General features: G+C 35.2%; 52 protein-coding genes and 1 pseudogene (1 of these 53 running past the window's edge). 9 read left to right on the top strand and 44 right to left on the bottom strand.

Features of this window, described 5'->3' with window-relative positions:
- From polA to I7822_RS21725, 10 genes and pseudogenes are all read right to left on the bottom strand, one after another.
- Positions 1-264, bottom strand: the 5' portion of a protein-coding gene (gene polA / locus I7822_RS21770; protein WP_207981178.1) for a DNA polymerase I. It extends 2,367 nt beyond the left edge of the window; only the first 264 of its 2,631 coding nucleotides appear in the window; its start codon is at positions 262-264; its stop codon lies beyond the left edge, outside the window.
- 304 nt (positions 265-568) lie between these two features.
- Positions 569-1,497, bottom strand: a pseudogene (hflC, locus tag I7822_RS21765) (protease modulator HflC).
- Positions 1,487-2,476: an FtsH protease activity modulator HflK gene (hflK, locus tag I7822_RS21760; protein WP_207981177.1), complete on the bottom strand. Its 990-nt coding sequence runs from the start codon at positions 2,474-2,476 to the stop codon at positions 1,487-1,489. Before hflK ends, hflC begins: the two are co-directional and overlap by 11 nt.
- A gap of 397 nt (positions 2,477-2,873) precedes the next feature.
- A complete protein-coding gene (gene pnpS, locus I7822_RS21755) occupies positions 2,874-4,649 on the bottom strand; it encodes a two-component system histidine kinase PnpS (RefSeq protein ID WP_207981176.1) in 1,776 nt (591 codons plus the stop codon).
- Positions 4,642-5,361 carry a response regulator transcription factor gene (locus tag I7822_RS21750; RefSeq protein ID WP_207981175.1) on the bottom strand — a complete coding sequence of 240 codons (720 nt, stop codon included), beginning with the start codon at positions 5,359-5,361 and terminating at the stop codon, positions 4,642-4,644. Before I7822_RS21750 ends, pnpS begins: the two co-directional genes overlap by 8 nt.
- Before the next feature lie 285 nt (positions 5,362-5,646).
- Entirely contained in the window at positions 5,647-6,123 is a 477-nt protein-coding gene (locus I7822_RS21745) for a MaoC/PaaZ C-terminal domain-containing protein (protein WP_207981174.1), read from the bottom strand.
- Positions 6,124-6,258: 135 nt separating this feature from the next.
- The gene (mdh, locus tag I7822_RS21740; RefSeq protein WP_207981173.1) at positions 6,259-7,197 is read right to left on the bottom strand and encodes a malate dehydrogenase; all 939 of its coding nucleotides are present in this window, start codon (positions 7,195-7,197) and stop codon (positions 6,259-6,261) included.
- A gap of 110 nt (positions 7,198-7,307) precedes the next feature.
- Positions 7,308-8,579 carry an NADP-dependent isocitrate dehydrogenase gene (icd, locus tag I7822_RS21735; RefSeq protein WP_207981172.1) on the bottom strand — a complete coding sequence of 424 codons (1,272 nt, stop codon included), beginning with the start codon at positions 8,577-8,579 and terminating at the stop codon, positions 7,308-7,310.
- Positions 8,580-8,800: 221 nt separating this feature from the next.
- Positions 8,801-9,919 carry a citrate synthase gene (gene citZ / locus I7822_RS21730; RefSeq protein ID WP_207981171.1) on the bottom strand — a complete coding sequence of 373 codons (1,119 nt, stop codon included), beginning with the start codon at positions 9,917-9,919 and terminating at the stop codon, positions 8,801-8,803.
- A 748-nt stretch (positions 9,920-10,667) separates the two neighbouring features.
- Positions 10,668-11,132 (bottom strand): DUF441 domain-containing protein, encoded by a 465-nt coding sequence (locus I7822_RS21725; RefSeq protein ID WP_207981170.1) that lies wholly within the window; start codon positions 11,130-11,132, stop codon positions 10,668-10,670.
- Positions 11,133-11,356: 224 nt separating this feature from the next.
- Between I7822_RS21725 and ytvI the strand changes: the two genes are divergently transcribed.
- Complete coding sequence (ytvI, locus tag I7822_RS21720; protein WP_207981169.1) at positions 11,357-12,472, top strand: sporulation integral membrane protein YtvI; 1,116 nt, start codon at positions 11,357-11,359, stop codon at positions 12,470-12,472.
- 137 nt (positions 12,473-12,609) lie between these two features.
- Here ytvI and I7822_RS21715 read toward each other — a convergent pair whose 3' ends face one another.
- The 8 genes from I7822_RS21715 to dnaE form a co-directional block, all read right to left on the bottom strand.
- Entirely contained in the window at positions 12,610-12,996 is a 387-nt protein-coding gene (locus I7822_RS21715; RefSeq protein ID WP_207981168.1) for an FxsA family protein, read from the bottom strand.
- Between the two features lie 253 nt (positions 12,997-13,249).
- On the bottom strand, positions 13,250-15,010 hold the full coding sequence (gene pyk, locus I7822_RS21710; protein WP_207981167.1) for a pyruvate kinase: 1,761 nt from the start codon (positions 15,008-15,010) through the stop codon (positions 13,250-13,252).
- A gap of 212 nt (positions 15,011-15,222) precedes the next feature.
- Positions 15,223-16,182 carry a 6-phosphofructokinase gene (pfkA, locus tag I7822_RS21705; RefSeq protein ID WP_066326806.1) on the bottom strand — a complete coding sequence of 320 codons (960 nt, stop codon included), beginning with the start codon at positions 16,180-16,182 and terminating at the stop codon, positions 15,223-15,225.
- A 383-nt stretch (positions 16,183-16,565) separates the two neighbouring features.
- Entirely contained in the window at positions 16,566-17,543 is a 978-nt protein-coding gene (accA, locus tag I7822_RS21700) for an acetyl-CoA carboxylase carboxyl transferase subunit alpha (protein ID WP_207981166.1), read from the bottom strand.
- Complete coding sequence (accD, locus tag I7822_RS21695) at positions 17,537-18,412, bottom strand: acetyl-CoA carboxylase, carboxyltransferase subunit beta (RefSeq protein ID WP_207981165.1); 876 nt, start codon at positions 18,410-18,412, stop codon at positions 17,537-17,539. The genes accA and accD overlap by 7 nt, the downstream gene beginning before the upstream one ends.
- 177 nt (positions 18,413-18,589) lie before the next feature.
- Positions 18,590-19,222, bottom strand: coding sequence for a FadR/GntR family transcriptional regulator (locus tag I7822_RS21690; RefSeq protein ID WP_207981164.1), 633 nt, complete (start codon positions 19,220-19,222; stop codon positions 18,590-18,592).
- An 11-nt stretch (positions 19,223-19,233) separates the two neighbouring features.
- A complete protein-coding gene (gene ystJ / locus I7822_RS21685; protein WP_207981232.1) occupies positions 19,234-20,463 on the bottom strand; it encodes an NADP-dependent malic enzyme in 1,230 nt (409 codons plus the stop codon).
- Positions 20,464-20,884: 421 nt separating this feature from the next.
- Positions 20,885-24,253, bottom strand: a complete 3,369-nt coding sequence (gene dnaE / locus I7822_RS21680; RefSeq protein WP_207981163.1) for a DNA polymerase III subunit alpha — start codon at positions 24,251-24,253, stop codon at positions 20,885-20,887.
- 411 nt (positions 24,254-24,664) lie between these two features.
- Here dnaE and ytrH point away from each other — a divergent pair, with 411 nt between their 5' ends.
- The 3 genes from ytrH to I7822_RS21665 all read left to right on the top strand — a co-directional run bounded on the left by ytrH (position 24,665) and on the right by I7822_RS21665 (position 26,081).
- Positions 24,665-25,000: a sporulation membrane protein YtrH gene (gene ytrH / locus I7822_RS21675; protein WP_207981162.1), complete on the top strand. Its 336-nt coding sequence runs from the start codon at positions 24,665-24,667 to the stop codon at positions 24,998-25,000.
- A complete protein-coding gene (ytrI, locus tag I7822_RS21670; protein WP_207981161.1) occupies positions 24,997-25,500 on the top strand; it encodes a sporulation membrane protein YtrI in 504 nt (167 codons plus the stop codon). Before ytrH ends, ytrI begins: the two co-directional genes overlap by 4 nt.
- Positions 25,501-25,895: 395 nt before the next feature.
- Positions 25,896-26,081, top strand: a complete 186-nt coding sequence (locus tag I7822_RS21665) for a YtzJ family protein (RefSeq protein ID WP_207981160.1) — start codon at positions 25,896-25,898, stop codon at positions 26,079-26,081.
- Positions 26,082-26,241: 160 nt separating this feature from the next.
- Here the strand turns inward: I7822_RS21665 and I7822_RS21660 are convergent, their stop codons facing one another.
- Positions 26,242-27,180: a DHH family phosphoesterase gene (locus I7822_RS21660; RefSeq protein ID WP_207981159.1), complete on the bottom strand. Its 939-nt coding sequence runs from the start codon at positions 27,178-27,180 to the stop codon at positions 26,242-26,244.
- A 317-nt stretch (positions 27,181-27,497) separates the two neighbouring features.
- Between I7822_RS21660 and I7822_RS21655 the strand changes: the two genes are divergently transcribed.
- A complete protein-coding gene (locus I7822_RS21655) occupies positions 27,498-27,797 on the top strand; it encodes a YtpI family protein (RefSeq protein WP_207981158.1) in 300 nt (99 codons plus the stop codon).
- 142 nt (positions 27,798-27,939) lie between these two features.
- Here I7822_RS21655 and I7822_RS21650 read toward each other — a convergent pair whose 3' ends face one another.
- The 8 genes from I7822_RS21650 to I7822_RS21615 form a co-directional block, all read right to left on the bottom strand.
- Positions 27,940-29,256, bottom strand: coding sequence for a CBS domain-containing protein (locus I7822_RS21650; RefSeq protein ID WP_207981157.1), 1,317 nt, complete (start codon positions 29,254-29,256; stop codon positions 27,940-27,942).
- Between the two features lie 123 nt (positions 29,257-29,379).
- The gene (locus I7822_RS21645) at positions 29,380-29,619 is read right to left on the bottom strand and encodes a hypothetical protein (protein ID WP_207981156.1); all 240 of its coding nucleotides are present in this window, start codon (positions 29,617-29,619) and stop codon (positions 29,380-29,382) included.
- A 175-nt stretch (positions 29,620-29,794) separates the two neighbouring features.
- The gene (locus tag I7822_RS21640; protein ID WP_207981155.1) at positions 29,795-30,475 is read right to left on the bottom strand and encodes a metal-dependent hydrolase; all 681 of its coding nucleotides are present in this window, start codon (positions 30,473-30,475) and stop codon (positions 29,795-29,797) included.
- 381 nt (positions 30,476-30,856) lie between these two features.
- Positions 30,857-31,978, bottom strand: a complete 1,122-nt coding sequence (gene ald, locus I7822_RS21635) for an alanine dehydrogenase (protein WP_207981154.1) — start codon at positions 31,976-31,978, stop codon at positions 30,857-30,859.
- Between the two features lie 220 nt (positions 31,979-32,198).
- Positions 32,199-32,960: an SDR family oxidoreductase gene (locus I7822_RS21630; protein ID WP_207981153.1), complete on the bottom strand. Its 762-nt coding sequence runs from the start codon at positions 32,958-32,960 to the stop codon at positions 32,199-32,201.
- A 464-nt stretch (positions 32,961-33,424) separates the two neighbouring features.
- A complete protein-coding gene (locus I7822_RS21625; protein ID WP_185654132.1) occupies positions 33,425-33,583 on the bottom strand; it encodes a hypothetical protein in 159 nt (52 codons plus the stop codon).
- A 71-nt stretch (positions 33,584-33,654) separates the two neighbouring features.
- Complete coding sequence (gene argH, locus I7822_RS21620) at positions 33,655-35,034, bottom strand: argininosuccinate lyase (RefSeq protein ID WP_207981152.1); 1,380 nt, start codon at positions 35,032-35,034, stop codon at positions 33,655-33,657.
- Positions 35,031-36,230, bottom strand: a complete 1,200-nt coding sequence (locus I7822_RS21615; RefSeq protein WP_207981151.1) for an argininosuccinate synthase — start codon at positions 36,228-36,230, stop codon at positions 35,031-35,033. The genes argH and I7822_RS21615 overlap by 4 nt, the downstream gene beginning before the upstream one ends.
- A 277-nt stretch (positions 36,231-36,507) precedes the next feature.
- Between I7822_RS21615 and I7822_RS21610 the strand changes: the two genes are divergently transcribed.
- On the top strand, positions 36,508-36,825 hold the full coding sequence (locus I7822_RS21610; protein WP_207981150.1) for a radical SAM protein: 318 nt from the start codon (positions 36,508-36,510) through the stop codon (positions 36,823-36,825).
- 398 nt (positions 36,826-37,223) lie between these two features.
- Here the strand turns inward: I7822_RS21610 and I7822_RS21605 are convergent, their stop codons facing one another.
- The 9 genes from I7822_RS21605 to sppA form a co-directional block, all read right to left on the bottom strand.
- Complete coding sequence (locus I7822_RS21605; protein WP_207981149.1) at positions 37,224-37,745, bottom strand: MogA/MoaB family molybdenum cofactor biosynthesis protein; 522 nt, start codon at positions 37,743-37,745, stop codon at positions 37,224-37,226.
- Positions 37,746-37,757: 12 nt separating this feature from the next.
- Positions 37,758-38,600, bottom strand: coding sequence for an EcsC family protein (locus I7822_RS21600; RefSeq protein ID WP_207981148.1), 843 nt, complete (start codon positions 38,598-38,600; stop codon positions 37,758-37,760).
- 117 nt (positions 38,601-38,717) lie between these two features.
- On the bottom strand, positions 38,718-39,905 hold the full coding sequence (locus I7822_RS21595) for an acetate kinase (protein ID WP_207981147.1): 1,188 nt from the start codon (positions 39,903-39,905) through the stop codon (positions 38,718-38,720).
- Positions 39,906-40,280: 375 nt separating this feature from the next.
- Entirely contained in the window at positions 40,281-41,270 is a 990-nt protein-coding gene (locus I7822_RS21590; protein ID WP_207981146.1) for a class I SAM-dependent methyltransferase, read from the bottom strand.
- A gap of 352 nt (positions 41,271-41,622) precedes the next feature.
- On the bottom strand, positions 41,623-42,123 hold the full coding sequence (gene tpx, locus I7822_RS21585) for a thiol peroxidase (protein ID WP_207981145.1): 501 nt from the start codon (positions 42,121-42,123) through the stop codon (positions 41,623-41,625).
- Positions 42,124-42,476: 353 nt separating this feature from the next.
- Entirely contained in the window at positions 42,477-42,932 is a 456-nt protein-coding gene (gene ytfJ / locus I7822_RS21580) for a GerW family sporulation protein (protein WP_207981144.1), read from the bottom strand.
- Positions 42,933-43,020: 88 nt separating this feature from the next.
- Positions 43,021-43,698, bottom strand: coding sequence for a DUF2953 domain-containing protein (locus tag I7822_RS21575; RefSeq protein WP_207981143.1), 678 nt, complete (start codon positions 43,696-43,698; stop codon positions 43,021-43,023).
- Positions 43,699-43,802: 104 nt separating this feature from the next.
- On the bottom strand, positions 43,803-44,330 hold the full coding sequence (locus tag I7822_RS21570) for an RDD family protein (protein WP_207981142.1): 528 nt from the start codon (positions 44,328-44,330) through the stop codon (positions 43,803-43,805).
- Positions 44,331-44,342: 12 nt separating this feature from the next.
- A complete protein-coding gene (gene sppA / locus I7822_RS21565; RefSeq protein WP_207981141.1) occupies positions 44,343-45,347 on the bottom strand; it encodes a signal peptide peptidase SppA in 1,005 nt (334 codons plus the stop codon).
- 157 nt (positions 45,348-45,504) lie between these two features.
- On the opposite strand from sppA, the gene I7822_RS21560 reads away from it, so the two are divergent.
- Positions 45,505-46,305: an NAD kinase gene (locus I7822_RS21560; protein ID WP_207981140.1), complete on the top strand. Its 801-nt coding sequence runs from the start codon at positions 45,505-45,507 to the stop codon at positions 46,303-46,305.
- Between the two features lie 61 nt (positions 46,306-46,366).
- Here the strand turns inward: I7822_RS21560 and I7822_RS21555 are convergent, their stop codons facing one another.
- From I7822_RS21555 to ezrA, 6 genes are all read right to left on the bottom strand, one after another.
- Entirely contained in the window at positions 46,367-47,950 is a 1,584-nt protein-coding gene (locus I7822_RS21555; RefSeq protein ID WP_207981139.1) for an amidohydrolase, read from the bottom strand.
- Between the two features lie 94 nt (positions 47,951-48,044).
- Positions 48,045-49,628 (bottom strand): acyl-CoA synthetase MbcS, encoded by a 1,584-nt coding sequence (gene mbcS / locus I7822_RS21550; RefSeq protein WP_207981138.1) that lies wholly within the window; start codon positions 49,626-49,628, stop codon positions 48,045-48,047.
- A 415-nt stretch (positions 49,629-50,043) separates the two neighbouring features.
- On the bottom strand, positions 50,044-50,247 hold the full coding sequence (locus I7822_RS21545) for an alpha/beta-type small acid-soluble spore protein (RefSeq protein WP_207981137.1): 204 nt from the start codon (positions 50,245-50,247) through the stop codon (positions 50,044-50,046).
- A gap of 87 nt (positions 50,248-50,334) precedes the next feature.
- Positions 50,335-51,534 (bottom strand): tRNA uracil 4-sulfurtransferase ThiI, encoded by a 1,200-nt coding sequence (gene thiI, locus I7822_RS21540; RefSeq protein WP_207981136.1) that lies wholly within the window; start codon positions 51,532-51,534, stop codon positions 50,335-50,337.
- 4 nt (positions 51,535-51,538) lie between these two features.
- Positions 51,539-52,684: a cysteine desulfurase family protein gene (locus I7822_RS21535; protein ID WP_207981135.1), complete on the bottom strand. Its 1,146-nt coding sequence runs from the start codon at positions 52,682-52,684 to the stop codon at positions 51,539-51,541.
- Between the two features lie 637 nt (positions 52,685-53,321).
- Positions 53,322-55,019, bottom strand: a complete 1,698-nt coding sequence (gene ezrA, locus I7822_RS21530) for a septation ring formation regulator EzrA (RefSeq protein WP_207981134.1) — start codon at positions 55,017-55,019, stop codon at positions 53,322-53,324.
- A 435-nt stretch (positions 55,020-55,454) separates the two neighbouring features.
- On the opposite strand from ezrA, the gene hisJ reads away from it, so the two are divergent.
- Positions 55,455-56,264, top strand: a complete 810-nt coding sequence (gene hisJ / locus I7822_RS21525; RefSeq protein ID WP_207981231.1) for a histidinol-phosphatase HisJ — start codon at positions 55,455-55,457, stop codon at positions 56,262-56,264.
- Here hisJ and refZ read toward each other — a convergent pair.
- On the bottom strand, positions 56,247-56,897 hold the full coding sequence (refZ, locus tag I7822_RS21520; protein ID WP_207981133.1) for a forespore capture DNA-binding protein RefZ: 651 nt from the start codon (positions 56,895-56,897) through the stop codon (positions 56,247-56,249). The genes hisJ and refZ overlap by 18 nt on opposite strands.
- A gap of 121 nt (positions 56,898-57,018) precedes the next feature.
- On the opposite strand from refZ, the gene msrC reads away from it, so the two are divergent.
- The gene (gene msrC / locus I7822_RS21515; RefSeq protein ID WP_207981132.1) at positions 57,019-57,498 is read left to right on the top strand and encodes a free L-methionine (R)-S-oxide reductase MsrC; all 480 of its coding nucleotides are present in this window, start codon (positions 57,019-57,021) and stop codon (positions 57,496-57,498) included.
- 88 nt (positions 57,499-57,586) lie between these two features.
- Here the strand turns inward: msrC and I7822_RS21510 are convergent.
- Positions 57,587-57,671: IS3 family transposase (locus I7822_RS21510; protein ID WP_207981230.1), on the bottom strand; the 85-nt coding region annotated here is incomplete at its 5' end.

Below are 57,671 nucleotides of genomic sequence, written 5' to 3'. Positions count from 1 at the left end.
AAATTGCTCTGATAATTCAGGTGGAGTTTTTTGGCGTCCCCCTTTATATTCCTGAAACGTTTCATGTCTAAATGTTGTCTTCCCTGCATCAAATGCAACAATCATGTGTGATGGATTTTCATCTTCTAAAATTTTCATTAAAATCATTGTAAAACCATAAATCGCATTCGTATGTACACCTTTATCATTATTTAATAATGGAAGCGCAAAAAACGCTCGATAGGCAATACTATTTCCATCAATTAAAACGATCTTTTTAGTCACTATTTCTTCCTCCTACATCTATTAATAGCACCTAACTTCAGCTCATAACCAAACGCACAAGCTTATGTTTTAGCCCTCGGGCACTTTAGACCCTATAAGGTGCACAATTAACGTTTATCGCTGTAACGGTCCAGCAAAAACAGTGTTGGCTTAGACCAATGAATCTTGGAACTAGACACTAAACAATTCAAAAAAAAGAACCATAAGTTCCTTCTCTATTCTATCACGACTACAAATAGAAAGGAAAACTCTGGTTCTATGGTTTTATAGGTTTCGTTTTATAAAAAGCAACGATTGTGAACTCCTAGCGCTCCCCTTTAAGTAGGCTAGCATATGGAGAATCAAATGGTATAATAATAACTGTTTCTTCATCGATCGTTTGCTTATATGATTGTAATGTTCGATACAGCTCATAAAATTCAGGATCCTTTGAATAAGCTGTGTTATACATTTTAGCTGCTTCCTTCTCACCTTCACTTCGAATAACCTCTGCATCAGCCTTAGCCTTTGCTAGCATCTCTTTTACTTCTCTATCTGTCTCAGCAATAATCTATTTTTTTCGGCATCACCTTTAGATAAATAACCTTGTGCAGTTGATTCCCTTTCAGAAATCATTCGCGTAAAAACAGATTGTTCATTTTCTGCTGGTAAATCTGTCCTTTTCATGCGGACATCAGTTACGACAATACCGTAATCGTCTTTTGATAATAAATCATTTACGATATTTGTAACCTTGTCGTTTAAGCTTCCTCGAGAGGATTTCTCATCATTGATAATTTCATCATAATTTAATTGACCAAGTTCAGAGCGAACAGTTGAAAAAACAAACTCAGCCATTCTTGTCTCAGCACTAACCATGGTTCGTGCATTTGTGATCATTTTTTTTGGATCTTCAATTCTCCAAACTGTGTAGTTATCAATAATTAGCCGTTTTTTATCTTTTGTATTAATTTCTGCCTCTTGAACATTGTAAGTCATTTGATAATTTGGAAGAGTTGTTACAGATTGAATAAAAGGAATTTTATAATTTAGTCCAGGTTCTTCAATTATTCTAACGACTTCACCAAATTGGCGGACAACTTTGTATTCGTTTTCTTTTACAATAAACAAGTTTGTTAAGACAAGTACTAGTAATAGGATCGTAATAAGTAAAATGATTCCTCCACGCAGGTATCCTTTGAATGAAAATGCAGGCTTCTTCTCCCCCATGTTCACTACCTTATCATTGTCCATTTGTTTCACTCCCTTCACCTTCACTGCCTTCTTGTTCTACTGGTGCTACAGGCTTGGTTATGGAATCCTTGATCGGTAAATACTTCATTGTATTACCGTTATCCTCCATAATATAAATCTCTGCATTTGGTAGGACTTGATCGATCGTTTCTAATACTAAACGCTTTTGTGTAATATCTTTTGCATTTTTATACTCATTATAGATGGCATTGAACTGGGCTACATCGCCACGTGCTACTTCCATACGCGCAGCTTTATCCCCTTGGGCAGCAGACATAATCGCATCCTTCTCCCCTTGTGCTTCCTCCGTACGTTTGTTTCGGTATTTATTTGCTTCATTTTTTCTTGTGTTCATCGTTTCACGAGCATCTGTAACATTTGTGAATGCTTTTCTAACCTCTTCATTTGGAAGATCCACATCCTGTAATTTAACCGCTAAAATGGAGATTCCAATATCATATTCTCCAATCAGAGTTGATAATAATTCTTGTACTTGCTTTTCAATTTCAACCTTACCTGATGTTAATGCATCATCAATTGTCGAACTTCCTATAATACTTCTTAAACTTGCGGAAGTTGCATCTTCTAACATTTCCGTTGGATTTTCTGCATTAAATAAGTATTTACCAGGATCTGTAATCTTCCACTGGACTACCATATCTGCTAATACAATGTTTTCATCACCTGTAATCATTTTTGTTTCTTTAGGAAAATCCTTAACATCTCCATCTTCTGATTCCTCGTATCCAAACTGTAAGCTAAATGTTTCCTTGGAAAGAATCTCTACGGATTGAATGGGCCACGGGTATTTAAAATGTAGACCTGGTTCACTAACGCCTTCCTCAACCTCTCCAAGAGTAATCATGACAGCTTGTTCTGACTCATCAACGGTGTACCACGATGTAAAAGCAACAATCGCCAAAATTGCAATTAAAAAAGAAAAACCGATAATGGTAAAAACTCTTCTCATGCTTAACATCTAATCCCAAACCTCCTTTTGAACTCTACAAGATCATCTGTTAATGTACAATTTTTGATCTACCTATAATACGGATTTGTTATGAAAAGGTTTCATAGTTATTTCTTTTATTCACAACCTTATTCGAGTAAACAGAATGCTCTGTAAATATTGGTTGTTGATTTCCGCTGCTGGAGTTCACATTCCGCTCCAATCAACAAAGTGCCAAAATCAACAGTAAGCTTTAACAGAGCCAAACAAAAAAAGGGACGAGAGCATTATGCTCTCGTCCAAAAGATTGGCTCCTTGGATGAAGGGGTTTTCACTTAGTATCATATCAACTTTTTATTAAGATAGAATAAATTAGATGTAAATTAATTGTAAAGCATGTCGAAATTACTTAAATATCTTTATCTTTTTATGTAATTTTGCCATCTTGATACTTTTTATTTAACTTTACAGTAAAAGATGTCCCTTCTCCTAGTTTACTCGAAACACTTATTTGCCCCTTATGTGCTTCAACTAAATGTTTTACGATTGCCAAGCCTAGCCCAGTTCCCCCAGAATTTCTACTCCTTGCTCGATCAACTCGATAAAAGCGTTCAAAAATCCTTGGAATTTCTTCAGTCTTAATACCAATTCCTGTATCTGACACAACGATAAGTAGATATTGTTCATGTTTTTCTACTGTAACTTGAACAACTCCACCCTTAGGCGTATAAGTTAACGCATTGTTAATTAAATTAATAAAAATCTGCTTTAAGCGATATAAGTCACCTTCTATTAATAACAACCCGTCTGGAATAGATAGTGATAACCCTACTTCTTTTTCTTTTGATTTCCCTTCAAGGATGACACAAATATCCTCTAAAAGCTCTTTTACATCACATGGCTGTATAGACAATTGAAATCCTTGCTGTTCAATTTTAGATAGATCGAGCAGATCTTGAATTAATGACTGTAGACGATCACTTTCCTTAAGAATGATCGATAAAAAATACTCTGCTGTCTGCTTGTCATTTAGGGCTCCATCTAAAAGAGTTTCACTAAACCCTTTTATTGAAGTAATCGGTGTTTTTAATTCATGAGATACATTCGCTACAAAATCTTTTCTCATTTGCTCTAGCTTTTTTAGTTCAGTAATATCATGAAATACAAGGACAATTCCCTTCCATTCATCATTTGTACCGATAATTGGTGCACCATATACCTCAAAATGTCTTCGTTCTATTTTCAAAGGTAAGTGAAGCTGCTTCCTTACCTTTACTTCTGTCATAAAAATTTCTTCAACAAGTTCAATAATCTCTTTATGTGTAAAAGCATCATAATATAACTGGTATAGAAATTCAGCAGAGTCTACGTCAAAAAGCTCTTTATAGGCACGATTGACTAAATTAATATAGCCTCGTCCATCAATTAGGATTAAACCACTTCCCATATTTTCAATCAATGTTTGGAGGCGATCCTGCTGCATTTCCTGAGCTCTAGTCATATCTTGGAGATTTCTCGCTAGTATATTAATCGATTGACTAAGCATTCCACTCTCATCTATATGCTCTTCATATGTTCGAGCCTTATAATTTCCTTTCGCGAGCTCTATTGCTACTTTGGTGGCTGATTCAATAGGACGTGTATATCGAGATGTTATCCTAATTCCTATAAATACCATAATAAGAAAGGCCAATCCTAAACAAACAACTAAAACTACCCACATTTGTTGATTTACCTTATTTACTTGTTCAATCGATGAGTTGACAAGAACAATACCTTTATATGAATTTCCTTCACTGATAGGGAGGCCATAGTATGCTAATTGTTCTTTTTGATCAATAAAAAAGTACCCATTTGACTTATTCTTCATAATTGGAAGCACGTCTTCAACCATATGGTCATGATTATGCTTTTTTGATAATTCACCTTCATCATGAATAATCTGATCTTCTGCATTCAAAACCGTAATATGCGATTTAAAGGAACTACTTAGTTCAAAAACAAGATCTGACGACTCCTCAGCGGTTAATCCTTTCTCAAATAATAATGTTTTCATTAATTTTGTTTCTTTTTCCATAATATCCATAAAAGAATTGATATAATAACTATTAAAAATTTGCCCTAGTAATAACCCTAATCCAACAAGGACTGTTATAACTAAAGTGATTAACGCAAAAAGTAATCGTGAACGAAACCTATTCATTCATTTTGGGCTCCTCAAGCTTATAACCTAATCCTCTAATCGTTTTTATATACAAAGGTTTTTTTGTGTTTCTTTCAATTTTTTCACGCAAATGACTTATATGAACATCTACGATTCTTGTATCACCTGCAAAATCGTAATTCCAAACTGCACTAAGTAGCTGATCACGTGTAAGGACACGGCCTTTATGTTTAGCTAAATATACTAGCAACTCAAATTCCTTAGGCGTTAAGTCTAAACGTTCCTTTCCATAATACGCTTCATAGTGTTCTGGTAATACTTTCAAATCCCCGATCATTACCTGCTCTGATTCATCAGACTCCTTAGGCTCAACTTCTGTATGTGATTGTGTTCTTCGGAGAATTGCCTTTACTCTTGCTACTACCTCTCTTGGACTAAATGGCTTGGTCATATAATCATCAGCCCCTAGTTCAAGACCTAGTACTTTATCAAATTCATCATCTTTTGCAGTTAACATTAAAATAGGTACCATGATCTTTCTTTGACGAAGCTGCTTACACACTTCGATACCATCCATTTTAGGTAGCATCAGGTCAAGAACAAGTAAATCTGGCTCTTCATTTACACAGCTGTGCAATCCTTCTTCCCCATCCATTGCCGTTATAACACTATAACCTGCTTGTTCTAGATTATACTTTAGCAATGTTGAAATCGATTGCTCGTCATCTACTACTAATATCTTCTTACTCATATAAGCCTCCAAGGATTGTATTTCCCTTCAATTGAACCAATTTTTTTTATTTATTCATTTTAAATGAATTTTCTCTATGTTATTTCTATTCTAGCGAATAGTAGTGAAAAAGGGCAACTATTGCTTTACTAAAAATAGATCTGTTTTGAAAAGCAATTTATTCATCCCGTATCCATTCCATTATACCTTATTAGGCTATAAATTCTTATACAAAAAAAAACTGACTCCAATTCTAAATTGAGTCAGTTTTTTTAGTATCTTATCTTTAATATGCCTTAGTAATAATCAAAAGTTATCTAAAGCTTTCCCTTCCATAGGTGTCATTTTACTAGGTGGACAAACAGTAATCCTTCCTTCTAAGACAACCTCTTCTTCGGCATTAACTGCATGGACTTCCACGACAATTTTATTTTCTGAAACAAATATCTCACTAACTTCAAATAGGAATTGTACGATACTATAATGATAAAGCGGCTTAAGGAAGGTTATATCTTGCTTAACAATGTGACTACCTGGACCAGGTAAATATTTAGAAACTGCAGAAGTAATAATCCCTGTTAGCATTAAACTTGGGACGAGCGGTTTTTCATATGGAGTTTGTGATGCATAATCATGCTGTATATAGAGCGGATTGGCGTCATTTGTTAATCCAAGATAAAGCAATAGATCTTTATCTTCAATTTTTTCAGTTAATGATAATTTTTCTCCAACTGTAATCTCATCAATAAGCCTACCAAGCTTTCTCTTTTTACCAAGGAGCATCTTTGCACCACCTTCGTTTATTTGAAGAAGAATAAACTAAAAAGCTCACAACTTTTATACTTATAAAAAAGAAAATTGAGGATATCCCCAACTTTCTTTTTGTTTATATCTTTATTTATTATAAAATTGTTACTCTTATGATAAGACCTTCATTACATTTTTAACAGAATCTGCAGATTTTTGCAGTGCTGCTTTTTCATCCTCAGTTAGTTCTAGTTCGATGATTTGCTCTAAACCATTGCCACCAAGAACAGTTGGAACACCTAAATAGATTCCGTTGAACCCATATTCACCTTCTAAGTATACGATTGTTGGAAGCACACGACGTTGGTCTTTTAAGATCGCCTCAACCATCTCTACTAAAGAAGCAGCTGGTGCATAATATGCACTTCCGTTTCCTAATAGGTTAACGATCTCTCCGCCACCTTTACGCGTTCTTTCCACAATTGCATCTAAGCGATCCTTAGGGATTAACGTCTCTAATGGAATACCTCCAGCATACGAATAACGTACTAGAGGTACCATGTCATCGCCATGTCCACCTAATACAAATCCTGTTATATCCTTAACTGAAAGATTTAGTTCTTGTGCAACAAATGTACGGAAACGAGCTGAATCTAGTACACCTGATTGTCCAATTACACGATGTTTTGGGAATCCAGACTCTTTAAATACTGTATATGTCATTGCATCAACAGGGTTTGTTAACACAATAATTGTACACTCAGGAGAATACTTAACAACTTCCCTTGTAACACTTTTCATAATACCAGCATTAGTAGCAACAAGATCATCACGGCTCATCCCGGGCTTTCTAGCTATACCAGCAGTAATAACGACGATATCTGAATTTGCTGTATCTTCGTAGTTTGATGTACCAATAATATTTGCATCAAATCCTTGTATAGGACTTGCTTCTAGCATATCTAAAGCTTTCCCTTTAGTAGGGTTTTCCATTTGTGGAATATCTACTAATACCACATCTGAAAGTTCCTTTTGACCTAATAGAAAAGCTGTAGTAGCACCAGTAAATCCACTACCAATGACAGAAACCTTCTTACGCTTAATTGCCATATTAACATCCCCTTAATATGTATAGGTTTGGTAGAAGGAGCAGTTCCTTCCACCAACTAGTTAAATTTAATAGCATGTAAGGCCAGTAAAATTCAGTTTATGACTAGTAATTACCCTAGGTTTTTAATAAGCTCGTCAGCAAATTCAGAACATTTTACTTCTGTCGCTCCATCCATTAAACGAGCAAAGTCATATGTTACAACTTTAGAAGCAATTGTTTTTTCAACTGAATTCGTAATTAGAGTAGCCGCTTCAGTCCATCCTAAATGTTCAAGCATCAATACACCTGAAAGAAGCACTGAAGATGGATTTACTTTGTCAAGACCAGCATATTTAGGTGCTGTACCATGAGTAGCTTCAAAAATTGCATGTCCTGTTTCATAATTGATGTTTGCTCCAGGTGCAATTCCAATACCTCCAACTTGTGCAGCTAACGCATCAGAAATATAATCACCATTTAAGTTCATTGTTGCAACAACGTCAAACTCACGAGGACGTGTTAAGATTTGTTGTAAGAAGATATCAGCAATTGAATCTTTTACAATAATTTTTCCAGCTGCTTCAGCATCAGCTTGTGCTTTGTTTGCAGCTTCTTTTCCTTCTTTTTCTACTAGGCGATCGTACTCTGCCCAAGTAAATACTTTATCACCGAATTCTTTTTCAGCAAGCTCATAACCCCAGTTTTTGAAGGCACCTTCAGTGAATTTCATAATGTTACCTTTATGAACAAGTGTTACAGATTTTCGTCCATGCTCAATTGCATAATTGATTGCAGCTCTTACAAGACGGCTTGTACCTTCTTCAGAAACTGGTTTGATACCGATACCTGATGTTTCTGGGAAACGGATTTTATTAACGCCTAATTCATTTTTCAAGAAGTTGATTAGCTTTTCTACTTCTTCAGAACCTTTTGCATATTCAATACCAGCGTAAATATCTTCAGTGTTTTCACGGAAGATAACCATGTCTGTGTCTTCTGGACGCTTAACTGGTGAAGGTACACCTTGGAAATAACGTACAGGACGTAAGCAAGTAAATAAATCTAATTCTTGACGAAGAGCAACGTTAAGGGAACGAATACCTCCACCGATTGGTGTTGTTAAAGGTCCTTTAATTGCAATTAAGTACTCACGAATAACATCTAATGTTTCATTTGGTAACCATTCACCTGTTTGGTTAAATGCTTTTTCACCAGCTAATACTTCTTTCCAAACGATTCCTTTTTCACCATTGTATGCTTTTTCAACAGCTGCTTCTAATACACGTGATGCTGCAGCCCAAATATCTGGACCAATTCCGTCTCCTTCAATAAATGGGATAACTGGATTGCTTGGTACGTTTAATACTCCATTTGTTACTGAAATTTTTTCACCTTGTGTCAAAAAAATTACCTCCCAGATTATGTATTATCTTATATTTATCCAAAGGATAGATATGTTCACTATTTAGTATAGTAGTTTTCTAACTTTTTTGCAGAGAATTACACGAATTTTTTAGATTTTTATGAAGATAACAACTTCACACAGCAATCCTCCCGATCTAACAGGGAGGATCACATGATAAGAATAGAGTTCTATTTATACCATTTCCAAATTATAAATTATTAACCACGTTGATCTAATGGGATATACGCTTGCTTATCAGGACCAATATAATCAGCACGTGGACGAATTAAACGATTATTTTCATATTGCTCTAGAATATGAGCTAACCATCCTGATACACGACTAACCGCAAATATTGGTGTAAACAGGTCATGATCAATTCCTAAACTGTGGTACATTGATGCTGAGTAGAAATCAACATTTGGTGGTAATGGCTTTTGTGATCTCACTAATTCTTCAACTTTTAAAGATATTTCATACCATTTTGGTTCACCAGTTAATTTCGAAAGCTTTTCAGACATCTTCTTTAAGTGTTTAGCTCTTGGATCACCTTGTCGATACACACGGTGACCAAAGCCCATAATCTTTTCTTTGTTTGCTAATTTTTCATTGATATAACTTTCCACATTATCTACTTCACCAATTTCAGCAAGCATCTTCATAACAGCTTCATTTGCCCCACCATGTAATGGACCTTTTAAAGCTCCAATTGCTGCTGTTACACCAGAATAAACGTCAGATAATGTTGCAACGCATACACGTGCAGTAAAAGTTGACGCATTTAATTCATGATCGGCATGTAAAACTAACGCTTTATTAAATGCCTCAACTGCTACTTCATTTGGCTCTTCACCAGATAATGTATATAGGAAGTTTGCAGCCATAGATAAGTCGGTTCTTGGTTCTACTGGCTCTAAGCCTTTACGAATTCGCGCAAAAGAAGTTACGACGATTGGAAGCTGTGCTTGTAGACGGATTGCTTTTCTATAGTTAGCTTCAGTATCCATCACATCAGCTTCCACATCAAATAAGCCAAGTAATGATACAGCTGTACGAAGAGCTGCCATTGGGTGCACACTATTGATAGGATATGTTTTGAAGTGGTCAATGACTTGCTGTGGAATTTTTGCATTTTCCGCAAGTTGTTTCTTAATTTCATTGAGTTGTTCTGCATTTGGTAGCTTTCGGTGCCATAGTAAATATACCACTTCTTCAAAGCTAGCGTTTTCCGCTAAATCATCAATGTTAAAGCCCGCATATGTTAATGTATCATCAATAATCGAACTTACAGATGAAGTAGTCGCTACGATTCCTTCAAGACCGCGTGTTGCTGTCATAAAAAACCTCTCCTTTACCTTTTATTCCCCATTCATCTTAAAAGTTTAAAAGTATAAACCACAAAAAAGTCTAAAAAAGCATCACCATTTTTCTCATCGTTTGAAATATGTAAGAAAAATATCTGAGGAAAGAGATATTTCTTTATAGTATGAGTAAAAAAATGTAGATTCTACTATCTATGTCAAAATACAAAATGCTCTTTCTTTTAAACTTTTAGACGATTGAGCGCTTGCTCACATTGAAGCACTTAAAAAGAAAATGCTTACATTTTTTACGTTTAGAGAAAAGTCAAAATGAGCTTTCTTTCATTACTGACTTCCTATTGTAGGCATTATAAATGTCCCTATTCCTATTATAAACAATTATCAGACTTTTGTGAACGAAAACAATTCAATAAGGACAAAAAATTTGTTAGAAAAATGTTTTTTTAGGAATTATTCCACTTCATTCTACCACACTTATAGAGCCATAGCATAAAATTGTTATATTAGTGTATATTTTCGCTTGTAAATATTCCCTAATAATTGAATAAAGAAAAGTGAAAATAGCCCGCTTTTACTAGTTAGTATGTCAATAAGATAGTTTGAGGATATAATAGTTTTTGTTTACAACATAATTTATTTTAAGCTAGCTTGTTCCTCCCTAACTAAATTGAGTTTAAAGTATATCTCAATTTTGCGACTAGTTTTGATGCCTGAATTTACCGACTATTGAGTTTTGTACGAAAGAAAGAAAACTTCATTTAGATTATGAACTAAAAAGCTTAACAATCTGCATTGCGATATAAGCAATGCCTGCACCAATTAGTGGACCAACAGCAACTCCATTGAATAATGCCACAGCTAAAATCGTTCCAAAAACAAGTGCAGTAGTAATATGAGGATCTTCAGCTAAAAGAGTTAAACCATTTTTAGCAATTAGGGCCACAGCAATGCCCGCTCCTAATGCAATCCATGCGTATGCAGATTTTACTGCTTCTAAAAGCTGTTTAAACCCAATATCACCAGTTGCAATTGGAACAAGTACAGCTATTGTAATTATCGTTACTCCCCAATTTATCCCTTTCGATCCAACTGTCGGAAGTATCTTTGAATCCAAACCAATTAGCTTAATAATAATTAAGCATGAAACAGCGATAATTAATGATTGATTTTTCGCTAACACCCCGATACCTAGCAATATAAGTAAAAATAACATTGGTTGACTGAACATGTTGTTACCCCCCCAAACTGATCATTTTTATATTTGCATTCCTTAATTAATTACAATAAACCTAAGTTTCCTTACATTAGTAAACCATGGCTTGTCGCCAATTCCTAATGGAGATTAACCATAGTTTCTTATTCTACATCCTTATAATATAAATTCAGATAGTATAAACAAGCCTGTAGTGTAATAAACATGCTATAAGACGCTATACTACGGGAGGAGACAAGTTGAATTTGTATTATGTATATAGCATGTTAAGGCTTTTATTGATTGTTAGCTTATCGATCCTCGGTATTTTTTTCACTTATTATTTATCTACTTTGACATATCCTTTTATCATTGCCATTTTCATCGCACTGTTAATTAACCCGTTTGTTAATTTTATGGAGAGAAAAGGCAGAGTCCCTAGAGGATTATCCGTGATCATCGCTATTTTACTTTTAATTTGTATCATTGCCGGGATCCTTATCCTTTTAGTTGCTGAAATAGTAACAGGTACAACATACTTAGCAAAGGTTTTACCAGGCCATTTAACATTGCTAGCTATGTATATTGAAACATTTTTTGTTGAAAAGATTATGCCTTTATATAACCAATTAACATATCTTTTTAATAATCTTGAATCAAATCAACAACAATCCATTATCATAAATATCCAAAACATAGGTGAGCAGGTATCTTCAAGCGTTGGAAATTTCATAAAAAGCTTTTTAGAAAATATACCAGTGATGATTAGTTGGCTCCCAAACGCAGCTACAGTTATTATCTTTTCCTTATTAGCCACATTCTTCATCAGTAAAGATTGGTATAAATTTAAGACCACGCTTAAAAGAATCCTTCCTCCTAAAGCAAGGAAAAGTGGAAAAACAATTTTTGAAGAACTTAAAAAAGCGCTAATCGGTTTTATTCGGGCACAAGCAACACTTATATCTATTACAACGACGATTGTATTAATTGGCCTTCTGATTCTACGTGTTGATTATGCTATTACAATTGCCTTGCTAATTGGACTAGTTGATATCCTTCCTTATCTTGGTACAGGGCTAGTATTTGTCCCTTGGATTGTTTACTTAGCGTTTAGCGGAAGTCTCCCTCTTGCAATTGGGATTGGAGTCCTGTATCTCATCGTATTATTGCAAAGACAAATCATGGAGCCTAAAGTACTATCTTCAAGTATTGGATTAGATCCCCTCGCCACACTAGTGTCTCTTTTTATTGGCTATAAGTTAATTGGATTTCTAGGACTTATTGCAGGACCAGTTGTTCTGGTTATTTTAAAAACCTTACACAGTGCAGGTGTATATATTGGTTTGTGGCAGTTTATTGTTGGAAAAGAAAAGTAATTCATCAACCTTTTACTAAATAAAACAGGCTGATTTCTTTTCGAAGAATCAGCCTTTGTTCTTGTTTTAAAAATAAAGAAATCATTGAACTGTGGATACCAATTTGACAACTAGCTCCATCGTCTTCCCCCGAAAAATTAACGAATAATTGTAAATTGATTCTTGTCTATCATTTTTCGAATAATTGATAAAAGAATCGGTTTAATTTTATTCCTACTTATCGGAAATAACAATAAGAATCCCGTCATATCCGTTATAAAACCTGGTGTAAGGAGCAATAAGCCACCAACTAAAATACATAGTCCATCTAAAATAGCCTCATTAGGAATCTGTCCGTATTGCATTTGTTGCTGTGCTTTTCTTAATGCTTCAATCCCTTGTTTTTTTGCAAGCCACGCCCCAACAACACCAGTTAAAACAATTAGTAAAATAGTTGGAAGTACACCTATCGTTTTTCCAGAAAGAAGTAGAAACCCAATTTCTAATGCTGGTATGACAATAATCAAAAATACTAATAACCTCATTATCTCACCTCTTTAATATAGGCATGAAAAGCTAAATAAGCTTTGTTCTTACTGTGTACTACCCTCTATTTTATTCGATTGTTTAAAAAAAGAGAAGGAGTTCCACCCTACTCCATCATTTAGAGATATAAAAAAGGAATCGGTGGTTCCCGATTCCCTCACATCTCACATCTGACCTCACGCTTCAAACGATACAATCAGATATATGAACAAAATTAATTTTAATCAAGAATAATTAACACTAGCCTATTTATTACAGTACGCTCGCATGGCCTTCATAAATGACGCCACGAACAGCATCCACAGTAATATCTTGACCATCTTTTAATAGAGTTGTTACATCTTCTACTCCGACAATAACAGGGATTCCAAGGCTTAATCCAACCACTGCTGCATGACTAGTTAACCCACCCTCTTCTGTGATAAGAGCTGAAGCTAATTCAAGTGCTTCCATCATATCGCGATCTGTACTTTGGGCAACAAGGATTGCTCCTTTTGTCATCTTTTCTTTAGCATCTTTAGCTGTGCTTGCTACAACAACTTTACCGAAGGCAGATCTACGCCCAATCCCTTGTCCTTTAGCAAGTACATCACCAATTACATGTACTTTCATTAAGTTTGTTGTTCCTGCTTCACCAACCGGTACTCCTGCAGTAATGACAATTAAGTCACCATGTGAAACAAAACCACTGTTTATTGCTTCTACAACAGAGTTATCTAACATTTCATCAGTCGACGTTGAGTGGTTTCCACTTCTAGGATAAACACCCCAAACAAGAGCTAATTTACGTGAAATTGAATCAGATACCGTCACAGCTACAATCGGAGCTTTAGGACGATATTTTGATATCATTCTTGCAGTATGTCCACTCTCTGTTGGCGTAACAATTGCTGATACACCTAAATTCAATGCCGTATATGCTGTTGATTGACCAATTGCATCGGTAATTGTCGTACCTACTTGTGCACTACGCTTTGAAAGGATTGATTTATAATCAAGTGCTTCTTCAGCTCTTGAAGCAATGTTATGCATTGTTTTAACCGCTTCCACTGGATATGCTCCCGCAGCAGTTTCACCAGAAAGCATGATTGCATCTGTACCATCGAAAATGGCATTGGCTACGTCACTTGCTTCAGCACGTGTTGGTCTAGGATTACGTTGCATACTATCAAGCATTTGTGTTGCTGTAATAACTGGTTTTCCTAATGCATTACATTTTCTGATTAATTCCTTTTGAACTAAAGGTACTTCTTCAGCAGGAATTTCAACACCTAAATCACCACGTGCTACCATTAAACCATCTGATACCTCAAGAATTTCATCGATATTGTCTACGCCTTCTTGATTTTCAATTTTAGGAATGATTTGAATGTGGCTAGCATTATGTTCTTCAAGTAACTCACGAATCTCAAGAACGTCTGATGCACGGCGAACAAATGACGCTGCAATGAAGTCAACATCTTGCTCAATTCCAAATACGATGTCTTTCGCATCTTTTTCGGTAATACCCGGAAGTTTAACACTTACACCTGGTACGTTTACACCTTTTTTATTTTTCAATGTACCACTGTTTTTAATTTTCGTTTTTATTTCGCCATTTGAATGATCTAAACCAATTACTTCAAGTTCGATAAGACCGTCATCTAAAAGAATAGTTGAGCCGATATGTACATCATCTATTAAGCCATCATATGTGACAGAAAATTTATCCAATGTACCTACAACTTCAGTCATAGAAATGATAATTTCATTTCCAGCAACAAGCTCAATTGCTCCATTTTCCATTGTGTTTGTACGAATTTCAGGACCTTTTGTATCCAACAAAATTGCAACATTTTTATTTAACTTTGCAGAAGCTTCTCTGATATTTATAATTCTAGCACCATGTTCTTCGAAGTCACCATGAGAAAAATTCAAGCGCGAAACATTCATTCCTGCTTCCATTAACTCTGTTAATTTTTCAATCGATTCACTAGCTGGTCCAATTGTACATACAATCTTAGTTTTACGCATTTACGTTCCTCCTACCATTTTGGTGGAAAAGGGGACAGATCTAAACTAAAGATTGCCTTCCCCTAGTTTCCACAACTATTATGGTTTTTTATATTCTTAGCTAATTCCCCGCAACTTGCTATTAGGATAATACATTTGAATACAGCACATTATGAAGGGTTGAAAAACCCCAAGTAGGCATCATGTATGAAAACGATCCCAACATATATAGATTAGATTGATAATTCTTTTGATAAGCGGTACATATCATTGTCAATTGTATGTGGTTGATCAAGTATTTCTATGATGTCATGATGCACGAGCTCATTCTTTTGAATACCAACACAGCGACCGCCTTTACCTTCAAGAAGTAATTCTACGGCAAAAGCTCCTAATCGGCTAGCTAATACACGGTCAGATGCAGTTGGTGATCCACCGCGTTGAACATGTCCTAACACAGATACACGAGTTTCAAAAGTAGTAGCTTCTTCAATTTGTTTTGCAAAGTCTACTCCGCTTCCGACACCTTCTGCAACAATAATTATACTGTGTTTTTTGCCTCGTTCGTTCCCTCGCTTTAAGCGTGCAACAATATCATCCATATCATAATTTTCTTCTGGAATTAATATTGTTTCTGCTCCACCTGCCAAACCTGACCATAATGCGATATCACCAGCATGTCTACCCATTACTTCAATTACATATGTACGTTCATGTGATGTAGCTGTATCACGAATTTTATCAATTGCATCAATTACTGTGTTAAGCGCAGTATCAAATCCAATTGTAAAATCAGTTCCAGGAATATCATTATCTATCGTGCCTGGTACTCCTACACATGGAAATCCATGCTCAGTTAGTTTTTTAGCTCCCATATATGAGCCGTCTCCACCAATTACAACTAACCCTTCAATACCATGCTTTTTTAGTTGTTCAATCCCTTTTTTCTGTCCTTCAATTGTTTTAAATTCAGGACATCTTGCTGAATATAGTTTCGTACCACCACGGTGAATAATATCTCCTACAGATCCTAATTCTAATTTTTCAATTTGACCTTCAATTAAACCCGTATACCCATGATAGATACCATAAATTTCAACATTATGAAAAATTGCCTTACGCACAACTGCTCGTACAGCAGCATTCATACCTGGAGCGTCTCCTCCACTTGTTAGAACACCAATTTTTTTCAAACTTCTTCACCCCACTATAATAATATAGCACATTGATTTACTTTTAAAATAACATGAAAGAAAAGTCAAAACAACAAGGTCAAACGTGCAACTTTTGTCGAATAACCTTTTTCAAGAGCCTTTATCATTATACAATAAATTAACCTCTGTGTTTAAAGAATTATATAATTTTGCAAAATTATTGTCTTTCCTTGCATGCTAGTAAAGTGGCAGTGCCATGAGTAGCATCTAAGCTAATTAGCCGCTATTGAAATAAAAAACCTTCATTACCTTCATTTCCATAGTAACTAGTCCATAGAAAGCAAGATACCCAAATTAAGTCTAAACAAACCATATTTTTCATTACCACCAAAAGAAACGTGGACCTTTATGGCCACACGTTCTTATTTTACCCCAAGTAATTCATTTGTAAATGATACTTGCCCGATTCTTTTAAACTTTTCGTAACGATGATGAATGAGTTCTTCTCCAGTCATTGCTGATAGAGTTTTTAAAGAGTTTGCTAATATTTCTTCAATATAACCTGCTTGTTGAGGGATATCTTTATGTGCTCCACCCTTCACTTCAGGGATTATTTCATCAACAACACCTAGTTCTTTTAGGTCTGGAGCAGTTATTTTCATTGTTTCTGCTGCCTTTTTTGCTAAACCAGCATCCTTCCACAATAATGCTGCAGCACCCTCTGGTGAGATAACAGAATAAGTAGAGTTTTCCAGCATGTGAATATAGTTACCCACACCTAAAGCAAGGGCTCCTCCACTCCCACCTTCACCAATTACTATACAAATTACTGGTACTGACAAACCAGCCATTTCAAACAAATTTTTAGCAATTGCTTCGCTTTGCCCACGCTCTTCTGCCGCTTTTCCTGGGTAAGCACCTTTTGTATCAATAAAGCAAATAATTGGACGATTAAATTTATCCGCTTGCTTCATCAATCTTAAAGCTTTACGGTAGCCTTCAGGATGAGGCATACCGAAATTTCTACGAATGTTTTCCTTCGTATCCTTACCGCGTTGGTGCCCTATGACAGTAACAGGAAGACCTTTAAACTTTGCAATTCCACTTACGATCGCATCGTCATCACCATAATAACGGTCACCGTGACATTCAAAGAAATTAGTAAAAATGTGTTCGATATAATCTAAAGTAGTCGGTCTACTAGGATGTCTTGCAATTTGAACTCTGTCCCAGGGCTTTATATTTGTATAAATCTCATTTTCTAGCTTTTCTAATCTGACTTCTAGCTTTTCAATTTCGGATGATAAATCAACATCCGATCCTATAGTAAATTCTTTTAGTTCACTAATTTTTTTTCTAAGCTCAGTTACAGGCTTTTCAAATTCTAATTCGCCTACCATGTTAATTCACCTCCTGATTGATGAATATCAAGAATATTACTAAGCGTTTCTTTTAACTCTTGACGATCTATAACAGCATCTAGCTGTCCATGCTTTAATAAAAATTCAGCAGTTTGAAAATCTTCAGGAAGTTCTTCTCTAATTGTTTGCTCGATAATTCTTCTTCCAGCAAATCCTATAAGTGCTCCCGGCTCAGCAAAATTATAATCACCTAACGATGCGAAGCTTGCTGACACTCCACCTGTTGTAGGATGTGTCATAACAGAAATAATTAAGCCTTGATTATCACTATAGAGCTTTAGTGCAGAGCTAGTTTTGGCCATTTGCATCAAACTTAATACACCCTCTTGCATTCTTGCACCACCTGATGCAGTTAGAATAATAAAGGGTAAGTTTTTTTCATTAGCTTGTTCAATTGTACGAGTAATTTTTTCACCAACAACTGATCCCATACTTCCCATTCTAAAGCTAGCATCCATGATGGCAACTGTTGTTTTAAAGCCATTTATTGTACCTTCACCTGTAACAACAGCTTCATTTTGTTGCGTTTTTTGACGGTCCTTTTCTAGCTTTTCTTCATATCCTGGAAATTGCAATGGATTTTCTGAAATCATATCTTTATCATATTCAATAAAACTATGCTCATCAAATAAGCTCTTAATACGTTCCTTAGCGTTCATTTGATGATGATAGCCGCAATTCATACATACCTTTTCATTTTTTATTAATTCTTTTGTATACATAATTTTTTTACAACTCGGGCATTTAATGACAATTCCTTCAGGAACATCTTGTTTTGCTTGCTCAGACGGAACCTGTGCATACTTTTTTTTCTTCGGTTTCGGTTTCGTAAACAAATCTTTTAACAAAACGGTACCTCCCCTTTTCTAAAGCTGTTTCTCTACAAATCTTCTTTTTCATATTAAAGGTAATGTGGTTGAACTAATCTAATTTACTAGTAAAACCATCATCAAGATCTCTTTATTTATCAGTTACCTATACTTTATAGAATGATGAATAAGCATGTTGTTGAAGCTTGTCAGTATCTATTCGACATATTCCTTAAGAGATACCGCTTCATAAGCTGCAAAAACCTTTTCTTGTTCCTTGTTCAATAAGGTATTAACTAGCATTTCTAATTTTTCATTTGAGTAAACCTTCACTTGATCGCACTTGCAGACAAAGGTTACATAGTCATTTATCACCATCCATATTCGAAAGAGTAGATGGTTGTTAGAGAGTTGAATAATCTCCTTCATACATTCATACCTTGTTACTGTATTCTTCGAAAGTTTTTCTGCTATCAATTTAAGTTCTGCTTCAGGATTGTTTTGTAAAACCAATTGCAATGCATTATATTCCAATAGAGAATTCATTTGGATAATATCAACAACCGCTTTTGAATCCTCTAATATAAACGTACCTAAAAGTTCAATAAGATTATGCTCTCGAAAATCTTTAAGAAATGTGCCTTCTCCTCTTCGCGTTTCAATCATCCCTAAAAGCTCAAGAGCACGCAATGCTTCTCTAACTGAAGATCTACCTACCTTAAGCTTTTCTGCAAATTCTCTTTCGGAAGGGATTTTATCACCATATGAAAGCTGTTTTTCTACTATATAAGCCCTAATATGACGAAGAATTTCTATATACACTTTTGATTGTGTGGTTGTCAAAGACAAATCACTCACTTCTACTCAATAATAGCAAGCTGCCTCGTTTTTTCTGCAACTTCTTCTGGGTCAACTTTTATTCTAGCTACACCAGTTTCCATAGCAGCCTTTGCCACAGCAGATGCTACTGCTGGAGCAACACGAACATCAAACGGAGCTGGAATAACATAATCAGAGCTTAATTCACTTTCCGAAACAAGTGATGCTATAGCTTCAACTGCAGCTATTTTCATCTTTTCATTGATGTGGGTTGCTCTGACATCTAATGCACCTCGAAAGATTCCAGGGAAGGCTAGTACATTATTAACTTGGTTTGGAAAATCTGAACGACCTGTTCCAATAACCATTGCACCTGCTTCTCTTGCATCTTCTGGCATAATTTCTGGGACTGGATTTGCCATCGCAAATATGATTGGTTCAGGGTTCATTGACTGAACCATTTCTTTTGTTAAAGCACCTTCAACTGAAACTCCAATAAACACATCTGCTTCTTTTATTACATCTGCAAGCGAGCCTTCTATTTGATCTCTATTGGTAAATTTCGCCACTTCTGACTTTACCTCATTCATACCTACTGTACGGTTTTCGTATATAGCCCCTTTAGAATCACACATAATAATATCTCTAACACCGTAGGTATAAAGCAACTTAATAATTGCAATGCCAGCTGCACCAGCACCATTAGCAACAACACGAATATTTGACATACTTTTGCCAACCAATTTCAGGGCATTAACAAGTCCTGCAACTGTTACAATTGCTGTTCCGTGCTGGTCATCATGAAAAATAGGAATGTTTGTTTCCTTTTTTAAACGCTCTTCTATAACAAAGCAGTTCGGAGCTGCAATGTCCTCAAGGTTTACACCACCAAAGGTTGGTTCAAGTAGTTTAACCGTATTTACGATTTCGTCAACATCTGTTGTATTTAAACAAATTGGAAAAGCATCTACTCCTGCAAAGCTTTTAAATAGAACCGCTTTTCCTTCCATTACAGGTAGAGCAGCCTCTGGTCCAATATTTCCTAGACCTAAAACTGCAGTTCCATCGGAAACAACCGCAACCATATTCCCTTTCATTGTATAATCGTATACTTTATTTTTATCATCATATATATCTTTACAAGGTTCAGCCACACCAGGTGAATAGGCTAGACTTAGATCGTGTGCATTTCTCACAGGTATTTTAGATTTTGACTCAAGCTTTCCTTTATTTACACGGTGAATATGTAAAGCTTCTTCTCGTAATGACATCATTAACATCCCCTTTGTACCTTGTAAAGTTTTAAGACCTAGCATAAATAATATTCTATACGATCCCCAAGTGGTCAGACCACTAATAATCATTATTAAATGATAACATAATTCATCTGTTTGTAAAGTAGGACTTGTCGTTGGTAGGAAGTACAACATGTTACTTTTAGGCTGTTTTCGCAAACTTTGTTGCTATTACCAAGTAATGCGGGCTGGTTGATTTCCGCTCCAATCAACTTAAATTAGTTTTTGTTTTAAAAGCAACAATCTCTTAGAAAAGAACCTACTTTTGTCTAAAGTTATTTTAATCCCTTTGATGTCTGATAAGACATATTTATCGACAAATTATGAGTTTATTCCGCCCATTCATAAGTAATTGACTATTTTTGTCTAATTATTATTGTAATAAAGCAAATTTATTTCATTGATGGTTACTTAAAACAACATTATCTTTTCCAAGTAATTTAATTAATGCATCTATACATGCTTCAGTTGGAGAAATAAAGAATTCTGATGGAAGTTGAACAGTTCTTTTTTCAGATTCATAATAGAGAAATACTGGAGTATCCCCACTGAACTCTTTAAGGTATTTCTTCACTTCAAATAATCTTTGTGGTTCCATCGATTGTCTTTCAATTTTTATAAAAAGCTTTGATTGGACACCTAAACTGGATAGCTCTTCTGGTAATATGACTCTTTGTATAATAAATTGTACTTTATCTTGACGTCGTTCTACTTTCCCATCCAAGAGGAATGTGTTACCAATTCCTATCTTTTCACTAAATTTAGTATAAATTTGCGGAAACATAACAGCATCAATATCGCCAGTCTCATCAGCAATTATTAAAAATGCCATTACGTCACCTTTTTTCGTGCGGATAGTTCGAATGCTCACGATCATTGCACCTATCGTGGCCCTTTTATCTATTAACAAACTCACATCTGCTATATTACTTGCATTTACTGATTGGAATTTTTCCCGATATAGTTCGACCGGGTGGGAAGAAAAGTAAAAGCCAAGTGTTTCTTTTTCAAACTTCAACTTTTCTTCAATTTTGAACGGTTCTACCTCAATGTATTTAGGCTTAAGTGCAAACGCTTCTTCCTCAAAAAAATCAATTTGATTCTCATCAGACGGTGTAAGCAATTCAGCATGCTCAATAGCAACATCTAAGCTAGCTAGCAGGGTTGCTCTCTCTACTCCAAAATCATCCATAGCCCCTGAAAAGATTAACTGTTCCATTGTCCGACGATTAATAATTTTCATTGATACTCTGATGCAAAAGTCAAATAAGTCTGTAAACCGTTTCTTTTTGCGGGCATGGAATATTTCTTTAATCGCAGCAATCCCAACATTTTTTATTGCAGTTAAACTATATCGAATACTACCATTCTCAACTAAAAATGGGTAAGCACTACTATTTACAGAAGGAGGTAAGATTGTAATTCCCTTCTGTTTCGCTTCACGTATATACTGTGAAACCTTTTCATCATTTCCACTCGCACTTGTTAATAAAGCCGTCATAAAATAAAGTGGGTAATTCGCCTTAAGATATGCTAATTGATAAGCAATCATACTGTATGCCACTGCATGACTCCTATTAAAGCCATAATTAGCAAATTTTACAATTAAATCATAAACATTATTTGCAACATGTTCATTATAACCATTAGCCTTACAACCCTTCACAAAATGCTCCCGCTCTTTATCAAGTACATCTTTCTTCTTCTTACCAACAGCTCTTCTTAATAAATCAGCTTCACCTAAAGTAAATCCAGCAATAGTTGAGGCAATTTCAATGATTTGTTCTTGGTAAACAATTACTCCATAGGTTGTATGTAAGATGGGCTCAAGCGCTGGGTGCAGGTAATGCACAGAGCTTTTCTGATGTTTTCTTTCAATATAGAGAGGGATATTCTCCATTGGGCCTGGACGATACAATGCATTAACAGCAACGATATCTTCAAGGCTGGTTGGTTTAAGTCGTTTTAATGCACTTCTCATTCCTTCAGACTCTAACTGAAATACCCCTGTTGTATCCCCACGTGAAAGAAGAGAAAAGGTTTTTTCGTCCTGATAAGATATTTTCGGTAAGTCAACTGAATATCCTTCTTCACGCTGGATTAATTTTGTTATATTTTCTATCAATGATAAATTTCTTAGACCTAAAAAGTCCATTTTCAATAAGCCTAGATCCTCTAAGTAATCCATTGAAAACTGAGTTAAAAAAACATCCTGTTGTCCATTTTGAATCGGGACAATATTAGTTAAAGGTTGGTCACTTAAAACAACACCCGCAGCATGTGTTGACGCGTGTCTTGGAAGTCCTTCTATTTTTAATGCTGTATCGATTATCTTTTTATATAACTTATTTTCACTAATCACTTTTTGTAAGACATGAGATTCTGCTATGGCTTTTGTTAGAGTAATACCAGGACGTGATGGAATTTGTTTAGAAAGCAAGTCTGTTTCCTTCGGTGAAGCACCCATTACTCTACCAACATCTCGGATTGAAGCTTTAGCAGCTAAAGTACCAAACGTGATAATTTGTGCTACATGAATTTTCCCATATTTGTTCGCTACATAATGAATGACTTCATCACGCCTTGTATCTGGAAAATCAATATCAATATCAGGCATTGTAATTCGTTCTGGATTTAAAAAACGCTCAAAAAGGAGGCGGTGTTTAATCGGATCAACATCGGTAATCTTTAGCACGTAAGAAACAAGTGAACCTGCTGCCGATCCACGCCCTGGACCAGTGAGAATGCCATTTTCATGTGCATATTTCATAAAGTCCCAAACAATTAAAAAATAATCACTAAAATTCATCTTCTTTATGACACTAAGTTCATACGTAAGTCTATCTATATAGCTCTTTTCAGGTCCTTCAAATCGGTCTTTTAATCCTTCCATACAAAGCTGTTCTAAATAATCATTCGCACTTTCATTGTTTGGTGTTGGGAATTTTGGTAAATGTGTAACACCAAGTTCAAGATCAACCTGACACCGATCCGCAATTAACAAAGTATTTTCTAACGCGTCAGGATATTGATCAAAGAGTGAGGCCATGTCCTGCTGCGATTTTAAATAGTATTCATTCGGTGTGTGTAAATCAATGTGCTCATCTGAAAGCTTATCACCATTTTTTATTGCCGATAAACATTTATAGGCGATATAGTCGTCATGCTCTAGGTAGGCAACATTATTAGTTGCAACGACAGGTACCTTCGTTTCTTCGCTCAAAGATACTAGTTCAGTTAATAGATGCTTTTCTTGATCTAACAAGTGATTTTGCAGTCCCAGATAAAAAGATTGTCGACCAAATATAGTTTCATATTTTTTCGTTAGCTCTTTTGCTTTTACACGATTTCCTTCTAATAAATTTTTCTCAATGATCCCGTCCATTCCAGGGGTAATGGCAATTAAACCCTGACTATAGCTTTTAAGCCACCTTTCAGGTAATCCTTCAGGAGTTTTCGTCTGCAATGCACTACTAATCTTTAATAAATTTCGATATCCATTATTATTTTCTGCTAATAAAATAAGTGAGGTAGACTCTCCCTCTCCTTGTTCATCTATAATGTTAATTGTTAAACCGATAATTGGCTTAATACCATGTTGTTTGCATAGCTTATAAAACGCAACAGTACCATACATGACTTGATCATCGGTTAAAGCCAATGCTTTAAACTTAAGTGTTTTCGCTTTATTTACAAGCCTGTCCAACCTTGCAGCACTTGTTAACAGGCTGTATGCACTTTTTACTTGTAGATGTACGAAAGGCAAACAAATTCCTCCTTTCTTGAACTAATATATGTAAATATTTATTATTTAGGCTCTGTTAAATTGGGTTGTTGATTTCCTCTGCAGGCGTCCGCTTTCCGCGGGCGGTCCGGGAGCCTCCTCGTTGCTATGCACCTGCGTAAGTCTCCCTTGGAATCGCACTCCCGCAGGAGTCTCACATATTCGCTCCAATCAACAAAGTGCCAAAATCAACAGTGAGCTTTAACAGAGCCATTATTTAAATTCACTAATGTATATCCTTCATTATATTCCGAGATTATTTTCGATACAAATAGAAAGAAACATGCTCTGTTAATAAGATGTAGAAAGCTAATCTATTTTCTATTTTACATGTAAAACAAAACATACTTAAAAAGGGTCGTCCATATACATTAATAGAGGAGGATGATGTTTATGGACAACGAAGCCTTTATACCGGCTTTTATTCATAGCTATTTTATTGCATTAGGAGTTATTTTAGGTGGTACACTTATAGGTGCAATTGGAGCTTTCTTGGCAGGTGAGCCTCCTTTAACGAAAATGTTTGAGTTTGCAAATCGCTTAAAAATATGGGCACTTGTTGCTGCAATAGGTGGAACATTTGATGCTTTCTACAGCTTTGAACGTGGTATTTTCCAAGGAGAAACAAGAGACATCATAAAACAAGTATTACTAATTATATCTGGAATGGGTGGAGCTCAAACTGGCTGGCTTCTTATTCATTGGCTTACACAGGAGCATATTACATGAGAATTCCACCACATTATCAACAACCTTCATGGCAGCGGTTTTTTGCCGGTGCAGCGATTGGAGCGATTATTAGCTGGGGTGTTTTTTTATTTATTTTTGGAGTGATTCAAGAAAAGCATAGGACAATTATCGATGAACAAGAGTTAACTATTCAAAAGTTAAGAAAAGACAAAGAAATTTATCAAGAAGAATATATAAAACTAAATAAAGAAGCGCAACAAAAAATTACTGTTCAAGAAATAAATATCCATCTAACAAACGGTGACAAGTATCTTTTTAAGGATTTTATGATAAAAAATATAGAGGATGAGGTAGAAAAAGATTTATCTGATTTAATTGCAAAAGATATCGAGACCGTATCTTCAAGTCATTTATTAATCGAAAGAACGATCGAGAATAAGGTTTTTAAGAGAGATGGAAAAGAATATAAACTTGAGATGACAAAATTCATGTTACTAACAACTATTTATATTGAGGTTGAGATCTCATTTTTAGAATAAAATTTTTTAGAATTATGCAAAAATGAATCGCATTTAACTCAAATATCCGATAAAATAGAAATAGGAAAAACAAGTAAATAATTTAATTTTTACTTTCATCAAGATTACTACAATGTTCACCTCACACTACTCACCTCAAGGGTAAAAAAACTTGTGAAATCCTATAATATCTTTTTTGATAAACACCTGCCTACTGATTCTATATCAACTACTTAAAGTAAGTGTAACGCACAAACAGTATGATGGCAAAAAGCAAAATATTTATTTCACCTTTTGCCATCATGACATTCCGTTCAATGTTTCACAAATCATTTTAAGACGAGGCTGACACAATAGTTAAATGTTACCCTCGTCAAAATTGATTTTGTAATGACATTATAATTGGAGGGATAAAAATGGATATTTTTAATTCAAAAAAAATTGCTCAAGAAAAATTAGAGCATATTAAAAATGGCTTTTCAGCATATGTTGAATCTGCCGAGCTAGCAAAGTTAATAAAAAAAGAAATTCAAGTATTAAATCTCGATGTATATGAGGATGCCACTGATATTGGCATTTGGTTTATCCCAAACAGAGATTAGTAAGCGGTGTCATCCTTTCCTCAACTTTATTATTTCTTTATTGTATATGACTTTACTATTCTTTTTTCTTGATATCTTCAAAAAATCCAATACCCTATTTAAAAAAGGTTCGGAACCGTATCACAATTCCGAACCACTACATAACCTTTTTCACAATTATTTAATAATCTTGACAAAGCTCTTCCAAATCTTTAAGCACCTGAACAGCTTCTTCCCAGCTATATATGGATGCACCTGATGCTAAAGGATGTCCACCACCATTATATTTCCTTGCTAATTCATTTATCACAGGCCCTTTTGATCGCAATCTTACCCGAATTTGATTTTCCTCTTCAACGAAAAACACCCAAGATATAACTCCCTCAATATTTCCGAGAATACCAACTAACTGAGATGCTTCTGAGGGCGTTACTTCATACTCAGTTAAGATGTCCTTTGAAATATTCATACTTGCAGCACCTGATGAAGTTAACGTAAAGTTTTGCAACACATAGCCACTTAGCTTTGCAACATTGCGCTTTGTTTTGTAAAGTTCATTATATAAAGGAGTAAACTCAATTCCTTCAGATATAAGAGCACTCGCGTAACCAAAGGTCTTTTCAGTCGTACTCGGGAACAGGAAGCGACCAGTATCACCAACAATACCCGCATATAATAACTGTGCAGCTTTTTTAGAAAGTACTAGACCCTGTTCTTTGCCTTCTAAAAATAATTCATAAATCATTTCACTTGTTGCAGCTGCTGTTGTATCAACCCATAGTAGATCCCCATACTTATCCTCATTTGGATGATGATCAATTTTTATCAGTTTTTTACCATTTTTATAACGTTGATCACTTACACGAGCCTGGTTTGCAGTATCACAGACGATAACTAACGCTTCCTGGTAAACATCATCCTCTACTAGATCCATTTTATAAAGAAATTCCAAAGATGGCTCGCTTTCACCAACAACAAAGATATTTTTTTCTGGATAAGAAGCCTTTAATATTTCGGCTAACCCACATTGTGATCCATAAGCATCTGGATCTGGACGAACATGGCGATGAATAATAATCGTATTATTTTTATGTATTTCTTCTAAAATCTGTTGTTTCATTTGAATCTCCTTTTAAGTTCTTTATAAGTTATTAAATCATAAAAACATGTATTTAAAAAGAAAGAATAATCAGCAAATAGGAAATGAGTACAATTTGATGTAAGACATGTTAAAATAAAGCGAGACTTATCGGATCTTTACAGTCAATTATCCCCTACCTATCTTGTATCTTCTCTAGCCTCTGAAGGTTAGGATTTTACTGCATGTTAAGAATGGGATAAAATGGATCCTTTATCAATTGTAGGTTCATCTTCTGATTGATAATCGCTTTTAATTACAAAAGCTGAAATATGATTTTTTGTGGGAGGTTTATAAATATGCCAGTGTTAGTTGTAATCATCGTTATTTCTTTAGCCTTTTATGCTTATTATAAAGTAAAAGCATATAGATCCACTAAGTCGATCGAAAAACAGTGGATAGCTGCAAAATCTAGTATTGCATTAGGATTATTTGTTGCTTCTTTTGGTCTTAACCAATTATTCCTATATCGATCCACCTTGTCGTTAATCGTTGGAGTGATTTTTGTACTTATTGGTATAGGTAGTAGTTGGGCAGGATTCCGTGCCTATAAGCATTATTTACCTCAGGTAGTAAAAGAAGCTCAAGAACAAAAATAAGAAGAGGTGTATCATTCTTCCTCTTCTTATTTTTAAGTTAAATAAAGTTTTTTTACTTAGTTTTTGTGTTTTGCTTCAACAGTCCAACTGGGAGCAAAGAAGGTCGCCCATTTGACCGAATTCTGATCAAGTAGCTTCGAGCTTATCTTTCTATCAATTGAACCATCATCATCGCTTTCCCTACTACCATTCCTTCACTGTATGCTTCAATATCAATCTTTCCAAACTTTCTCCCTACTTCTAGTATTTTCGGGTGAAGTTCAAGCATTGTTTCCATTTGCACTGGCTTAATGAAGTAAATAGTGATATTTTCGACAATGATATCGCCTTTTTTTTGCGCTCTTAAATACCGATTTACTGATTCTGTAACAAGAGTCGTAAACACACCATAAGAAATTGTTCCGAGATGATTTGTCATTTGCGGGCTTACTTCACATCTAAAAATACTACTCCGCTTTGTTTCATCTTCAATTGTTATAAACTGATTGGTTACTATATCGTCAAGTTTTTCACCAATTTGCGGCTGTCGCTGGATCATTTGCAATGCTTTTAAAACGTCCTGACGACTAATCATCCCTTGTAGACGATGATGTTGATCAACTACCGGAAGCACTTCAATTCCTTCCCAAACCATCATTTGGGCAGCAGATGCAACTGACGTTTTGCCTATAACTGTAACTGGATTTTTTGTCATTACCTTTTCAATTATTGTAGAATGATCATGTCCCATTATATCCTTTGATGTTACGATTCCATGCACCTTTATATTTTGGTCAATAACAGGAAATCGTCCATGTCCTGTTTCATAGTTATTCTGATACCAGGTTGCTACCGTATCTGTTGTTTTTAAGTAAATCGTTTTTTCAAGAGGTGTTAAAATATCCTCAACTTGAACAATTTCCTTTTTGATCAGCTGATCGTAGATAGCACGATTAATCATTGTACCGACAGTAAACGTATCATAACTAGTCGAGATAATCGGCAATTCAAGCTCATCTGCTAATTTTTTCACACTATCCTCTGTATCAAAGCCTCCTGTTATCAAAACCGCTGCACCTGCCTCTAAAGCGTATTGATGAGCATTTGTACGGTTCCCAACAATTAATAAGTTACCTGCACCGGTATAACGCATCATTGCTTCTAGCTTCATTGCACCAATTACAAACTTATTTAATGTTTTATGTAAGCCAGCTCGTCCACCTAAAACTTGTCCATCAACAATGTTAACAACCTCTGCATAGGTTAATTTCTCGAAATTTTCTTTCTTTTTTGTTTCGATTCTAATTGTTCCTACACGTTCAATCGTACTAACATACCCTTTATTTTCGGCTTCTTTAATCGCCCTATAGGCTGTTCCTTCACTGACATTAATATCCTTTGCAATTTGACGAACTGAAATTTTTTCACCGACTGGAAGTGAATTAATATATTGTAAAATTTGCTCGTGCTTCGTAGCCAAGCTGCATCACCCTTTATATATATTACACCGTTTATATAAACAATCTAATAGTATGTTATCTTCTTTTATTATAAGGGTGGTGCATATATATATCAACGCATGGTTTGGAACTACGTTTTCTCTTCATTTTAAACGGTGACGTGAATAGGTTCTTTTTGTTTTGTAGGATTTAATTTGTTTTGCTTGAACCTGTTTCTTAGGACGATATAGATAATGTGCAAAGTTCCCACCAATTACAAATATCGCTAAACACAACCAACTCATAGCAAACACAGTTTGTAATCGATCACCGGATAAAGTAATCTGCTGTAGTCCGTAATAGAGCATTGCAAGAGTAATTAATGTATACATTAAATTTTTCATGTGAATCATCCTTTCAAATTAATCATTGCTCTATTTTATGCATGTACCATAAAAAAAAGAAGTAGCTGATATGAATCATCTACTTCCATCTATTGATTTATCCCATTCGTATTCAAGTTATAAGTTTCGCTATTATTTAGTAGGATGAAAAAATCCTACCAATTGATGTCTCACCTTATAATTCTAGTTTTTCTCCAACCTTTAATGGATAGCCTATCCCTTTTGGCAGCATATTTGTAAATTCTTTAGGATCCTGTTTTATTACTGGAAACGTATTGTAATGGATAGGAACTACCCTTTTAGCTTTTAGCCAAGCAGCTGCAGCTACTGCATCCTCTGGACCCATTGTTAAATTATCTCCAATTGGTAAAAATGCTAGATCAATAGTATTTCTTTCCCCAATCATTTTCATATCAGAAAACAAAGCAGTATCTCCGGCGTGATAGATCGTTTTTCCATTAGCTGTTAACAGAACCCCTGAAGGCATCCCTGTATATACAACAGTTCCATCTTCTTCTTCGTAACTTGATCCATGAAAAGCCTGTGTTAGTTTAACTGTACCAAAATCAAATTGATAAGCTCCACCAATATTCATTGGATGAATGTCAATATCATTTCTACCTATGTAAACAGCTAACTCATACGGAGCAATAACTAATGCATTGTTTTTCTTAGCAATTTCAACTGTATCACCGACATGATCATTATGACCATGTGTTAAGATAATCACATCAACTTCAAGGTCAGCTACTTTTAAATCTGTTAAATTATTACCATTTATAAATGGATCAACAATAATCCTTTTATTCCCTGTTGAAATTTGTACGACCGAATGACCATGATAAGATACATGCATTCTATTCACCTGCTTTCTTTATATTAGGCTGTTTTCGCAAACTTTGTTGCTATTTACCAAGTAATGCGGTGTGGTTGATTCCACTCCAGATGCTCGCTTTCCGCGGGGCGGGCGGTGAGCCTCCTCGACGTAAAACGCCTGCATGAGTCTCACCTGTCCCGCTGCTTCCGCAGGAGTCTCGCAATCCGTTCCAATCAACCTTAAATAGTTTTCGTTTTAAAAGCAACAATCTCTTAGAAAAGAGCCTTATATTAAAACGAAAAGGAGTAAACATTACCTATGATTCGTTTTACCCTTTTTCACAGTTTTTATAAACGTATAACTTTTAAAAGAGGCTGACAAAATAAATATGGTTCAGCCTCTTTTGTTGGAGTGATGTATTTATACCCCAAGTAACAAAGTACGTGCATCTGAGTAGGATAAGCCGTGTGCTGCTGCTACCGCTTCGTAAGTGACATATCCATCCAATGTATTGATACCTTTTAATAAAGCTTCATTTTCCAAGCATGCTTTTTTGTAGCCCTTGGACGCAATTTGAACAGCATAAGGGACTGTTACATTTGTTAGAGCGAATGTTGAAGTGCGTGGAACAGCACCTGGCATATTAGCTACAGCATAATGTAATACCCCATGTTTCTCATACGTTGGATTATCATGAGTTGTTATTTTGTCAGTTGTTGCAAAAATCCCACCTTGATCAATCGCAATATCAACAATAACAGATCCATCTGACATAGAACTTACAACATCCTCTGTCACAAGCTTTGGAGCTTTTGCACCAGGAATTAACACTGCTCCTATAACCAAATCAGATTCACGAACAGCTTCGGCAATATTAAGAGGATTTGACATTAATGTTGAAATGTCACTACCAAAAATATCATCAAGCTGTCTTAATCGATCAGGATTCACATCTAAAATTGTTACCTCTGCACCTAGTCCGATTGCAATTTTCGCTGCATTTGTCCCAGCAACACCACCACCAATGATGGAGACCTTTCCTCGCCTTGTACCAGGTACTCCTGCTAATAATATCCCCTTACCTCCCTTTGGCTTTTCTAAAAATTGCGCTCCAATTTGTGAGGCCATTCTACCAGCAACTTCGCTCATAGGTGTTAGGAGTGGGAGTGAACCATTTGGAAGTTGAACTGTCTCATAAGCAATCGCAATAACTTTATGATCAATTAATGCAACAGTTAACTCAGGCTCTGGTGCAAGATGTAAATACGTAAATAATATGAGCCCTTCTCGGAAATAACGGAATTCTTCTTTTAAAGGCTCCTTTACCTTCATAACCATATCCATTGCCCATGCTTGCTGAGCTGTTTCAACAATTTGCGCACCAGCTTCAGTATACTGTTCATCAGTAAACCCTGAACCTAACCCTGCATTTTTTTCAATATATACTTCATGTCCAGAGTTTACGAGATGAAAAGCACCTGCAGGGGTCATAGCAACACGATTTTCATTATTTTTTATTTCTGCAGGAATGCCAATTTTCATAATAAATCCTCCTTAGCAATCTTTTCAAACTATTAATCCTTATCAGTATTGCCGTAATTTATCATATGATTACGAAAACAGACAGGTCCAAGGAGTTTTAAAAAAAATTCATACAAAAACAATATAAAAATATTGATATTTGCGTAAAGCCTAATTTAAATCAGTAGTGGAACAAGCAGTTCTTCTCAAAAAATATCCCTTAGATCTTCCTTTAGTCTAACTAAACATTATAACGATGTATAACATTAGCACCTCCTGTCACCTCAATTATTGAACCAGTGATCATATCAGAGTTTTCTTCACATAAAAAGGAAATTGTTCTAGCTATATCTTCACCAGTTCCTGAACGTCCAATAGGTGTTTGGATATCGCTTATTCTTCTGGAATGATCTATTGTTGCTTCTTTCATTTCACCAATTATATTACCTGGGCATATCATATTGGCTGTAATTCCAAACTCTGCTTCTTCAATACTAATCGATTTCGTTAAAGACACTAACCCCACCTTTGCAGCACTAAAAGCAGATCGATGTAACCAACCAGGTGATGATACAGCTCCTTGAAATCCATAAGTAATAATCCGCCCATATTTCTGCTTTCTCATTATTGGAACGACTTTTTTAAACATGTGAAATACAGAGCTTAAATTTCCTTCAATCATTTGATACCACTCTTCATCTGTATAATCCGCAAGTTTTTTTCTTTCGAATATGTATGGTCCAGCATTATTAATTAAGCAATCAATTCTTCCAAAGCGTTCAAATGAAAGATCAATCATATTTGTTAGATCTTCTTTTTTTGTTACATCACCTTGAACAAATAAGAGACGATCGCCAATATGTGAATACATCGTTTTTAATTCTTTCACAGCACATGTATCACTTCGGTAATTTACCGTAATAGAAAAACCATTTTTCAAAAATTCCTCTGTTACCTTTTTCCCCAAGCCTTTAGATCCAGCCGTTATAAGGGCATGTCGCACGATAAAGTTCCTCCCCATCTAACTTGTCCTTATTCTTTTTTGAATGCGCTAGAGCTGGACATAACAAAATTCTCAAGCGTCCTTTTATAAATACAATTTTGTGTTTATCACTTATTATTCTTTTCTATCTCTATTGTGCTGATATCATCTTCATTTTACAATATACTTGTTTTAAAACATGTAACTTCTTGTTAAATTCAGGTTAAAAATCTTCAAAAGAGAAAAAATGCACAGAACAAAAGCGCAAGCGCCTTGATCAGCCTCGGGCAAATAAGATGATTTAGAATAGAAGGCGTTCTTTGCCTTCAATTCTAAATTAGCTTATGACCTCGAGGGGCTAGGCGCTTGCGCTGGATGCCAAGCGCATATCCTCAGTACAAGAATTTTATTATTTCCTAGACACAAAAAAAAAGCCGACTTCATTATAAAGTCAGCTAAAAATAATCACAAACTATTCGTTTTATTTAGTCCTTCCTAACTTGTAAATGTTCCTGTAAAAAGTTTTGTTCATATTGTTGCTCAACAACACCACTTGAATAGGAATCCGTTATTTGCTGCATCGTTTCTTGTTCACCAAGATGATCATAATAATAGGTTTGCCTTGTTATTCGTTTGTTTTTCAAAACTGTCAACTCCTTATTTTCATCTACTCGGTTAGTGTCTCTGAAAATAAGAAGCTTATTCAGTTAAAAGATTAGCTTTCGTTAAACGTAGCTTTTGCTTTTTCAATCGCAATTCTAACCATTTCAAAGCCAGTCCCACCAGCGCTCATCCGTTTTCTCACAGCTTCATAAGGATTAATAATCTCATATAAATCTTCTTCAAATAGGTCAGAGGATTTTTTATAATTCTCAAAAGGTAAATCTTTCAAGTAAATACCGGACTGGATACATTCATAAACAAGAGTCCCAACAACCTCATGAGCATCTCTGAATGGCATCCCTTTAGTAGAGAGATAATCAGCAAGCTCCGTTGCATTTGAGAAATCTTCTTTAGTTGCCTTCTCCATCTTCTCTTTATTTACCTTCAATGTATCGATCATGCCAATAAAAATCTGCAGGCTTCCCTCAATTGTTTTTACAGTATCAAACATACCTTCTTTATCTTCCTGAAGGTCTTTGTTATATGCCAATGGAAGTCCTTTTAAAATTGTTAGAAGGGACATTAAGTTCCCATAAACTCTACCAGTTTTTCCTCTAATTAGCTCTGCCATGTCTGGGTTTTTCTTTTGAGGCATGATGCTACTACCTGTTGCATATGTGTCATCCAACTCAATAAATTGAAATTCCTGTGAGCACCATAAAATAATTTCTTCACACAAGCGTGATAAATGCATCATTAATAATGAGCTATTACTTAAAAATTCAATTATAAAGTCACGATCACTTACACCATCTAAGCTATTTTCATATATCCCGTCAAAATCAAGCTTTTCCGCTGTATATGCACGATCAATCGGGAATGTTGTACCTGCAAGCGCAGCACTTCCTAATGGGGAAATATTAATTCGTTTAAAAGATTCAGTAAATCTTTGTTTATCACGGTCAAGCATCCAGAAATAAGCCATTAAGTGATGGGCAAACGAAATCGGCTGTGCTCGTTGCAAATGTGTATAGCCAGGTAGAATTGTCTCTACATGGTTTTCAGCCTTTTCAACAAGTGATTTTTGTAGCCCTTCAATTAATTCAATAACCATTGCTACGTGTTTACGTAAATATAAGTGCATATCAGTAGCAACTTGATCGTTTCGACTTCTTCCTGTATGTAATTTTCCTCCAACAGGACCAATTTCATCGATTAACATCTTTTCAATGTTTAAGTGAATATCTTCATAGTTTACGGAAAAAGTGAGCTCATTTTTTTTCGCTTTTTCTAGAAGTGTTTTTAATCCAATTGAGATTTGCTCTGCCTCTTCTTCTGTGATAATTCCGCATTTACCAAGCATATTAACATGTGCAAGACTACCAGTGATGTCTTCCTCAACTAATTCCTGATCAAAATGGATGGATGCTCCGAACTCATCCACCCATTGTTCAGGGGTTTTTTGGAAGCGTCCACCCCAAAGTTTTTTCATACTTCCACCTTCTTGTTTTTCACCATGCTATTCACTTTCGTAGGTAGTCCCCATAGCTCAATAAAGCCAATAGCTGCATTATGATCAAATGCATCATCTTTAGTATAAGTTGCAAGCTTTTCATCATATAAAGAGTACTCAGATTTTCTTCCTTCAACAATTGCATGACCTTTAAACAGTTTCACTCTAACTGTTCCAGTAACATATTTTTGTGTCTCTTGTAAGAAAGCATGTAATGCAGTCTTTAATGGTGAGAACCAAAGTCCGTTATAAATAAGTTCTGTTAACTTTTGTTCAATTACCGGTTTGAAGTGAGCAACTTCTTTAACTAATGTTAAGTCTTCAAGCTCTTTATGTGCTTTTATAAGAGTCATTGCACCAGGGCACTCATATACTTCACGTGATTTAATTCCAACAAGACGATTCTCAACATGGTCAATACGTCCAACACCGTGCTTACCTGCAATTTCATTAAGCTCTAAGATTAGCTCATGAAGAGGATATGCCTTGTCATTAATTTTAACTGGAACACCTTGTTCGAATTGAATTTCGATTACTTCCGCTACATCAGGTGTTTTTTCTAATGGTGTAGTTAAATCATATGCTCCTTCAGGTGGTGCTGCCCATGGGTCTTCTAGTACACCACATTCATTACTTCTTCCCCATAGGTTTTGGTCAATTGAATATGGGCTGTCTAAATTGATTGGAATTGGAATATCGTTTTTCATTGCATATTCGATTTCTTCTTCACGTGACCAGCCCCATTCTCTTACTGGTGCAAGTACTTCAAGGTCAGGATTTAAAGCTTTAATCGATACTTCAAAACGAACCTGATCGTTTCCTTTTCCTGTACAGCCGTGAGCAATTGCTACTGCATTTTCTTTTTCAGCAATTTCTACAAGCTTCTTAGCAATCAATGGACGAGATAAAGCAGAAACTAGTGGATATTTCCCTTCATATAATGCATGTGCTTGTAGAGCTACGAGCGCAAAATCCTTTGCATATTCTTCTTTTGCATCGATCATATATGATTCAATTGCTCCTACTTGAAGAGCCTTCTTTTGAACGAATGATGTATCTTTACCTTCACCTACATCAAGGCAGCATGCAACTACTGCATAACCTTGTTCTTGTAACCATTTAATTGCAACAGAGGTATCTAATCCTCCAGAATAAGCTAACACAACTTTTTTCATCTATTTGTTCCTCCTTGGTTGTATAAAAATGAATATATGTTTATAAAAATACATTTCTTGTATAGGTAACACTTTACCAACTGTATGCCTATTTCGTCAATAGAAAAATGCATATTTTCTCAGATTCTTTGTATAAAAATTAATTAAAGAGAATAATTCGCCTGAATACACCTCTTTTTCTACATATCATGCATAATAGCTACATGAAGTTGTTCATAGCAGTTTTAAATAAACTGTTGTAAAATGTGAAAAGAATAAATATTTGGAGGAATGGGAATTGGACGAATACTTTGCCTATGATCCTAGACTAAAAATAAATTTACCCCGTTTAAATAAAAACTGGGATATGTATAGTGTTTCCATTCAGAATAGAATTTTAACCGAGTGGGAAAAAATTCGTGGAGGAATTCCGGATCGGATTGCAGAATTAGAGGATGAAATTAATCTGAAACAACATGCACTTAATCATGAAGAAAATTTCAAGCTCTCTTGTCAACTAAACGAAGAAATTTCTGAGCTTGCATCTATTATTAACGACCTGTGGATTTGGTTTCGTTTAACTCAAAATATATCTTCAACGAAAATTCATTCTTAGAAATGTATAAGGATTAGGAATTCGAATACAAATAATTTTTGCTATCCAGATAGCTTTTTGATAGCTTGGCTCTCTACTCTAGTGTCGCTTGCGTCTTGTGAGGCATAGGACCTAAGGAAAAATACAAATACATTCTTTACTTTAGGCTGTTTTCGCAAACTTTGTTGCTATTAACCAAGTAAAGCGGTGTGGTTGATTGCAGCGAGAGATGCTCGCTTTCCGCGGGGCGGGCGGTGAGCCTCCTCGGCGTAAACGCCTGTGGGGTCTCACCTGTCCCGCTGCTCCCGCAGGAGTCTCGCACTTCCGCTCCAATCAACCTGAATTAGTTTTTGTTTTAAGCAACAATCTCTTAGAAAAGAGCCTTACTTTAAAAGTAGGCAATACTATTAGCCTTCTTTTTACTCCCTAACTAAATCTTTTCGTATTTCCCTGGTTACATGACCTAGTTCAGGTAGAATCAGTTTTTCCATTGCTAATAGAACAGCACCAGAAGATCCTGGCATTGCAAATACAGCTGTATCCATTGAAACTCCTGCTATAGCTCTACTTAAAATTGCAGCAGAACCAATATCCTCTTGATAACTTAACATACGAAATATCTCGCCAAAGCCAGGAATCTCCTTCTCAATCAACGATTGAACTGCTTCAATTGTCACATCTCGTTTCGCAATTCCTGTACCTCCATTTGTAAGGACTACATCAATCTCTCTTGATTCACAGCCCTTTAAAACAGAACTACGTATGAATGATTTTTCATCTTTTACAATCTCATAATCAACAACGTTGTGTCCGCTCGCTTCTAACAACTTTTTAATTAGCTTTCCACTTTTATCTGTTTCTTCATTTCTCGTATCACTTATTGTGATCACTTTACAGTTCACAGTATGAGGAGCTTCAAGTTTATGTTCAATACTACTCATTTTTGCATCCTCCTAGAAATTATGGTTTTTTTCGTTAATTAATCTGTATTGATAAAATTTATTAGCAAACTCAGTTACTTGGCGTGTAAGCTGATAATTAGCTCCTGCACCAATCATGATGCTTACTAGAGGAATACCCGATATAAGCTTTCTTTTGAAAAGTGATACTACAGAAAGTTTAGCAATTTGTTTTACTAAAAATTCCAAGCTTTTAGAATTAGCTAATTCATCGTTCCCCTCATAAAAATAGTACATACCATCCTCTAAGTCTATTTCTTTTGTTAAAGCATGCCATTGCTTATATTGAAGATGTTTCGGCATTAGAGACGCGTGATAGACCTTTAAAGATGTCATCATCTCATAGGGGTTATTAATTTCATATCCGTAACACATCGAAACCATTTGGATCGACCGTAAGTTAAGAATTGTTTGTGCTGGTATGTCAACGCCCGATAATAGAATCCCACCTGTCCCTGTAATACCGCCTTGTAATAAAGAATAAAGACGATGCTTAGACGTTTGAAGATCAGCCAAATAATGTAATTGATCAATTGGAAGCATAGGTAAATCATTAATTTGCTGAATGTCTTCATTTAACGCCTTAGCTGATAATAAAATTTGCTTTTTGGCATCTTGTTGAACAAAAGAACTTTGAATAAAGGAGTGTAAATTAAACAGACTAGCATCAAGCTTTTTAAAAAATAATCGCTTCATAGATGTTGGAATTTCACCCATTTTACGATTCATCCATTTATCAAATGTTCGTTGAAAATCAGTTCGAACATCGTTTTGCAATTCACTTTCCCATCGTCTAATCTCATCTAATATTGCCTGTTCACGTACTGATTCATTCATCCTTTTGTCTCCTTATTTCTATGTAATAAGTAGGTTATTAACGGGTGAATCTAGATATGTTTATCATAACACAAAAAGACAGTCGATTTCTCTTCGACTGTCTTTGATCTTTCGTTATTACTTCGCAATGCGAACAACATCGCGCGCTATCATAACCTCTTCATTGGTTGGAATAACTAAAACCTTTACTGGTGAATGAGGGTAGCTAATATACGCTTCCTCACCACGTACTTTATTAAGAGCTGGATCCCAATAAACACCCATAAACTCTAAGCCTTTTAATACACGTTCACGTATTTCTGTACTATTTTCGCCAATTCCAGCAGTGAAGATAATCGCATCTACGCCAGACATTCTAGCTGCATAGGAACCAATATACTTGTGGATACGGCTCGCAAACACTTCAAGAGCAATTTTAGCTCGATCATTGCCTTCATTTGCTGCTTGTGTAATATCACGAAGGTCACTTGATAATCCAGAAACACCTAGAATTCCACTCTTTTTATTTAAGATATCTAATACTTCATCTGCAGATTTCCCCGTTTTCTCCATGATAAATGGCAGAAGTGCAGGGTCAATGTTACCAGAACGTGTGCCCATCGCAACCCCTGCAAGTGGAGTGAATCCCATAGAGGTATCAATTGATTTCCCACCTTCAATTGCAGCAATACTTGCACCGTTTCCTAAGTGACAAGATATCAAACGTAGGTGTTCTACTGGTCTACCTAAAATTTCTGCAGCTCGTTCTGATACATATTTATGTGATGTTCCATGGAAACCGTACTTACGAATTCCGAAGTTCTCATAATATTCATAAGGTAGGCTATATAAGAATGATTGCTCAGGCATTGTTTGGTGAAATGCTGTATCAAATACTGCTACTGCATCAACATTTGGAAGCACCTCTTTAAATGCTTTTATACCAACTACATTTGCAGGATTGTGAAGTGGAGCCAATTCAGAAAGATTCTCAATTTGTTGTAAAGTTTCATCTGTAATAAGTGCAGAATCATTAAAGATTTCTCCACCGTGTACAACTCGATGACCGATTCCTTCAATTTCATCTAAAGATCCGATAATTCCAAGATCAGTTAATTTTGATAAAAGAATTTTTACAGCAACAGCGTGGTCAGGTATATCTGTTACTTCTTTTTGATTTTCTCCATTTACTGAAATAGTAAATACAGAATCATTTATCCCGATTCTTTCTACTAAACCTTTTGTTAAAACTGTTTCGTTTGGCATTTCAAAAAGTTGAAATTTCAATGATGAACTACCAGCATTAATTGCTATAACTTTTGCCATATATTGTTACTCTCCTTTTTATTCCGTGCCGAAAGTTGGTAATACACGATCGTAATCATGTAGACAAACAGTTAGACCCGAATCTTTCGTCTAATAAATAGTCGATAATAGACATACAAAATAGATTTTGTTTATTATGGAATCTTCCCATTTTGCTTATATTTTTACATTCTTATTCTTTGCAAAATGCTCACGATTATTATCTGCCTTTTCCATTTAAACACTGACATATTAACATTTCAAGAACTGATTAAACTGGAATCGTTTACAACTAAAAGTCTTGCAATTCTAATAATTAAGGTAATGGATTAAGTATAAAAAAACAAAAAGGAAACCCTTAAAGAATAAGAGTCTCCTAATTAAACCAATATAAGATTATTTATTTTCTCTAAACCATTGATCTATTTGCTTCATAATTGAATTCATTGCTTCTTTATTCGAGAATTTTGGTAATTCTGCAAGAATTGCTTGCTTAGGAGGAGTACTGTTTTCACCTTTCTTTTGAAGAATCAAGATGCTCTTTCCATGCCTTTCATCTTTAAATAAGGATAACGGCAATTGAATAAACCCTTGTATAATAGCCATCTTTCTAAGAAATTGATTTAGCTTCGGTGCTTCTTTCGTATCAAATAAGGAATTAGGAACAATAAAAAATAAATAACCATTTTCTTTCGTATGGTTCATGCTCTGCTCAATAAAAAGATGATGGGCATATGAGTGGCCCTCATCTGCCTTAAGTTCATATTTAGATGCTTCAATATCGTTAGGATAATAGCCAACAGGTAAATCGCATACAACAATATCAACTGGATCAATTAATAATCGCTCTAAGCTATCCTGATTGAAAAATTGTACAGGATGTTCCTGAAGATTTGCATTAATATAGGCTAATTTAATAAGTAAATCATCAACATCAACACCATAGCTATCAACATGTTCAATCGTTAAATAATTTAAGATAGTTGTAAGTAAGTTTCCAGTCCCAACTGCTGGGTCCAATACTGATATGTCTTTTTGATTACCGACAAATTTACTTACTAAATACCCCAAAAATAAGCCGATTGTATCTGGTGTCATTTGATGATTAGGATGTGCACCTTCTTTTAATCCTTTTAAAATTGCCAACTGATATGCTTTGCGAAGCTCTTCATTACCAAAGGAATCTATTTTAATTGTTTCATATTTACGTTTTAAACTTTTTTCTGTAATCTCGCTCAGATCTTCCTGTAGAATTGAACCATGAAAAATATTTTCACCAGTTTCTGCAACTGCTTCTATGTAAGTCATTTGACATTCCTTCGCGATAAGATCTGCTGTTTCATTTATTACTGCAAACAAATTCTCTATTTTAGAAACTGTTTTCATCCATTTTCCTCCTCGCCATCGTACTCTTCTCATTTTAGACATTGCATAAGAAAAGCGCAAGCGCCTTGATCAGACCCGCCAGGCATAAGACGCTCAAGAATAGAAGACATTCTTTGTCTTCAATTCCTGAGTGGCTGTAGACCTAAGAGGGTCTAGGCGCTAGAGCTAGACACCAAAACTAAGTAAGAAAATTTATAAATTCTCATACGAGAACTAAAGCGCAAGCGCCCGTTTAGCGACGTATGGACTGGAGGACTCCAAATCTTGCTGCTGCCTCTAGCGTAAAAGTTTCCCAAACGACAAAAAAGACTGCCTAAAAGACAGTCCCTTTATCTATTATAGTCTATGAACCTTATTGTGCAGACTTAGCAGCTTCAATTGCAGCTTCATAGTTAGGGTGATTTGTTGCTTCACTCACATACTCAACATATGTAACTTTGTCATTTGCATCAACAACAAATACAGCACGAGCTAATAAGCGTAATTCTTTAATATGAACCCCATATGCTTCACCAAAAGAAAGCTCGCGGTGATCTGAAAGAGTTTGCACATTTTCTAATCCATTTGCAGCACACCATCTTTTTTGAGCAAATGGTAAATCTACACTAATTGTTAAAACATCAACATTCTCTACTTTTGACGCATCTTCATTAAAACGACGTGTTTGTGTATCACAAACCCCAGTATCAATTGAAGGTACAACAGAAATTAGACGAACCTTACCTTTTGAATCTGCCAGTGATACAGGTGATAAATCGTTTGCCAGTACTGTAAAATCAGGTGCACTGTCTCCAATTTTCACTTCATTGCCTAACAATGTAACAGGGTTGTTCTTGAACGTAATAGAAGCCATACCAAATTCCTCCTTTTAATTATGTACAGTGTAAATATAGCCTAGCTATCAAGATTTATCAATTGTTTTGAACTTTTAGAAATTCTTTTCTTTTTGCAAAAATTCAGCGAAATCCTTTGTATTTCTAACATAATCCGTCATTTACGGGAAATTTACCACTGAACAATAGCGCAAGCACCTTGAACAGACTCGGGCAAATAAGATGCTCATGAATAGAAGGTGTTTTTTACCTTCAATTCATGAGTGGCTTAGATCCAAGAGGGGCTAGGGGCTGGAGCTGGATGCCTAGACTTATCCACAGTACTAGAATTTTATAATTTCCTAGACAAAAAAATTAACTGCCTAAATGGCAGTTAAAAATCTAAATCTTGCTTTGGCTGACTTTGATTATTTGAACTTTGTGAATTACTGTTATCTTTATTCTTTTTGAACATTCCTTGAATTTTCTCTACAGTTTGTGGTGCAGCTTCTAAGATTTTTTCATATAAATGAGTACTTTCATCTAAATGAAGCATTTTTACACCTGTTGTTGATACGATTAAAAATGCAATTGGTGTAATGGATACTCCACCACCACTCCCTCCACCGAATGGGAGTTTTGGAGATTTTGGGTCGCCACCTTCTTCTCCCCCTGTTGAATTGAATTCACTACCCCCTGCTGCGAATCCAAATCCAACCTTAGATACTGTTAAAATGACGCTTCCATCTGGCGTCTCCACAGGATCTCCTACGATTGTATTAACATCAATCATTTGTTTTAAATTTTCCATTGCTGTTTTCATTAGTCCTTGAATTGGATGATCACTCATGTTATGTAGCCTCCTTCAATACTATTATTATTAACCGGTCATTTTCATTACATACCGGGAAGTTGTCCCCAAATTCATAGCTTACCTGTTAGTTTGAAAAAAACGGTTTAGTTTTCAACTTGGGACGTCCACCTTTCCAATATTTAATGAAATGTATACCTGCCAAAATAGCTTGCCCGATTCTAAACTGAAAAATACATTGTAATTTCGTTCTTGAACAGAACTGATTAAATTCAGGTGTTATTGTTACGACAGGTGTCGTCTGTAACTTCATATACTGACTTAAAAGACCAATTACTCCTCCTTTAATTGTCCAGGCAGCCCCTGTTAATAATCCGGTATGTGCAGCATCACCGATCCCGAATTGCGAATGCCATTCTAATTTTTTTATTCTTACTTTCCTTAAAAACTTACGGATGATTTTATGCAATCCAACGATATGTTGTGTAATCTCCTTTATATCACTCAAGCCATTAAGTGCATCCTCAGGTGTTACCTTATCCTCTGTTTCTTTTACCTTATTATCCGCTTTTTCACTTCCCATTTTCTTCTCCTGCTTTACAATAAGTTTGGGGTCATCCTTATCAAACTTTACTAGTGGAATGTTAATCGTGTAGCGAAGTAATCCAAACCATGCACGAAATTTTATTTTAAACTGGTCATTATCACCGATATGATTTAAATCCAGTGTAATCGTCAACTTTGTAAAAATAATAAGTAAAAAGAGTACAAATAAAAGCAGTAAAATGATCATTACTATAAACACGACTTTTCACACCCTTTCAATCCACCATTATCGCCTCTCCAAAACTAAAATAAACCTACTTATTTATGCAGTAGGTTAATAAAGTTCAAAAAAAGTCCACTGATTTATTCAGCAGACTTTTCTTCGGCATATTTAATAAATAACTTCTCATGAATAACTTGCGTATCAGAAAAGATATCGTGAAGTCCTTGCTTTTTTGGAGTAAAAGCAACAATGATATAGCCTATCCAAATGGTTTTTGAAATATAACGACCAATTAATTCTCGGAATAAAATGGTTCCCCAACTAATTGTTTCTTCCTTAATAGAAATTACTTTTATACCAAAAATCATTTTCCCTAACGTTTGATTAAAGTATTTTGTCATTAATACAAAATAGGCGAAAAAGATCACAGCTGTTACAATTGAGACAGGAGAAAACAGAAATGAGTTATTGTTATTTAAACCGATTAAATCAAAAAGTGGATATATAACAATTCGATTTACACTACCGATAACTAGAAGATCGATTAAATACGCCCAAAAGCGTATCCAAAAACCTGCTTGTAAATGATTGTAATCAATTGTCTTTTGCTTTTCTACAGGCTTATACGATAACTCTGTATTCTCTGCACCTTCAAAAGTAGCATCCACGTTTATCCCCCCTTATTCAGAATATAAGTACATAAGCCTTGGAGAGTTTGAACTCGAAAGCAATTGATAAAGACTAGATAGCTCAGCATCCTCTTTAAATACTTTACTAACACTCATTGATAGGAGTGAATCAAGACCTAATGAATCACCATACTCAACAACCTGAGCATCCTCTAAATCTAAATCCTTTTTCATAGCTGCAATTGTATCATCGAAATAACCTAACTCATCGATGAGATTATTTTCCTTTGCTTGTCTACCATCGTAAATTCGGCCGTCAGCAACTTTACGAACCTCTTCTTCTGATAATGGACGTCCTTCTGTAATTACATTCACAAACCCTTTATAGGCATTGTCCACCATAGATTGAAGTATTTTTCTTTCTTCCTCTGTCATATCACGAGTTGGAGAGAAAATATCCTTATAGGGACCACTTTTAATAGTTTCGAATTTAACACCATATTTTTCAGCTAATTCCCCATAGTTTATTGATTGCATGATAACTCCTAGAGAACCTGTTAAGGTATCTGGAGCTGCAAAAATTTTATCTGCAGCTGTAGAGATGTAATACCCACCTGATGCTGCAGTTGTTCCCATAGACACATATAAAGGTTTTTTACTTTCTTCAGTAAGTTCAATTAATTTTTTATGTATTTCAGCACTTTCTACAACTCCGCCACCAGGTGAGTTTACTCTAAGTATCACACCTTTTACACTGTCATCCTCACCTGCTGCTTCAACCATATCTAAAAAAGTTTTGTGCTGATAGCCTGCAGTACTAAAAAAAGAAGTTACATCTTCACCAGTATCTTGTATTACCCCATTTACATTTAAAACAAGGATCTTATCTAACGGATTGCCTTCTTCAATTATTTCCTCTGAAAATCCCGAGCTTGGTGCAAATGCATCCTTAAATAGGTCGCTTTGATTTATGAACATCATTGTTGAGCTTATTATAATTGAAAATACGAACAAAACACCTGCAATGGCAATTGCTCCCCATCGTTTACCGTTCATTTAAAATATCTCCTCCTTCAAATAGAATTATTTGATATGATTTTTCATAGCTTTAAAACATTTAATTATGTATAAGTGGTAAACTAAACAACATAGAGTATTGTATCATCTTCAAGGAAAAAAGTGGAGAATTTACCTATCATGAGGAGGAATCAGTGTGTCAGATCGTCGTAATGTTTATTTTTTCTACAAAAAAGAGGACGAACTATTAGAGAAAATCAATTCCCTTATTGAATTAGCAAGAGAAAATGAATTTCGAGTTGTAGAAGATCATACAATCGCAAATGTAATTGTAAGCATAGGTGGAGATGGTGCATTTTTACAGGCAGTACGCAAAACAAACTTTCGTTCAGACTGTCTATATGTAGGTATAGGAGTTGATAATACATTAAGCTTGTATTGTGATTTCCACCTTGATGATCGAGAGAAAATGATTCAAGCTATGAATGAGTCTCAAATTGAGGTTAGACGTTACCCAGTCTTAGAAGTAAAACTAGATGAAACGACTTCTTTTAAATGTTTAAATGAATGTTCCATCCGTTCAAGCATCATAAAAACCTTCGTTATCGATGTTTATATAGATGATCTACATTTTGAAACGTTCAGAGGAGATGGGATGTTAATTGCCACACCTACAGGAAGTACTGCATATAACAAATCTGTAAATGGTGCAGTTGTAGATCCTATGCTTCCATGCATACAAGTAAGTGAATTAGCTTCATTAAATAACAATCTTTATCGTACACTTGGATCTTCTTTTATACTAAGTGACACAAGAAAATTAACGTTAAAAATCGTACAAGATGGCAACGACTACCCTGTTATTGGCATGGATAATGAAGCATTAAGTATCCGCAATGTAAAACAGCTAGAATATAGTTTAAGTGAGTTACCAATTAAAACAGTAAAACTTAAGGATAATTCGTACTGGGAGAAAGTTAAGCGAACATTTTTATAATAAACGATTAAAAGGAAGCCTATGAGCTTCCTTTTACATTCTTCTCTATTTTCATCATTAGTTACTTTTTATACATAATCTCATTATCTACAATCGTTAACGCAACAGTTGCATTTAGCAGCTCCTCATGTGGCAGTTCAAAAATATCTTGATCAAATACCGTAAAATCTGCTTTATAGCCTTGTTTGATCATCCCACGATTATGTGAATGGTGAATTGCATATGCACTTCCTTTTGTAAATAACTCAACAGCCTCATAAACTGATAGTTTTTGTTCTGGGTAATAGCTTTTTCCTGAATCATCATAAATACTAGTCCTTGTCACTGCAGCATAAATACCTAAAAGCGGATCAACCGGCTCTATAGGTGCATCTGAACCCCCTGCACATTGAATACCTTCTTGAAGCAGCGTCTTCCAGGCATAGCATGTTTCCATATTTTCCTCACCAATCCGCTCAGTTACCCATGGAAAATCACTTGCTACAAACCGTGGTTGTATATCTAAAATGATAGGAAGCTGTTTCGCTTTTTCTATTAAATCATTTCTTAAAATTTGAGCATGAATGAGACGGTCATGTTGCCCTTTCAATGGAGGGTACTCTTCAATCACATCTAATATCCATTCAAATGCCAAATCTCCGATTACATGTACCGCTACTTCCATTTTATAGCTTCTTGCTTTCTCAATAAGAGCTACTAATTCAGCTTTTGAATGAATAGCTACACCTGAAGTGGTTGGATCATCTTTATACGGAAAACTTAACAACGCGGTTCTTCCTCCAAGGGCTCCATCAGCAAAGATTTTCATCGCGCCGAACTCTCCGTAGCTTCCTAGACTTCTTTGTTTTTTGTGAAACTCATCTACGACTAGATGATGTACAAGCAGATGGGTGCGAAATTTAAATCCCTTGGTTAAGACACGATGAAATGCGGCTAGAGTATTTTCTAAACTGCCATAGTAGGCCAAATCCTCCGAATGTGCACCCACTAGCCCTTTTTGATAGCAATCATTTATAGAAGTCTCAAGTACATATTCTAACTCCTCCTGAGTAGGAGAAGGTGCAATTTCAAACAGAAGCTCCTGTGCTTGATCTAGTAAATATCCAGTTGGTTCGTTTTGTTCATCCCTTACAATAACCCCACCAGCCGGGTCAGGTGTATCACCTGTAATATTTGCAAGCTCCAATGCTTTTGAGTTTGCTATGACTGCATGTCTGCATATTCTTTTAAGTAATAATGGATGATCCTGTGCAACCTCATCTAATTCAGCTTTATGTATAATCTTTTGATCCTCTAGTTGATTTTCATTCCATCCTTCTCCAATAATCCAGCTTCCTGGAGTAATGTTCTTTACTCGTTCCTTAATACTTTTTAAAATTTCTTTTGAGCTTGTCGTTTTTGAAAAATCCAGTCTTGTTAGTTTTTCCCCATGTCCAATTAAATGAAGATGGCTATCTACAAGACCAGGTATCATCGTTTTTCCCTTTAAATCATTCAGCTCTTCTATATCCTCTTCATATATTTCAACTAAATGCTTATAACTCCCAGTTGCAATAATATAGCCATTTTTAACATATATAGCTTCAACTTGGCTACCTTCTTTTTCTAAAGTGTATATTTTTCCTCCAAACCATAATGTACCCAAGCACCATTCCTCCAGGATTTAGTTTCTACCAAAATGTTACCATAACCATTTCCAAAACAAAAAACCAGGCGATGTTGAGCCTGGTTTTCACTGACTAAGCTTGTTTTAGTTCAAGCTCACGTTGTCTAAGTTCTATTCGACGAATTTTACCTGATGTTGTTTTAGGTAATTCATCAATAAACTCAATTTCACGTGGATATTTATAAGGAGCTGTTAGCTTTTTGACATGCTCCTGTAGTACAGTTATTAACTCCGGTTTATTGATATTAGAAGGATCTCTTAATACAATATAAGCTTTTACGATATTTCCTCTAATTTCATCTGGGCTAGCTACTACGGCACACTCCTTTACTAAAGGATGTTTTACAATTGCATCTTCAACCTCAAATGGACCAATAGTATAGCCAGAGCTAATGATAATATCATCTCCTCTACCTTCAAACCAAAAGTAGCCGTCTTCATCCATCTTTGCTCTGTCACCAGTAATATAATAATCCCCACTAAATGCACTAGCAGTTCGTTCAAAATCCTTATAGTATTCTTTAAATAAAGCAGGTGTATCCTTATGAACTGCAATGTCCCCAACTTCATTGACTAAACACGGTTCACCTTCATCATTAATAATTTTCACATCATTACCTGGAGTAGGTTTCCCCATTGAACCAGCTTTGATTTCCATCCCCTTCATGACACCAACGAGGAGTGTATTTTCTGTTTGACCATAACCATCACGAACTTTTACATTAAAGTAATGCTGAAATGTATCGATGACTTCTCGGTTCAATGGTTCGCCAGCTGAGACTGCACTATGTAAATTTGATAGGGAATAATCCTCAAGCTGTTCTACCTTTGCCATCAATCGATATTCTGTCGGAGTACAGCATAATACATTTATTTTGTAATCATCTAAAAGCTGTAAATATTTATTAGGCTCAAATTTCCCCTGATAAATTAACCCTGTAGCACCCGAACCCAATACAGATAAAAACGGACTCCAAATCCATTTTTGCCATCCTGGTCCAGCAGTTGCCCATACCATATCATTTTCTTCGATGCTTAACCAATTTTTCGCTGCAGTTCTTAAGTGAGCAAAAGCCCAACCATGTGTATGTACTACACCTTTGGGATTTCCAGTTGTACCTGATGTATAAGAAACAAAGGCCATACTATCTGATTTTGTTTCTGCAATATTCATTGATGTGCTTTGTTTTTTCATTAGCTCGTCTAGTGGTAACCAATCTGGATCGTTTCCATTTATAACAAATTTTATTAATTTATCAAACTGTCTAATTCCTCTAAATTCATTAGTATATAGTCCATAGCTTATTACAGCTTTAACTTCTCCATGTGTCACACGATACTGTAAATCTTTTGTTCGTAACATTTCTGAGCTAGGAATCACTACTAATCCCGCTTTTAAAGCAGCAAGATAAACTGCATATGCATCTATAACCCTAGGTATAACAATAAGAACTTTATCACCTAGTTTTAATCCTTCGTTTTTGAAAGCGTTTCCAATTTGATTTACCCTTTCCAATAAAGCTCGGTAAGTAATCTCACTTTTCTGACCTTGTTCATTTTCCCATTTTAATGCGATTTTTGTTGCATCTGTCGAATACTTTTCAATCTCTTCTACAAGATTATAACTTAATGGCGCAAGTAGTTCTTCTCTTACCATTATTCCCCCTCCTCAATGTTTGGCACAAAATCCTAAATAAATTAATTTCACAATTTAAAAATGAAGGAAAATAGAGTATTCCCACAAGCACAGCTCCAATTAAGAGTGAACAAGCACGTACTACACTAATTGTTGAGCTAAAACTCGTCTATGTTCAAACTAATTGAACATATTAATAAGTTTTTGCGGGTTCCTTCCCATTTCCTTCTTACGATAATATTATACCTAATAGTATAAATAATTTAAATATTTATCAGTAAGACCATCGTTAAATACAATGGATTATGTATTGGAAAAAGATAAAAACACCCCTATTTTTAGATGCCATTTTCATAATGAGTTTTAGATTTCTTCACACTAGAAAAAGAACGGGATTTTACTCCCGCTCTTAGTAGCCATTATTTATTAAATTATGTTATTTGAAAGAACCACCCATTTGTTGTTGAGCAAAAGAGACTAAACGTTTAGTGATTTCACCACCAACAGAACCGTTAGCGCGTGAAGTAGTTTCTGGTCCAAGGTTTACACCGAACTCAGAAGCAATTTCAAATTTCATTTGATCGATAGCTTGTTGTGCACCAGGTACAACAAGTTGGTTTGAATTATTGTTTTGTGCCATGTGTATCACCTCCTTGTGAGTTTAGAATGTGTAAATACACATGGCTTCATACATATTTATTTTTGGTAAATATTCACAATTGGTTAACTATAATAAGTTATCGAATATGTCCTTTTGCTCTTTAGTTATGACGATTGTTTCCACCCTATTTAATGCTTGTGAAACAAGTTCATCAAAATCAACAAAGCTCTCAAAACGTGATACTTTCTCAAGCTTTGGTTTTGTTTTAGGATTTGCAGGAGTGAAAATTGTACAGCAGTCCTCAAATGGTCTAATTGATATATCATGTGTTCCAATATTTTTGGAAATTTCGATTATCTCGAGTTTGTCCATTGTGATAAGTGGTCTAATTATTGGTGTGCTAGTAACATCATTTATTGCAACCATGCTTTCCAATGTTTGACTTGCTACTTGTCCAAGGCTTTCCCCAGTAATTAGTGCCAGAGCTTGTTGTTTTTCCCGTAATTTATCAGCTATTTTAAGCATCATTCTACGTGTAGATGTCATCGTGTAATTTTCTGGAACTTGTTCTTGAATTTTTTCTTGAATCGCAGTAAATGGTACGATGTGAAGCTTTATCTTTCCTCCAAAAGCTGTTAACTCCCGGGTTAAATCAATTACCTTTTGTTTCGCACGTTCACTGGTATATGGGGGACTAAAAAAATGGATAACCTCTAATGCTACCCCTCTTTTTAATGTTAAAAACCCAGCTACAGGACTATCAATTCCACCTGATAATAAAAGCATTGCCTTGCCACCAGAACCTACAGGTAGACCTCCAGCTCCTTTATAATCATAGCATGTAAGATATGTTGCCTCTGTTCGAACTTCTACACGTAGATTTAAATTCGGATTTTTAACATCTACGGTTAGATCTTCGGTATTTATTAGCACATGACTCCCAATCTGATAATTTAATTCGTTTGTATCAAGTGGAAATTGTTTGTCTGCTCGCTTTGTTGTTACTTTGAATGTATCTTGTGGCTGAAATACACTGTTAACTGCCTTTAATGCCATTTCTTTTATTTCAGATATATCACTTTTACATTTAATCGCTAAACTGAATGATTGGATTCCAAATATGTGCTTTAACCTTTCAACGATTACTTCATGATCCTCGTCATGTAAATGGATATAAAGCCTATCACGTGTACCCTGGTATTCCAAATTCGGAAAATCTGTTAGTACATCTCTTATATTATTTTTTAACCTATCAATAAATTTCCTGCGATTACGTCCCTTAGTAGATATTTCCCCAAACCTAATTAATATGTGATCAAATTTCATCTTTTTACCTCATTAACTTTGATAATTTTTCTATACCCTTAGAAAGAGTCTTAATAAAAGGATTAATTATTTCTTCATTTTGGTCAAGTGACAAACTCACTCGAATTGCACTTTTCGCAATATCCTGATGTTTATTCATTGCAAGAAGTGTGGTGCTAATAGTCTTCCTTCTTGATGAACAAGCTGAAGTAGTTGATACAAAGATGTTACGCTCGCCTAAATAATGTATCAGTACTTCTGCTTTCACAGTTGGTACTGAGAAGTTTATTATGTGTGGTGCACTATTTTCTTGCGGAGTGTTAACAAAAACACCATCTATGTTCATTAATTCCTTTTTAAGTTTAGTGTAAGTATTTTTCATGGTCGAAGATTGCTTTTCAGCTCTTTCAGATGCCATTCTTAGAGCCTTAGCAAAAGCCACACTTCCTGCAAGACTTTCTGTACCTGATCTCAACTGAAGTTCTTGCAAGCCACCTGAAAAAAGAGGAAGAAGATCAACTCCTGTCCTCACAAACAAAGCACCAGTCCCATTTAAACCGTGGAATTTATGACCTGAAATCGTACAAAGGTCAATATTAGCCTTCTTTAAATCAAGTGGCACTTTCGTGATACCTTGAACATTGTCAACATGAAACAGAGCGTTTGGATATTGTTTAATAATCTGTCCAATTAATGTTACCGGCTGAATGGTGCCAACTTCATTATTAACATGCATAATTGATACTAGGGTAGTATCGTCACGTATTTCTTTTTTCATGCGTTCAATCGAGACTATTCCATTCTCATCAACTGGTAGATAAGTAACATCAAAACCATGAACTTGCTCAAGCTGTTTGAATGATTCCAACACAGATGGATGTTCAACTACCGATGTGATGATATGTCTTCCTTTTTGTTTATTAGCAAGAGCTGCTCCTTTTATCGCAAGATTATTCCCTTCTGTACCTCCTGAAGTAAAAATAACCTCCTGTTCCTGTACCCCTAAAAGATGTGCAACCTGTTTCCTAGACTGATTAAGGAGCGACTCAGCTTCACTTCCTAATTTATGTATGGAGGATGGATTAGCAAAATATACTTCAGTTACTTTTGTAAACGTTGAAATAACATCTGGATAAGGCTGTGTTGTCGCACTGTTGTCTAAATACAACATTCTGTTTCCTCTTTCTATATTAAGTTTAAGGCTGTTTTCGCAAACTTTGTTGCTATTTACCAAGTATTGCGGTGTGGTTGATTTCCACTCCAGTTGCTCGCTTTCCGCGGGGCGGGCTGTGAGCCTCCTCGGCGTTAACGCCTGTGGGGTCTCACCTGACCGCTGCTCCCGCAGGAGTCTCGCACTTCCGCTCCAATCAACCTAAATTAGTTTTTGTTTTAAAAACTACAATCTCTTAGAAAAAAGCATAGTTTAAAAATGGTTGCAATCACGCAAAGTATGTCTATATGTAAGATATTAATCATTCATAATTAGGCTGTAATAATACCATATCAAAAAGCGAAATAAAAATATACGTTTTCAATAGGGACCAAAAGAACAAAAGCGCAAGCGCCTTGAACAGCCTCGGGCAAATAAGACGCTTAAGAATAGAAGGTGTTCTTTACCTTCAATTCTTAAGTGGCTTATGACCTCGAAGGGCTAGGCGCTGGAGCTGGATGCCAAGCGCTTATCCACAGTACAAGAATTTTATTATTTCCTAGACGATAAAAAACAGGTATGACTAGTGAAATAATCATGCAACCAGCCCTTTGTCTAATTGCATTAAATTTCAGTTAGTCATCCCTGTATAACTGTTTTATTTACGTTGTTCTTCGTTTAAAATTTCTTGTATTTTTGTTAATGATCCAGGTTCAACTTGTTCAAGAGCGGCAGCTGCAGTTTCTAAAGATTTGCTGTATTCATATTCTCGGAACAGTTCCTCTGCTTCTTTAAACTTTATTGCAAGCTGGGAATTTCGACTGCGATAGCGATTACCGTATTGAATCACTTGCTCTACTAAATATACTTGTTCGATCAATTCATCCGCGACGTTCTTTAAGGATTCTACCGATTGAACTCCTTCTTCTAGTAATTGATTAACAACGAGCATATTTAGTGGAATTTCATCTAATTTTGCTGTCACTTTTGAAACATCTCTTTTTGCTTTATCAATAAACTCTAAAAAGTCAGCAGGTAAACCAGGTATATTGCTATGTTGGACAGCCCTACTTGTATTTAGTAATACTCTTTTTATCTGGTTTAATTTTTCTCTAGCCTGGAGTTCATCCTTTCGTAACATTTGGAGCATGTCTCGATATTGATTATGATCTTCAAACAGTTTAATGATTTGTTTTTCTATATCTTCGAGCTCTTCTTTAATAATTGAATGTGCAACATGGTCACTTTGTAAATTTTGCTCGATATGTGCAAATTTCTTTTCAATTTGCGCGAGTTGCTTTTCAATTAGTCTTTGTTTATCAAGCTCTGTTTCAGACAACTGGTAGCTCTGTTTAACTATGTCTGTTTCTACCAAGGTAGCAGTTTTCTGTTCAGTCAATTCAATCAATTTAGTATTAATTGTTTCTTTTGCTTGTTTAACAAATTGATTCGCTTCTACTTCATTTTCTAATAGGTCATATATAGTATCAATTGATTCTTGAACAACTTGGAGACTTTCACCAATATCCTCAATTTCCGTTTCCTCAATTTTCTTTCGGTATGTTCCTAGTTGTTTGTTTATTTTTTCAATTTCTAATTCAACTTGAATATGCTCTAAATAGTAGCCATTACCTTTCATTTCTTTATATCCTTCTTCTAATTCACTTAAAAGATTAGGTAAGGTGATATTACATTCTGTAAGTAATTTAGGAATGTCGTTTATTTTGTCTTGAAGGATATCAAGCTCTCTCTTTTGTTTCACCAAAATTTCTCTAGCAGTTAAATAATTGCCTACATTTGTTTCAGAATCAAATTCTTTTAACCCATCTGAGATTTCAGCTACTTTTTCCTCCAATTTGGTATGTGCTTTCCCAAACTGATGACTGTGAGCTAATAAAGTCTTTTTCACTTTTTTAAATTGTTGTTTTATTTCTTCGCTTTCAACCGTATTTTTTTCTTCACTAGAAACTAGTTCATTTATTTCATCAATGATTTTGTCTATATTCTCATCCACTGTTTTTAATACATTCTCAATATGCTCGAGTACATTTTTCGACTTCTTAAATCGATATTTATCAGAGAAATCTTCAGCATCAAAGAGAAGTTCCTCAACTTCTGGAAGCTGGGTTGTAATAATTTCATCCCATTCATTTCTCCATTGCTCAAACAGTTCCTCTGCTTGACCTACCATTTTTAGTTCCTTCACTTTTGATAATTCATCTATAATCGACCGATTCATAATTTCAATTTTCCATGCTTCTAAACGATCAACGTCTTTATAAATTCTTCTTCTTAACATGTATCCAGCACCAAATAGAATACATACAAGAAGTATTAGTCCAACTATAACTTCCATAATGAGCCCCCTCGTTGTTACACAAAATCCTCATGACAGGAAAAAAACTCCCCACTGATGAAAGTTTCACAATATCATGCTGACAAGCGTTTTATCAAATTATCTATGTATTAATCTAATCTACTTTTTATCATCAATTATTTTCGTTCAAATAAGGAGACTTCTTACCTGAACTTTGACAACATCTTTTTATAGAAAGGTTCCTCTTAAGCGAGCAACACTTTTTTAATGTTATTTCAATGTATTTATGATACCATGTAAACGACAATTTTTGACCAGAAATTTATTTTTTTTTACAATATTTGTCCTTTACTGATACTTAGTAATAAATGATTTTTAAAAGGTTTCATATTTGAAGAAGTTTATCACATAAAAAGCGCCATTATACCATATCAGATAGAAACCTGACATTTCTTGCTTTTCGAGAGGAAGATGATGATGAAAAAGGATGGACATGTTCATACACCTTATTGTCCACATGGGACAACCGATCAACTTGAGGCATATATAAACCAGGCAATAGGAGAAGGTTTCGACAGTATTACTTTCACAGAGCACGCTCCACTTCCACTAGGTTTTAAAGACCCGACACCTGAGGAAGATAGTGCCATGAAATTAGAGGACATGGATTCTTATATCAATGACATTCAGATCCTAAAAGATAAGTACCGACACAAAATCACAATTAACATCGGATTAGAAGTTGATTACATAAAGGAATTCGAGCATGAAACAAAAAAATTTTTAGATCAATATGGAAAATTTTTAGACGATAGTATTCTCTCTGTTCATTTTTTGAAGCTTGATCATACCTACTTCTGTATGGATTTTGATGAGAACACATTTGGCAAAATGATAGATGTAGCTGGATCATTACAAAACCTTCATCAAGCATATTATAATGAGGTATTACATTCTATTCATAGTAATTTGGGTAATTTCAAACCAAAGAGAATTGGCCATATTACGCTAGTTAATAAATTCCAAAAGCGTTATCCCGTCACCTTTTCGACTGATACTTCGGTCAAAAAAGTACTACAAGCGATTAAAGAACAAAAATTGGAAATTGATTATAATGTAGCTGGATTAAGAAAAGAATATTGTGGTGAAACATATCCAGGTGAATCGATTGCAAAATTGGCACACAAACAAAAAATCCCTCTTATCTATGGTTCAGATGCCCACAGTGCAAGGGATATTGGGAAGAATTACACACATTATGATCAACTAACGAACAGCAACTAGCTTTCCTTCTAGAGATTGATTCTCTAGCAACAATGAGTTCAGCCAAATTTTCAACTCTTTATAATATTGATGTACAAAATAGGCTTCGTGAGGTTGGATATGGAGTACTTCGCTCATATATTGTGGCTGCAAATACGGTGTATGCAAAAGGCTTCTTAATTGGATAATCATATGTGGTACAAAACCTTTTCGATAATATCCTTCCTCAATCCCTTGATCAATGACTGATTTGATATAGTATTTTTCCTTGGTTAAATAAGTTGTCATGACTTCACGAATTAGGACTGAATCCACAGTGACTTCGCGGTATACTAATCTTGAAAGTTGACGATTTTCATGTTGATAATTTAATATATCTAAAATGATTTTACTTAAAACGGTGTGTGCATTTCCGTATTTTAAAAGGGAATAATTTTCTTCAATTACTTGAATATACCCCTCATAATAATGAGATACAAGGTACTCAAGTAAACCACCTTTCCCCTTAAAATAGTAAGAAATATGTGCTACATTCGCATTAGCTCGATTTGCAATCTCTCGCACTGAAGTACCTGCATATCCCTTTGAGTTAAACAAATAAATTGCCGCATTCAGGATTTTTTGTTTTGTATCACGTAATGGTTGTTGAGTCATTCGATTCACCTCCTTTTCCCTTTTATCTATACATTCAATTAATTAAGGATGATTCCTTTATCATTCGCTCGACAAAGTTCTTTAAGCTTTGTTAAATTTTAGCTAAAGGTAGGTTATATCAATGTTTTCTGTCGAAACGTACAAAGGTAGTAAGGAAGAACAATTTCCATTAGTTATTAAACAGCTAAAAGCATTATTAGATGGTGAAGATGATCGCATTGCAAATCTATCAAATGCTTCAGCATTTCTAAATCACTTTTTAGATAATATTAACTGGGTAGGCTTTTACTTAGTAAAGGATAAACAACTTGTACTAGGACCCTTCCAAGGTTTACCAGCATGTGTACGCATTCCATTAGGAAAAGGAGTGTGCGGCACTGCTGCGAAGAACAAAAGAACTGAACGTGTTGCAGATGTCCATCAATTCCCTGGCCATATAGCCTGTGATGCTGCTTCAAATTCAGAAATTGTTGTTCCTCTTATTAAGGACAATATAGTGATTGGCGTCTTAGACATCGATAGTCCTATAAAAAACAGATTTGATGAGAAGGACGAGGCTTTTTTAGAAGAATTTGTTGAAATACTTGTTCAATATATATGATACAAGACGAAAAATATATATCCTTGAATGTAAAAAAGTGGGCTGGAATTAAACTGGCACCCGTGTCAAGGACACAAGAAAAAAAGAGTCACGCAACTAGAAGATGATTCCTATATTGGTTAGGGGTCATCTTTTTTAAATTCCATTGATAACGGTAATTGTTATAGTAAACC

It is taken from the genome of Metabacillus bambusae (genome assembly GCF_017497975.1).
Taxonomy (GTDB): Bacteria; Bacillota; Bacilli; order Bacillales; family Bacillaceae; genus Metabacillus; species Metabacillus bambusae.
Note: the sequence above shows the minus strand (reverse complement) of the source record. Positions and strands in the feature narration are given on the sequence as shown.

Excerpts from the sequence above, each read along its gene's own strand:
- hflK (WP_207981177.1), bottom strand. The coding sequence starts at position 2,476 with ATGTTAAGCATGAGAAGAGTTTTTACCATTATCGGTTTTTCTTTTTTA.
- pnpS (WP_207981176.1), bottom strand. The coding sequence starts at position 4,649 with ATGAATAGGTTTCGTTCACGATTACTTTTTGCGTTAATCACTTTAGTT.
- I7822_RS21750 (WP_207981175.1), bottom strand. The coding sequence starts at position 5,361 with ATGAGTAAGAAGATATTAGTAGTAGATGACGAGCAATCGATTTCAACA.
- I7822_RS21745 (WP_207981174.1), bottom strand. The coding sequence starts at position 6,123 with ATGCTCCTTGGTAAAAAGAGAAAGCTTGGTAGGCTTATTGATGAGATT.
- mdh (WP_207981173.1), bottom strand. The coding sequence starts at position 7,197 with ATGGCAATTAAGCGTAAGAAGGTTTCTGTCATTGGTAGTGGATTTACT.
- citZ (WP_207981171.1), bottom strand. The coding sequence starts at position 9,919 with ATGACAGCAACACGCGGTCTTGAAGGAATCGTAGCGACTACTTCATCT.
- I7822_RS21725 (WP_207981170.1), bottom strand. The coding sequence starts at position 11,132 with ATGTTCAGTCAACCAATGTTATTTTTACTTATATTGCTAGGTATCGGG.
- I7822_RS21715 (WP_207981168.1), bottom strand. The coding sequence starts at position 12,996 with ATGAGGTTATTAGTATTTTTGATTATTGTCATACCAGCATTAGAAATT.
- pyk (WP_207981167.1), bottom strand. The coding sequence starts at position 15,010 with ATGCGTAAAACTAAGATTGTATGTACAATTGGACCAGCTAGTGAATCG.
- accA (WP_207981166.1), bottom strand. The coding sequence starts at position 17,543 with ATGGTAGGCGAATTAGAATTTGAAAAGCCTGTAACTGAGCTTAGAAAA.
- ystJ (WP_207981232.1), bottom strand. The coding sequence starts at position 20,463 with ATGTCATTACGAGAAGAAGCTTTACATATTCACCGTGTAAATAAAGGA.
- ytrH (WP_207981162.1), top strand. The coding sequence starts at position 24,665 with ATGGACAACGAAGCCTTTATACCGGCTTTTATTCATAGCTATTTTATT.
- ytrI (WP_207981161.1), top strand. The coding sequence starts at position 24,997 with ATGAGAATTCCACCACATTATCAACAACCTTCATGGCAGCGGTTTTTT.
- I7822_RS21665 (WP_207981160.1), top strand. The coding sequence starts at position 25,896 with ATGGATATTTTTAATTCAAAAAAAATTGCTCAAGAAAAATTAGAGCAT.
- I7822_RS21660 (WP_207981159.1), bottom strand. The coding sequence starts at position 27,180 with ATGAAACAACAGATTTTAGAAGAAATACATAAAAATAATACGATTATT.
- I7822_RS21655 (WP_207981158.1), top strand. The coding sequence starts at position 27,498 with ATGCCAGTGTTAGTTGTAATCATCGTTATTTCTTTAGCCTTTTATGCT.
- I7822_RS21645 (WP_207981156.1), bottom strand. The coding sequence starts at position 29,619 with ATGAAAAATTTAATGTATACATTAATTACTCTTGCAATGCTCTATTAC.
- I7822_RS21640 (WP_207981155.1), bottom strand. The coding sequence starts at position 30,475 with ATGCATGTATCTTATCATGGTCATTCGGTCGTACAAATTTCAACAGGG.
- ald (WP_207981154.1), bottom strand. The coding sequence starts at position 31,978 with ATGAAAATTGGCATTCCTGCAGAAATAAAAAATAATGAAAATCGTGTT.
- argH (WP_207981152.1), bottom strand. The coding sequence starts at position 35,034 with ATGAAAAAACTTTGGGGTGGACGCTTCCAAAAAACCCCTGAACAATGG.
- I7822_RS21615 (WP_207981151.1), bottom strand. The coding sequence starts at position 36,230 with ATGAAAAAAGTTGTGTTAGCTTATTCTGGAGGATTAGATACCTCTGTT.
- I7822_RS21605 (WP_207981149.1), bottom strand. The coding sequence starts at position 37,745 with ATGAGTAGTATTGAACATAAACTTGAAGCTCCTCATACTGTGAACTGT.
- I7822_RS21600 (WP_207981148.1), bottom strand. The coding sequence starts at position 38,600 with ATGAATGAATCAGTACGTGAACAGGCAATATTAGATGAGATTAGACGA.
- I7822_RS21595 (WP_207981147.1), bottom strand. The coding sequence starts at position 39,905 with ATGGCAAAAGTTATAGCAATTAATGCTGGTAGTTCATCATTGAAATTT.
- I7822_RS21590 (WP_207981146.1), bottom strand. The coding sequence starts at position 41,270 with ATGAAAACAGTTTCTAAAATAGAGAATTTGTTTGCAGTAATAAATGAA.
- tpx (WP_207981145.1), bottom strand. The coding sequence starts at position 42,123 with ATGGCTTCTATTACGTTCAAGAACAACCCTGTTACATTGTTAGGCAAT.
- ytfJ (WP_207981144.1), bottom strand. The coding sequence starts at position 42,932 with ATGAGTGATCATCCAATTCAAGGACTAATGAAAACAGCAATGGAAAAT.
- sppA (WP_207981141.1), bottom strand. The coding sequence starts at position 45,347 with ATGAACGGTAAACGATGGGGAGCAATTGCCATTGCAGGTGTTTTGTTC.
- mbcS (WP_207981138.1), bottom strand. The coding sequence starts at position 49,628 with ATGGTAAGAGAAGAACTACTTGCGCCATTAAGTTATAATCTTGTAGAA.
- I7822_RS21545 (WP_207981137.1), bottom strand. The coding sequence starts at position 50,247 with ATGGCACAAAACAATAATTCAAACCAACTTGTTGTACCTGGTGCACAA.
- thiI (WP_207981136.1), bottom strand. The coding sequence starts at position 51,534 with ATGAAATTTGATCACATATTAATTAGGTTTGGGGAAATATCTACTAAG.
- I7822_RS21535 (WP_207981135.1), bottom strand. The coding sequence starts at position 52,684 with ATGTTGTATTTAGACAACAGTGCGACAACACAGCCTTATCCAGATGTT.
- ezrA (WP_207981134.1), bottom strand. The coding sequence starts at position 55,019 with ATGGAAGTTATAGTTGGACTAATACTTCTTGTATGTATTCTATTTGGT.
- hisJ (WP_207981231.1), top strand. The coding sequence starts at position 55,455 with ATGATGAAAAAGGATGGACATGTTCATACACCTTATTGTCCACATGGG.
- refZ (WP_207981133.1), bottom strand. The coding sequence starts at position 56,897 with ATGACTCAACAACCATTACGTGATACAAAACAAAAAATCCTGAATGCG.
- msrC (WP_207981132.1), top strand. The coding sequence starts at position 57,019 with ATGTTTTCTGTCGAAACGTACAAAGGTAGTAAGGAAGAACAATTTCCA.